This is a genomic window from Bacteroidales bacterium (assembly GCA_021648725.1).
In the GTDB taxonomy this organism is placed as follows: Bacteria; Bacteroidota; Bacteroidia; order Bacteroidales; family JAADGE01; genus JAADGE01.
The window spans coordinates 1-55,093 of sequence record JAKISF010000006.1; the positions used below are offsets into that span (position 1 = coordinate 1).

The window sequence follows — 55,093 nt, forward strand, 5'->3', positions numbered from 1 at the left end:
GTTTATCAAATAAAATCAGCGATATTAATAGCTTGTATAATTTGTTCTAAATTAACAATTTACAATCAAACTAACAACTTTTTTTCATTATTTCGAGCATTTTTTTAACTTCGTAAAGTAGAATTAACAGGCTTTAATATTTATCTGAATAAAAATTCTTATAAGTTTTGATAACAGAAATTTATACATTAAGTTTGTTTCAAAATTTTTGCATTGAAGTTACACATCATTAATATATATTTATTTATAATTATTTTTGCTTTGCTGTTTGCATGCAACTCAGAACAACAATCCGATAATGAAATTATTCCCGAATCGGTATCTGAAACCGGCAATACAATGCAAAAAACAAGTTCAATTTCCTTAAATGAGTCAGTTCATTTTATTAAACAACCCTGTGTATGTTTTTTTAGTATGTCAGATGAAGAATATGAAAACTTTCTTCTTAGTTCAAATATCAATGTAAAATGGGAATTTGATATTATGTTTAAAAGGTTTAAACGAGAATCAAAAAGTGCAATATCATCTTTAAAAAAACAAAATATATCAGCATATTATGTTACAAAGCCTGTAATAGCATTTATCTCAATAAAAAAAGATACAATCTTTTTTAAACGAAAAGATGAAGATTATTTTATGGGACAAATATTTTTTTCAGGAAAAAGTAACTTGGTTGTCGAAGAAGGTTTAATGAAATTAAATCAACTTGAAGAAAAAATAAAAACTTTTTTTAAACTTAATGATGATTTCAGAATAAAAGCTGTTTATGAGAAAGTTGACAGTTCAAAATCTGAAATAAAAGATACAATACAAACTTTATTAACAGATACTGTAAATTAAAATATTTTTTTGGCATACGAATTGATTTATTCATATTAAATCAAACAAAAAAAGGAGGAAACTATGAAAAAATTAATTTTTACACTCGTAATGTTCGCAGCACTAATTGCAGTGCCGAAACAATCAGAAGCTCAAAGACAAAATGTGCTAAATAATGGTTCAGAGCTTGAATTCAGAATGTACGACAACTCAATGTTTGTTGTTATTTTTGACAGAAGAATATATGATTCACCAACTTCGCTATTCAGATTATCAAACATAAAACCCGGTAATCATCGCATAGTTATTAAAAAAAGATACGGAAGATACGGAAGTGATAGAATTGTTTACAACGGAAGTGTTAAAATTCCGCCGAGATCTGTCGTATATGCAAGAATAAACAGGTATAACAGATTTGAAATAACAAGAGTAACTGACATCGCAGGATATGGCAGTGGTTATAATAACAATAATAACAATAACGGATATTATAATAAACCGATGTTAGATTTGCCCAGGTTACAAACATCAATGAGGCATGCAAGTTTTGAAAACGATAAATTAAGAATTGCAAGGCAGGCGATTTCAACTCACAGAGTAAAAGCAAATCAAATATACAGAATATTAATGTCGTTCAGTTTCGAATCAACAAAATTAAAACTGGCTAAGTTTGCGTACAGACATTGTGTTGATAAAAGAAACTATTATTTGGTAAATGATGCATTTTCATTCAGCAGCAGTATCAGAGAACTGGATAATTACATCGGCGGTTTTCAATCAGATTATTACGATGATGATTGGGACGACTATAACAGAGGTAATAATGACAGATGGTAAATAGTTCTTGTTCTAAATTCATTTAATAATAGTCCGACGGCACTTCTGAGTCATCGGATTATTTTTTGAAATACCTAAAATAAAAATTATTCAATTCTTATTCATATTATCATCTAATAGTTTATTTTTGTTGAAAATTTAACAAAAGATTTATATGAATATTGAATTAATAAAAAGCACGGCAAACACTATCAGAGCATTATCAATAGATGCAATTCAGAAAGCAAATTCCGGTCATCCCGGGCTTCCTATGGGAATGGCAGATGTTGCAACCGTTTTATTTAACGAATTTTTAGAGTTTAATCCAAAAAATCCCGATTGGTTTAACAGAGACCGTTTTGTTTTATCAGGAGGACACGGAAGTATGCTCTTATACAGCTTGTTGCATCTTTACGGCTACGATTTGAGTATGGATGATATTAAAGCATTCAGGCAATGGCACAGTAAAACACCCGGACATCCCGAATTGCAAGACACGCAGGGAGTGGAAACAACAACCGGCCCCTTGGGGCAAGGCATTGCAAATGCCGCAGGAATGGCTTTGGCAGAAGTGATTTTAGCTTCAAAATACAATACAAATACAGAAATCATTAATCATTCTACCTATGTTATGGCAGGTGACGGCGATTTACAGGAAGGAGTTTCACATGAAGCATGCTCGTTTGCAGGGCATAATAAATTAGGAAAATTAATTTTGTTATATGATTCAAATAACATAACAATTGACGGAGAAACTAAACTTTCATTTTCGGAAGATATTGAAAAAAGATTTGAATCATACAATTGGCATATTCAAAAAATAGACGGGCACAATTATAAAGAAATCTATTCCGCTCTTGAAAATGCAAAACAAAACACAGACAAACCTTCAATAATTATTTGTAAAACAACCATCGGTTTCGGAAGTCCGAATAAAGCAGGAACATCTTCCGTTCACGGCTCACCTCTCGGAGAAGAAGAAATAAAACTTACAAAAGAAAATTTGGGAATACCTCAAAAAGATTTCTATGTTCCCGATGAAGTTTATGAATTTACTGAAACAAAAGCAAAAAAAGGAGCCGAAAGCGAAAATAATTGGAATAAAGAATTTGATATTTATTTTAATGATAATAAAGATGCCGCAATTGAACTTAAAAAAATAATTAACAACGAATTATTACCTTATGACGTGCCGAAATTCGATGCCGATACAAAGTTTGCAACAAGAGCATCATCAGGTAAAGTTCTTGATGAAATAACTAAACAAATTTCTAATTTAATCGGAGGGTCGGCAGATTTAACCCCGTCAAATAAAACACAAGCAAAAGGACAATTTGCATTCAGTTCGGTAAATAATTCGGGGCAATATATTCATTACGGAATCAGAGAATTCGGTATGGCAGCAATTATGAACGGAATAGCTTTGCATGGCGGTTTAATTCCTTACGGCGGAACATTTTTTGTCTTTTCTGATTATATGCGTTCTGCAATTCGTATGGCAGCTTTGATGGGAATAAGAGTTATTTATGTGTTTACGCACGATTCGATAGGTTTGGGAGAAGACGGGCCTACACATCAACCCGTTGAACACCTGTCTTCGCTAAGAGCAATTCCTAACATGGTGAATTTAAGACCGATGGATGCAAACGAGACAGCCGTTGCCTGGGATATTGCAATAAAAAGAACAGACGGTCCGACTTCACTGGTACTGACAAGGCAATCTTTAAAAACCGTTGAAAGAGGTGCAAGAGGTTATGCCGATGTTAAAAATGCTTATAAAGGTGCTTATCTTTTAAGCGAAGACTATAATGCCGATTTAATATTTATGGCAAGCGGTTCGGAAGTTGAAATTGCACTGAAAGCAAAAGATATCTTAGTTCAAGACGGTATTGAAGTTAGTGTTGTTTCATTTCTTTCTACAGAGATTTTTGATAAACAATCAAATGAATATAAAGAAAAAGTACTGCCGAAAAAACAAACAAAAAGAATTGCAATAGAAGCAGGATCTGATATGTCGTGGTATAAATATGTAGGCTTAGAAGGGAAAGTATTGGGAATTAATAAATTCGGCGCATCTGCTCCTTTTGAAGAGCTTTATGAGAATTACGGAATAACTGTTGAAAATCTTGTGAAAACAGCAAAAGAAATGTTGAAATAGTTAAAATTTATAATGAAACAAAAAAAAATAGCCCCGTCTCTTTTATCTGCTGATTTTTCTAATCTTGAAAGAGATATAAAAATGTTAGAAGAAGGGGGAGCTCATTTACTACATCTTGATGTTATGGACGGGCATTTTGTGCCGAATATAACTTTCGGTCCTTTTGTCGTTAATGCGATTAATAAAGTTGCAACAATTCCGCTTGATGTTCATTTAATGATTGAAAATCCGGGCAAATATGTGAATGCATTTATTGATGCCGGTGCAGACTATTTAACCGTTCATGCAGAAGCCGACAATCATTTACATCGTGTAATTCAACAAATAAAAGCAAAAGGAGTAAAAGCCGGCGTATCATTAAATCCGCATACACCTGTTTCTGTTTTAGAAAATGTTTTGAATGATATTGATCTAATTTTAATCATGTCGGTTAATCCGGGCTTCGGCGGACAAAGTTTTATCCCGAATACTTTGAATAAACTTCGTAAATTAAAAACTATGTTGAGCAAACATGATGCGACACATATTGAAGTAGAAGTTGACGGCGGAATTAAAATTGATAATATAAGAGAAGTTTCAAATGCCGGATGTGATATTTTTGTTTCCGGTTCGGGAATTTTTAAAGCTGATAATCCGAAACAGATGATTTCAGATATGATTGAAATATTAAAATAATTTGACTAATAAAAATATATCAATTTAGTAAGTCATCGGATAAAAATATTTATACTAATTCGCATAATTATAGTTTCATCCGATGACTGAAAAAAACTAACCCGCAGTAAAGTTTTCAGCACCTTCCACTAATCCGACTAATTTTTGCGGGTCGTGTATTAATACCGGAATATGTTGCGGACAAATTCTTAAATCATTTCCTTTATATTTCATCATTATTAAAGGAACTTCATTTTCATCTCTTTTACAAACAATACATGTATGTTCAGTATTTTCCATTTTTTTATATTAAGGTTTAAAAGATGCAAATATATTTAATTCCGGTTAAGCAGAAAATTATTTTTTACATTTAACATAAGTTTTTACATAGAAATAAAATAGCTTAATTTTGCAGTTTAAATTTATTAGCATGAAAAAGATATTAAATGTTTTATTTGTTTTTGCTGCATTGCTTTTTTGCTATGCCGTATATACTGAAGATGATTTGTTACGAACAATTACAAAACCTGTTCCGTTAATTATTCTTTTGTTTATTCTGAAGCCAAACTCAAAATACCGAAAAATTATTCTTATTGGGTTTATATTTTCATTAGCAGGAGATATTTTCTTAATGAAAGTTGTTGATAAATTTATTTTTGGTTTAGCTGCATTCTTAATTGCTCATGTTTTCTATATAATTGCTTTTAGCAACAGATTTAAATCTTTGAAAATAATTAGCTCAGTGCCTTTTTATGTAATTGCAGGTATCTTAGCATATCTGTTTTATCCGTATTTAGGTAATATGTCAATTCCTGTTTTGGTTTATATTTTTGTGATAATGACAATGGTATGGAGAGCATATTTGCAAAGGAAACATAATAAATTTGCAATATACGCTTTTGCAGGAGCAATATTATTTGCGATTTCAGATTCTAATATAGCACTTACTAAATTCGTTCAAGATTATGATTATTCAAAAATAATTACTATTATTCTGTATTGGTCAGCACAATTTTTAATCTATAAATCAACAACAAAGGCTTAATAATTGTAATAACAAATAATTAAAGCAGATAATATTAATGATGAAAATTTACCATATTCTCACTATAAATCCGGGTTCAACATCTACAAAAATAGGTGTTTTTAAAAATGAAGAACTTCTTTTTGAAGTTAATATTCATCACGGTCCGAAGCAATTAGAGCAATTTGCTGATATTTGGGAACAATATTCATTCAGAAAAGAAGAAATTATTAATGAACTTGAAAAAAAACAATTTGATATTTCTGTCTTAGATGCAGTTGTAGGCAGAGGAGGTTTGATAAAACCGATACCGAGCGGAACTTACTATGTTGACCAAGATATGATTAATGATGCTCGTTGCGGATTTCAAGGACAACATGCTTCAAATCTTGGTTGTGTAATAGCATACAGCATAGGTTGGGAATATTCAATTCCTTCATACATTGTTGATCCGCCTGCAGTTGATGATTTAGAAGAAATTGCCAGAATATCGGGACATAAAGACTTTGAACGTTCATCACTTCTTCATGCACTAAATATTTTTGCAACTGCACGTGAATATGCTCAAAATGTTAAGAAAAAAATAACTGATTTAAACCTAATTATTGCACATCTCGGCGGCGGAATAACGGTTGCAGCCCTAAAAAAAGGAAAAGCCGTAAATGTGAATCACGGTTTATATGAAGGTCCGTTTTCCCCTGAACGAAGCGGAAGTTTGCCGTTATTTAAATTTCTTAAACAAAGCCAATCGGGTAAATATTCCGAAGCAGAGCTAAAAAAAATGGTTGTCGGAAAAGGCGGATTAGTTTCATATTTTAATACTAATGATGCGAGAGATGTTGAGAAAATGATTAATGCAGGTTCCGAAAAGTATAAATTAGTTTATGAAGCAATGGCATATCAAATTGCGGAAGAAATAGGGAAACGAGCAACTAATTTAAAAGGAAAAATTGATGCAATTGTTTTAACAGGCGGTTTGGCTAATTCTGAGATGTTGACAAGTTGGATAAAAGAGAGAGTAGGATTTATTTGCGAAACGATTATTTATCCGGGAGAATCTGAATTAGAGGCATTAGCACAAGGAGCATTGAGAGTTTTAAAAGGAGAGGAGAGAGCCAAGCATTATACACAAGATATTAAAAAAATAGGAATATTATATTGGGATAATTTGGAAGTGTATGTAAAATCTATTAATGTTATTGAAGAGAAATTTAAAAAAGCAGGTTATATTTTCCGGAAAGAACGTGATAATAATCTGCAAATAAAATATGAGAATTGTAAACGTGACGAAGAAAAGGTTATGTATGCAATTGAAAATTTCAAGAACGAAAAAGTTGATTTAATTTTTGCAATAGGTTCGCCGATTAGTATGCGAATAGGTCAGTATCTTAAAAATGATGATATCCCTGTTGTTTTTACCGGAATTTACAGTTCGGCAATAATTGCCGATTTTGAACAAGAACACAATAAAAATTATTATGCAACTTGTTATGCTCCTGAAATTGACGAACAATTTAAAAATACGGTTTTAAAAATTAAAAAAGACCTGAAAAAAATAGGTGTAATATACCGAAGAGGAGAACTGCAGGCAGAAATTCAATATGATGACATACTTGAATATACTAAAAAAGCAGGAATAAAATTATTCAGCTATGAAATACAAGAAGTTGAAGATTTCGGAAAAGCAAAGGCATATTTTAAACGAAAAGAAGTTGAATGGGTTTATATAGGTACAAGCACCGTTATTGCAGCATCGGGTTATGAGCAGTTAAGTATAATAACCGATAACTTCCCTACACTGTGTATGTTAGAAGATACAGTTTTAAGAGGCGGATTATCCGGCTATGTTATTCCTTGGGATGTTATAACTGAAAGTTCTGTAAAAATTGCATTGGATATTTTGGATAAAAACTTTATAAAATCAAGAGTCGCAAAGCCGTCAAAAGCAAAACTTTTTGTGAACAGAAAAACTGCACAAAAATTAAATCTGTTTAATACTTTTGATAAGTTTGAGAATAAAGAGTTTGTGTAAAACTCACAAAGCATTCAAAATACTATTACTCTGAATTATTCATATCTGATACGAGTAATATTTAAAACCTTACCGCTGTAATTGTGAGGATAATATTAATCTAAAATGTATCATTTAAGATACTCTCAAAATCATCATCAGTCTCAAAATTATCACTATTTACAGGAATGTATTCAAAATCAATATCATAATCAACCAAATCTTCAAATTCTTCTCCTTCTTCTCTCATATCTTCATCATCTTCACTGTAAAGCCAACGTATTTTAACTTCAAAACCGTGTTCTGTAAGTTCTCCCAATTTATTCATGAAAATTAACAGAAACTTTGCTGAAGATGTGTTAAAATAACTGAAATTTAAATCAAATACTGTAAGTTCCAGCGGATCTTTTTTGTATTCCTCAAACCACTTAAAAACAGGTTCGTAAAATTCAAATGCGTTAGGCGGGCAGGATATTCCGTACAATTGGAATTTGTCGGAATCTTTATCTAATGATATACCCGGAGATAAATCTTTAGGCTTTAGATATATTGCTTCCATTAATTTAATTAATTTAGATTAGAGAGCATTATTTCTGATAATAAATATTATCACTTAATTTAATAAATACAAAGTTAATAAAATAATATTATAATCTAAAGCAAAAAATGCGGATATAACCCGCATTAATTCATATAATATAATCTAAAAATAAACTAATCGTCAAGATCTTCAAATTTAACATCAGTAAATTCATCTTTTATCTCTTCTGCTTTATCTTTAACTTCTGTTTCGTCTTCTTTCTTTTCAGGCATTTTTCCTGTTTCAACAAATTCTATAACATCATCTAAAGCATCGGCGAATTTGTCAAAATCCTCTTTATATAAGAAAATCTTATGTTTTTCCACTTTGTAACTGCCGTCTTCATTATAGCGTCGTTTTCTTTCGGTAACAGTAATATATCGTTCACCGCTTTTCGTTTCCTTAACATCAAAATAGTAGGTTCTTTTTCCGGCTTTTACTGAACTCGTAAAAATATTCTCCCTAAATTTCTTTGCTCCGTCAGTCATTTGTTCGTCCATCTTGAATTTTTAATTTAATTAGTAATTAGTTCCTGCTCAATGCAAAATTAAATAAAAAAATATAATTGTTGCTTTTTTTAAATAATTATTCAAATGTTATTTAATGTTTTATTTGCTATTTTAAGTCAATAGTCAAATAATCAATGTCTTACATTATGTTCTTTAACTTTAAAATTTGTTACATTTTTATTTCTCAAAATCAATACCTATTTTTACAAATAATTGTACAATGCAGAAGTTTAAAATGATGAAGAAGTTTAAAATAATTTTTAAAATCCTGATTTTTTTCACCGCATCTTTAATCACAGTTTTTTTGTTTCCCGAAAGTAATAAGTTTTCTTACGAATTCCAAAAAGGAGAACCGTGGAAACATAAAAGTTTAATTGCCGAATATGATTTTTCGGTATATAAAAGCAAAGATATTATTGAGCAAGAGAAAGACAGTATTTTAGAAAATGTAAAACCCTATTTTAAGTTTAAAGAAGATGTTTCTATAAAAAAAACAGAACTTTTTAATTCCGAATTTGATATTTTAATCGAAAAATTAACATCCGGCTTGTCCGATGATAATTTAATTGCAAATATTCAACAAAATTCAAATGTAATAAAGCAAAAGATTATTAATAAACTGACTTCAATATACCGGAAGGGAATTATTGAGCCGATAACTGCCGAAGAAATTGTTAACAAAAAAGATTTAAAAATATATATCGTAAAAAATAATGTTGCAGAATTACATGACTACGACAAGTTATTCAGTCAGAAAAAAGCATATTTTGAACTAAACTCTTTATATTCTGAGTTAATAAAAAATGCAAATTTTCCGATGCCCGAAATTGATTTTTCAAAATATGTTGAATACAATGTCCTGTATGATAATCAGATGAGTCAGAAGACAAAAGAGCAATTACTAAATGACATTTCTCCTGTAAGAGGCATGATACAAGCCGGAGAAAGAATAATATATCAAGGACAATTAATAAATGACGACAAATTTCAAATTCTTACATCATTAAAAAAACAATATTTATCCGAACAGGATTCTTATTCTGACAGAGCAATAGTTTTTGTAGGACAATTTATTTTAGTTGCCGCTATCTTTTCAATATTATTTTTATATCTTTATTTTTATAACTCAAAAATTTTCTATCATAACCGTAAATTACTGTATTTTCCCTTTTTAACCATTTTAATTATTATAAGTTCAGCAGCAGTTTCTAAATATGAAATACTAGACTTATATCTTGTCCCTGTTACGATACTCCCTCTGATAACAGCAACTTTTTATAAACCTCGTACGGCTTTTTTGCATCATATAGTAACAATATTATTAATAGGTTATATCGCTGCTAACGGTTTTGAATATATCTTTATTCAGTTTATTGCAGGCTTTGTTGCAATTTCCGGTGTAAGTCGCTTAAACAGACGAAGCCAAATTTTATGGACAGCAGCATTAATTTTTATTACATATTTTATTTTATTTAGTGCAATAACTACAATACAAGAAGGAGATATTAATAAAATTGATTTTACAAAAATTGCATGGTTTGCCGGAAGCAGTGTTTTAGTATTAATTGCATATCCGTTAATTTTCTTTTTTGAAAAAGTATTCGGTTTCTTATCCGATGTTACATTAATAGAACTTTCCGACACTAACAGACCTCTGCTGAAATTACTTGCCGAAAAAGCACCCGGAACATTTCAACATACAGTTCAAGTTGCTAATATCTCGGAAGAAGCAGCAAGAGAAATAGGAGCAAACCCCTTGCTTGTCAGAGCAGGAGCAATGTATCATGATATCGGAAAAATGAATAATCCGTCTTTTTTTATTGAGAATCAACATTCTGAGAATCCACACGATAAAATAAGCCCGCTTAAAAGTGCCGAAATAATTAAAAAACACGTTACAGACGGAGTGAAAATGGCAAAAAAATACGCATTACCAAAAGAAGTTGCTGATTTTATTACAACACATCACGGAAATTCAAAAATTGCTTGGTTTTTATATAAATATAAAGAATTAAATAAAGATGAAGAAATAGATGAAACTTTATTTCAACACAAAGGGATTTTACCTTATTCAAAAGAAACTGCAATAGTTATGATTGTCGATTCGGTTGAAGCAGCATCAAGAAGTTTACCCGAATATACAGATAAAACAATTGACGATTTAATTGAAAAAATTGTAACCGGTAAAATCTCGGAAAATTTATTAATAGAAGCTGATATAACTTTTGCAGAAATAAATAAAGTTAAAAAGTTATTGAAAACAAAATTGAAAAACATATATCATACAAGAGTTGTGTATCCGGAATAAGTAATTATTAAAATAGATTTTAATTTTTTTCGTTATATTTAATAAATGAAACAACTGTTAATAATACTGATTGCATTTTTAAGCATAAATATTTCTGCTCAAGACAATAATACACCCGAAGGTTATGTGAAATATTCTAATTCTTTTAAATTTAAAGACGGTATTTTTGAAAGTTTCATACAGGTAAAAGAAAATAATCCGATAAAAAAATCACAAATTGTAACAAATATTGATTATAACAGCTTTGATTTTTTCGACCGTTTATTAGAAGAAAAAATAATTACAGTTTATGATAATTTAGGTGTAAACAGGAAAATTAAAACAGAAAAAATATGGGGTTTCAGCAATAAAGGAGTTTTATATATTAATTTAAATGATGAATACAACAGAATACCTGTTTTCGGCAACATAAGTCATTTTATTGCAAATAAAACATATATAGAGTATGACCCTTACAGGTATAATTCCTATAACAGATATAACAACCCCTATAGTACGAAAACTGTACTGATGCAATATCTTCTTGATTTTGAAACAGGTAAGATTTATGATTTTAATTATAAATCTGTTGAATTATTAATCTCTAAAGATCAAGATTTATATGAAGAATTCAGCAAATTAAGTAAAAGAAAGAAGAAAAAGTTACAATTTTTATATGTCAGGAAATATAACCAAAAACATCCGATTTATTTCCCGAAATAATTTTATTAAACTAAAACGAAAATGAAAATGAAAATGAAATCTTTCAGCCTGATAATTTCAGCAATATTATTAAGTGTATCACTTTATTCGCAACAAATGCTGCCTACCTCTAAACAAGTAAATACTTTTTTAGATTCCAGAACTTATTTTGTTCAAGATAATAACCTTTTCGGAATGTATAACTCCGCAATAGCTGATGCAGCAAAAAAACACTGGAAAATTACTGATTATGCCATAATTAATAAAGATGATTACAATAAAAAAAGATATGTGCCTACGGCTTCAATGATTATTCAAACAGAATCTCATTTTGAAGGACAAGAAGATTTAGGAATATTCACTTCTTTAAGTCTTGTTCTCGGAAGATCAGGCGGCAATATAAACACAATGCCTGATATTATTACATTACCGTTGGCATACAGCGATGTAGATTATGATCAATATCATTATAAACTCGGTTTGGCTTTAATATTTATGCAAAATCACGTTAAATGGTTAAAAGATAATCCTGATATTGAAGACAAAGCTCTGATTAATCACTATAAGAAAAGTAAAAAAAGCACAAAAGAAAAAACTTTATACCTGCTGAAAAATGAAATGGCAGAAGATGTAAAAACAATTTCTGCAATAAAAGAAGTATATTCCGGAGATGTTAAATTTGTAAGCAAAGAAGAAATACAAGAAGCAATTGACAGTAAAAATGAAAATATTTTAGTTTTACACATGGTAGCTCCCAAACGAGCTGTAAAAGGAACAGTTGTTACAAAAATGATTTTAAGTGCAAACAATGCAGAAATTTATTATTTTGATTATCACAGAGTAAAAGGGAAACGAAACCCCAATAAGTTTCTGAAATCTGATTTTGAAGCTTTGAATGAATTGTAAATCTATCTTATAGTTTAAAATAAACCCTGGCAATTACAGACATACCTGTCAGGGTTGTTTTTATTACGGAAATATATGAAACATTATCTTGTAATAATATTTTTATTAAGTCTCAAAATGCTCTCGGCACAACAAGAGCCGAACCTCATTGATGCAGTTTTTGATAAAGATGAAAAAAAAGTATTTTATCTTCTTAAAGCCGGAAAAAATCCGAATGAATTAACTTCCGAAAATGTAAGTCCGTTAATGTATGCGGCAGACACAGGAAATCTTTACTTATGCAAATTATTAATAGATTACAAAGCCGATGTAAATATTATTCCCGAAAACAAAACAACGGCACTTTTATCTGCAACAAAAAGAAATTATCCGGAAATCGTAGAACTCCTTTTAAAAAATAATGCAAATCCGGATATTTCTGACAATGCAGAAATGACACCTTTGATGTATGCCGCTGCTTTCGGATATCCGCTTGTTGCTTCGTATCTATGTGAATATAATGCAAATACAGAACGCTCAAATTCATTCGGAACAAATGCTGCAATGATTGCTGCATATTACGGTGATGTTGAAATTTTACAAGTTCTGTATGATTTTTATGCAGATTTTAATTTTGCAGACAATAAAGGTTTTACTCCTTTAATGATTTCTGCACAAGAAGGAAAAATAGATGCCGTAAAATTTTTAATTGAGAAAGAATCAGATATTAATGCAATTAATTCCGAAAATCTAACAGCATTAGATTTTGCTGTTTGGAAAGAACACAAAGAAATTGTTGAATATTTAATGCAAAAGGCATTAAATAAAGACCGGCAAATATCAAAAAAAATAACAACATGTGATATAGCGGCTTTTACAGAAAATGATGAAATAATAGATTTATTTTGTGAAGAATATAAACACCCGGTCAAAAAATCAAAAATGTCTGTAGGTTTTTTCAGAGAAAAACTTAATTTCGCCGTAAAAGATATTTCAAAAGAAATTTTCGAAAATAAATAAACCAAAAATTGAATTATTACAATAAAATACCGAAAGAAATATTAAATGAACTTCCTGTAAGAAGTTTTGAAGGAGAAATATACCTTATTGATAACAATAAAAGTATGCATAAAGCAATTATTGATTTAAAAAAGCAAGCAATTCTCGGGTTTGATACCGAAACTCGTCCTGCTTTTAAAAAAGGCGTATTTCATAAAGTTTCATTACTGCAACTTGCAACAAACAACAGAGCATATTTATTTCGCCTGCATGAAACAGGTCTTCCTCCTGAATTATCAGAAATACTGTCAAATACAAATATAATTAAAACAGGTGTTGCAATAAAAGATGATATTAAAGCATTGCAAAAACTTAACAAGTTTTCTCCGGGAGCTTTTATAGAACTTCAAAAATATGTTGACGGATTCGGGATAGAAGATAACGGATTAAAAAAGATTACGGGAAATGTACTGGGTTTCAGAATATCAAAAGGAGCAAGACTTACAAATTGGGACAATAATACCCTGACTGATACGCAGTTAAGATATGCTGCAACAGATGCCTGGGTTTCTTACGAAATTTATAAAAAACTTTCGGGGCTAAACGGAACAGATTTAAATATTCAGTTTAATCTTTAAAAGGTCTTCAGTTTCAAAATTTTTATACGTATGAAAATAGATATTAAAAATACAAATAACTTTATTACTGAATCTGCAATAAACGTATTTCAAACAAATGCAGAAAAAGCAAATATGTTATTGCACAGTAAAACGGGGAAAGGAAATGATTTTCTCGGTTGGGTTAATTTACCCGAAGAAATCTCTCCCGATTTACTTTCTGATATCGAAAATACTGCAAACGAACTGATAAAGAAAATTGATACAATGGTAATAATAGGCATCGGAGGTTCTTATCTCGGAGCAAAAGCTGTTATTGAGGCTTTATCAGATAACTTTTCAATGATGAAAAATGAACTTGGTAAAGCTAAGGTTATTTTTGCCGGTCAAAACCTGAGTGAAGACTATTTATATGAATTAAGAGAACTATTATCCGATAAATCTTATGCTTTAACAATTATTTCTAAATCAGGAACAACAACTGAACCTGCTGTTGCATTCAGGATTTTAAAAAAGGATTTAGACAAAAAATACGGGAAAGAAGAAGCGAAAAACAGAATTATTGCAATAACCGACAAAGAAAAAGGTGCTCTTAAACAGTTAGCAAATAAAGAAAGATATAAAACATATATAATTCCGGATGATGTGGGCGGCAGATTCTCAGTATTTACTCCGGTCGGTTTATTTCCGATTGCAGTTGCAGGCTATGATATTAAAGAACTTATAAAAGGTGCAAAAGCTATGTTCGAAAGAACAAAAACTACGGATAACCCGGCAGTTATATATGCAGTAGTTCGTAACATACTGTATATAAGGAATTATACAAACGAAATATTAGTAAATTATAACCCTAAACTTAACTTTATTGCCGAATGGTGGAAACAACTATACGGTGAAAGCGAAGGAAAAAACGGTAAAGGGATTTTTCCTGCAAGTGTCAGCTTTACAACTGATTTACACTCAATGGGACAGTACATTCAAGACGGGAAACGAAATATCTTTGAAACAGTTATTTCAGTAGAAAAAGCAAAGTATTCAATAATTTTAGAAAAAGATGACTCAAATCTTGATAAGTTAAATTACCTTGCAGGAAAACATATTGAAGAAATAAATAAAAGTGCCGAGCAGGGTACTTTATTAGCACATATTGAAGGCAATGTCCCTAACATTAAAATTACTGTTCCTGAAATAAATGAATTTTATCTCGGAGAATTATTGTATTTCTTTGAAAAAGCTTGCGGAATAAGCGGTTATTTATTAAATGTAAATCCATTTGACCAGCCGGGTGTTGAAGCATATAAAAAAAATATGTTCCGAATTCTCGGAAAACCCGGATACTAAATATGTATATATTTGAAAAACAAATAACTATTTTTTCTGTTTTTAATATTTTTTGTATATTTGAAAAACAAAATAGTCTTAAAAATATAATTTTAAGAAGCCTTATTTTAAAAATATGGTAATTACTAAGAAGTTTATTTTAGCAAAATTCCATTTAACTTTAAAGGAAAAAGACGAAATAAAAATGAATAATTCTGTCAAAGATATTATACAAGATATTATAAATATTATTACAGATTCAACCGGAAATACATCTTCTGTTAACTGGAAAAATTGGTATATTGGTTTAACCGTATATCCTAATCAAGAAAAAAGAGAACACGGAAAACCTGCAAAATGGAAATACTGGAAAGCAAACTCATCGGCAGATGCTCTTAAAATTCAAAATTATTTTTTAGATAAATTCCCTATTAATCTCAGCAGAAAAAACGGTAAATATGATTACTTTGTTTATGTATTTAAAAAATAAAAAATGAAGACAATTATTCTGCTATCATTAGCTTTTTCTTTTCAAATATCATTTTCTCAAAACAACTTCAAAAAAGAAATTAAATATTTCCAAAATACTATAAACAAGCAATATGCCGATACTGCTGAAAGTCCTCTGTTAAAAGAAGATTTAGCAAAATTTAAAAGCTTAGATTTTTATCCTGCAAAAAAGAAATACAAAGTTGAAGCAAAATTTACAAGAACAAAAGATGCAATTCCCTTCAAAATGAAAACAACAACTGACCGAGCACCCGAATATGTAAAATACGGTAATGTTGAATTTGAAATTGACGGAAAGAAGATTAAAGTAGGAATCTATCAAAGTTTGCGTTTGAAAGAGAAAGAAGAATACAAAGATTATTTATTTTTACCGTTCCGTGATTTAACAAGCGGAAAAACCTCATACGGCGGCGGCAGATATGTAGATTTAAAAATTCCTGAGGGTAATACAATTATAATTGACTTCAATAAAGCCTACAATCCGTATTGTGCTTATAATCATAAATATTCATGTGTTGTACCTCCTTTAGGAAATTTCATTGCTGCTGAAATAAAAGCAGGAGTAATGAAATTTGCCGAACATTAAATTATTTCACATGCTTCTCCGCATGATAAGAAGACCTTACGAGCGGAGAACTTTCAATAAATGCAAAACCTTTTTTAAGAGCAATTTCTTCCCATTTTTTAAATATATCAGGATGAACATATTCAATAACTTCGGCATGCTTAGGTGTAGGTTGTAAATATTGACCGATTGTAAAAGCCTTGCAATTAACGGCTCTTAAATCATCCATCAACTCAACTACTTCATCAAAAGTTTCACCCAAACCTACCATTATTCCTGATTTGGAAGTAATTCCCGAATCCGAGATATATTTAATAACTTCCAAACTTCTGTTATACTTTGCTCGGCTTCTTATTTGAGGCGTTAATCGCTTAACAGTTTCAAGATTATGTGAAATTACTTCAGGTTTTGCATCAATTACTTTTTGGATAAGTTCCGAAACAGCATCAAAATCAGGGATTAAAGTCTCAATTGTAGTTTCAGGCATTAATTTTTTAATTTCAAAAATAGTTTCAGCCCAAATTGTTGCTCCTTTATCTGCCAAATCATCACGGTCAACCGAAGTTAAAACAACGTGTTTCAAATTTAAAGCTTTTACGGAACGAGCAACCTTTACGGGTTCATTAAAATCGGGTGGGAGAGGCTTACCTGTTTTAACGGCACAAAACTTACAAGCACGTGTACATATATCGCCCAAAATCATTAAGGTTGCAGTCCCTCTGTCCCAACATTCGCCCAAATTAGGGCATTTACCGCTTGTACAAATCGTATTCAAATTATGCTTGCTGATTGTTTTTTGAACTGCGGCATATTTATTACTTTGCGGTAGTTTTATTTTTAACCAATCGGGCTTTCTTCTGGTGTTTTGTTTTTTATTTGTATTCATTTATTTTTTAGATCATAAAAATCAGAGGTTTAACTCCTGATCATTTCTGTATCAGTTATTTAAATAATTCTAATAAAATTATACTTAAAAAAATTAATACTATACCAATTATAAAAATTCTTGATTCTTTTGTCCATTTCTTAGATTTAATATAAGGTTTTCTTTCACAAGATTTAATTATATAATTTATTATTTCTGATGAATTTAAATATTCCTTATTATATATTTCAATAATTCTTCCATCTTCTAGTTTAAGCAGTATACCTTTTGAAACTGTAACTTTTCCATGAAATTCAAAATCATTGTATTTTACATTAGATAAATCAGCAACTATTTTTTTACCAAATAATGGTTCTTTAATAGTTATTGTTTCGTTGAAAATTTCAATTATTTTAATTGTTTTTGATAAAGCAACCAAAACCCATATTCCTAACCAAATATATGTCATCCCAAAGAGCAATTTCTCAAAATCTAAATTAGCTTTTGTTACCAAAAAAATACCATATACAATCATTATGAAAATAAATGTAAAGTATATAGCTTTCGCCATAATTGATATTTTTTTGAATTCTGTCTTTATCGTTAATGTTTTCAATAAAAAAATGACTAAAATTAAAATCTATTTTACAACAATCTTCTCATTAAACCTTTTCCCCTCTACAACAAAATTACAAATATAAACACCTTTCGATAATTTATTTCCGAATTGATTGCAAGTTTTCAAAGAATATGAATTACTTATTTCTAAAAACATAAAAAGTAAGGGTTTAACCGCCTGACTATATTGTAATTTGTTATAAATCTATCCGTTTTATTTCATCTTGTCTGTTATCCCAAAAAGATAAAATCTCAATCCGATTTTCCTTAATTTCATAAAAAATTAAAAAAACTTTCAATACAATTACTCTTGTCTTTTTATCGGCTGTTAATCTGCCTATAGATTCATTGGTTGAAAGTATATTTAATATGTTTTCAATACGTTTTAATAATTTAAGACTGCATTTAGTATTCCCGTTTCTTTGGATATAAAATTTTAATATCTCTTTTAATTCTGAGTTTGCACGCAAAGACCAAATTATTGATTTTTCAGCCATACTTTTAAATTAGAAATCGATTCTGAATTCTCTGTATATTTTCCTTCTTTTATTTCATCTTTACTATGTTCAATAGATTTGATTTGATCTTCATTCAATTCATACAATGCCTGTTCAGAACTATCAAAGATAGTTTGTAAAGCTTTTAGAAACTTTAAATCATCAGAGTTTTTAATCCTTAATATCAAATTGTTTTTTAATAGTAATATGCTGTCCATTTCTTGATATTTTATTCAAATTTACGAAAATAACTTGTATTATTTTATAAGAATTTTGTTTTAATACTTTCTAATGTCCCTTAACGACCTTTGTTCTGCAACAACCTTCTCTCTATTTTTTACCTTCAATAACAAAATTGCAAATATAAACACCTTTTGATAATTAATTTCCGGATTGCTTACAAGTTTTCCAAGAATATGAATTATTTATTCTACTGTAAAGTAAAATAGTTTATTAGTTGCACAAAAAAACATCTGTCAAACTCAAAAATTCTGATTACTTATTTATCTTTGCAAGTTAAATCAAATAATCAAACTGTTGAAATGAGTTATACAGAATTAAGTGAACAAGAACAAATAAGAAGAGATTCTTTAAATAAAATTATTGAATTAGGAATAAACCCTTATCCGGCCGCAAAATATGAAGTTACTGCATACAGCCAAGATATAAAAGATAGTTTTTCGGAAAAAGAAAATAATTATCAAGACATAAGCATTGCCGGAAGAATAATGACTCGCAGAATTATGGGCAAGGCTTCTTTTGCAGAATTACAAGATGCAAAAGGAAAAATTCAAGTTTATTTTAACCGAGATGTAATATGCCCTGATGAAGATAAAACAATGTATAACACTGTTTTTAAGAAATTATTAGACCTCGGTGATATAATCGGTATAAAAGGTGAAGCATTTAAAACAAATGTCGGAGAAACGTCCGTAAGAGTTAAAGAATTTACAATTTTAAGTAAATCTATTCGACCTTTACCGGTAGTAAAAGAAAAAGACGGTGTAACTTACGATGCATTTTCAGATGCCGAGCAAAGATACCGAATGCGTTACCTTGATTTAATGGTTAATCCGCATGTAAAAGAAGCTTTTATAAAAAGAACAAAGCTTACTAATTCGATGCGTGAATATCTTAACGGAAAAGGGTATCTTGAAGTTGAAACACCGATTTTACAACCTATTTACGGCGGTGCAGCTGCACGTCCGTTTAAAACACATCATAATTCACTTGATCAAACTTTGTACTTGCGTATTGCTAATGAATTGTATCTCAAAAAGTTAATCGTCGGAGGTTTCGATGGTGTTTATGAATTTGCAAAAGATTTCCGTAACGAAGGAATGGACAGATTTCATAATCCGGAATTTACACAAATGGAACTTTATGTTGCATACAAAGATTATTTTTGGATGATGAATACTGTTGAAGAAATGGTTGAAAAAATTGCAATGGATATTCACGGAACAACCAAAGTGAAAGTAGGAGAGAATATTATTGATTTTAAACGACCGTGGAAAAGATACACAATGTTTGAAGCTATTGAACATTTTACCGGTATTGATGTGTCTAAAATGGATGAAGCAGAATTATTAGAAACAGCAAAAAAACTAAATATTCCTACGGATGATTCAATGGGAAAGGGAAAGCTCATTGATGAAATATTCGGAGAAAAATGCGAAGCTCAATTAATTCAACCGACGTTTATTACAGATTACCCGGTTGAAATGTCACCCTTGGCAAAAAAACACAGAAGCGTTGACGGTTTGGTTGAACGTTTTGAAGCCGTTTGTAACGGAAAAGAAATTTGCAATGCCTATTCTGAATTAAATGACCCAATAGACCAAAGAGAACGTTTTGAATCACAATTATTACTAGCAAAAAGAGGTGATGATGAAGCCATGATGTTGGATGAAGACTTCCTAAAAGCTATTGACCACGGAATGCCTCCTACATCAGGTTTGGGCATAGGAATTGACCGTTTAGCAATGATAATGACAAATTCAGACTCAATACAAGATGTCCTTTTCTTTCCGCAAATGCGACCTGAAAAGAAAGCATCTAAAATTGTTGAGTTAAATAATGAAGAAAAATCGATATATGATATTGTACAAAAAGAAAATAAAATAGAATTAGTTAAGTTGAAAGAACAAACAGGTCTCTCAAATAAAAAGTGGGATAAAACAATTAAATCCCTTTCAAAACTTGAACTTGTTGAAGTGTATAAAGATAATGATATATTATTTGTTAAAAATAAAGAATAATTTAAGAAGAAAATTAAGTAGAATTAGTTCAAAAGCAAGTTGTAATTAAGATATGTCAGAAAATGTAAACCATAAAAAATTATTTTTTCATGTCGGACTGGCAAAAACCGGTTCTACTTATTTGCAAAACAAGTTTTTTCATAAGTTAAAGGGCATTAAATATATTCATACCTCTAAGTTTTATAAGTATAAAGATATAATTGCAGAAAGTAAAGAGAACAGATTGCTATTTTCGCGTGAATTTGACAGACAATTTTTTGATGAAACAGCTAAGATTGCTAAACTATATCCTAATGCAAAAATAATCATTGTTTTGCGTTCAAACGAACAATGGATTGCATCGCAATACAGACGTTACGTTAAAAACGGCGGCTCTAAAAATATTGATAAATTTATTGATACGGAGAATAATACAGGAGTTTGGAAAATTGAAGACGTATTGTTTCTTCCGAAGTTAATTTTTTTGAAACAACACTTTAAACAAAAACCTTTAGTTTTATTTTATAATGAATTAAAAGAAAATCCACATAATTTCTTTACAAAAATAGCCGACTATACACAAACTCAATATAAAAAACAATCTGTTTCTTTAAATGCCAAACATAAGTCATATTCAGAGAAACAATTATTATTCGTAAAACGTATTACAAAAAAAAGATACAAAAAAGATCCTGATGAATTCACAAAAGGCGAAGTATCTTGGATTAAATTCCGCAGCAGATGGTTAATTCTTCACGCTGCTTTGTATTTTGCCAAAATTATACCTGTAAAAACTAAAGATAAACTTATTGATGAAAAATATTTAAAAAATTATAAAGAGTTTTTCAAAGAAGATTGGAAGTCTTGTTTGCAGTTTTTCGAAGAATTATATCACTAAGATAAAAGAATGAAAAATATAAATAAAATATGGCAATATGTAAAGCCTTATAAATGGTATGCTTTCGGCAATATTAGTTTTAACATCATTCAAATATTTTTTTCATTATCTGCACTTGCTTTAATAATTCCTTTTTTAGGAATTTTATTTGAACAACAAGAATTAATCAGTAAAGAGCCTGAATTATCATTTAATATGAGCTCTTTATTGAGTTATTTTAATTACTATATCAGCAAAATAATTATTGAATCCGGAAAGTCCTCTGCACTCAAATTTGTCAGTTTTATTGTTATAATTTCAATATTGTTAAAAAATCTTTTTATTTTCTTAGCTAAATTTTTTGAAGCGTATCTTAGAAACGGAATTATTCAAGACATCAGAAATGTATTGTATGTTAAAATTTTAGAATTATCATTATCATTTTATTCAGATGAAAAAAAAGGAGATATTATTTCCAGAATTTCAAATGATGTGAAAGAAGTTGAAAATTCTATAATGAAATCAATTGAAACAATTTCGAGAGAACCGTTTACAATTATCTTTTATCTCGGCATCTTAATTTGGATGAGTTCGCAGTTAACTATATTCCTGTTAGTTCTGTTGCCGGTAAGCGGAATTATTATAGGAATAATCGGAAAATCATTAAGAAAAAAATCAAAAAAAGCACAAACAAAACTCGGAGAATTATTTTCAGGAATTGAAGAAACATTATCAGGTTTAAGAATAATAAAGGCTTTTAATGCAGAAGAAAAAATGAAAACTAATTTTTTTTCTTTAAATAAAGTCTATACAAAACTTATGACAGCATTAACCAGAAGACAATTATCTGCTTCGCCCGTAAGTGAATTTCTCGGTGTTATTGTAATGATAATAATAATGTATTACGGAGGAACCCTTGTTCTTAACAATGAAAGCAACTTATCTCCTAGCGAATTTATAGGTTATATTGTTATTTTTTCGCAAATAATTAATCCTGCAAAGAAGTTCTCAACTGCTTTTTACGATATCAGAAAAGGTTATGCATCAATCGACAGAATTTCTGAAATATTAAAAGCCGATATTGATATTAAAGAAATTGAAAATCCGATTATTAAGGAAAACTTTGAATCTGAAATTGAATTTAAAAATGTTTCATTTAAATATGAAGATGAATATGTTTTAAAAAATATCAATTTAACTATCCCGAAAGGCAAAACAATAGCATTAGTCGGTCAATCAGGTTCCGGAAAATCGACATTAGTTGATCTTATTCCTCGTTTTTACGATATTGAAGAAGGTGAAATCTTAATTGATAAAATAAATGTAAAAAACCTGTCAATTAAGAGCTTAAGAGAATTAATGGGAAATGTAAATCAAGAACCTATTTTATTTAATGATACAATCGGAAACAATATCTCATTCGGCGTTAATAATGCTGATAATGAGCAAATAACAGAAGCCGCAAAAATTGCAAATGCACACTATTTTATTTCGGAAACAGAAAAAAAATATAATACAAATATTGGCGACAGAGGTTCAAAATTATCAGGCGGACAAAGGCAAAGATTAAGCATTGCACGTGCGGTTTTTAAAAACCCTCCTATTATGATTTTAGATGAAGCAACATCTTCATTAGATACAGAATCCGAAAAATTAGTTCAAGATGCATTGTATAAATTAATGAAAAACAGAACATCAATTGTTATTGCACATCGTTTGTCAACAGTTAAAAGTGCCGACTTAATTTGTGTTTTAAACGAAGGAGAGATAATTGAAAAAGGAACTCATAACGAACTCATTAAACTTAACGGCAATTATAAAAAACTTTATGACCTTCAAATGTTCTGATATTTTATCTTGAATATTTATATTTGTAAAAAAATAAGTTGTGCTGAAACAAATATCCATACATAATTATGCTTTAATTGAATCGCTTGAAATTGATTTTGAACCGAGTTATTCTGTAATTACGGGAGAAACAGGAGCCGGAAAATCAATTCTGTTGGGTGCTTTGTCGTTAATTTTGGGAAACAGAGCCGATACCGGAATTTTAAAAGATAAAGAAAAGAAATGTATCGTTGAAGCTGAGTTTGATATTCAAAGATACTCAATGAAAGTATTTTTTGATAAAAATGACATTGATTATGATGAAATTACACATGTAAGAAGAGAAATTTCGCCGACAGGTCGATCCAGAGCATTTATTAATGATACTCCGGTAACTTTAAATATACTTAAAGATTTAAGTGTTCAACTAACCGATATTCATTCTCAACATCAAAATCTGAATTTAAATGATAACAGTTTTCAATTAAATGTTTTGGATGCTTTTGCGAAACTGATCCCGAAAGTTAATTTTTATAAAGAGCATTATCTAAAGTATCAAAAAATAAAAAAAGAGTACCAAAAATTAATTGAACGTGCTCAGCAAGAAAAATCAGAATTAGACTATTTGCAATTTCGATTTGATGAATTAGAAGAAGCAAAATTAACGCTCGGAGAACAGTCTGAAATTGAATCTGAATTAAAACAATTAAACCATGCTGAAGAAATAACACAGAATTTAGCAACCTCTTTTTCTGAATTATCTGATGATGATAACGGTGTGTTAAAAAATCTAAGCGAAAGTATAAGTTCATTAAAACAAATACAGAGTTTTTTTAACAAAGCAGAAGGATTAATAGAACGTTTGGAAAGTACTAAAATTGAACTTGATGATATTTCTAATGAATTGGAAACATTATCCGGAGATATTGAAAATAATCCTGAACGAGTTGAATTTTTGAAAGAGCGTATTGATACAATTTACGCTTTACAAAATATACATAAAGTAAGTTCAATTGAAGAGTTGATTTCAATAAAGGATGATTTGCAAAATAAATTAGATGATATTACGTCTTTTGATGCTCAGATTTCTGAGAAAGAAAAATTACTTAAAGAACAAGAAGCAAAAATAACACGGCTTGCAGATGAATTATCAAAGGGCAGGAGAGAGGCATCCGGAAAATTGGAGACTCATATTATTAATATCCTACAAAAATTGGGTATGCCGTCTGCAAAATTTAAAATTTCTCAAAAAACGGTTCCGGAATTTACGGAAACCGGCAGAGATTATATCAGTTTTTTATTTTCTGCCAATAAACATTCTGAGGTTCAGGAAATTGCAAGTATTGCCTCCGGTGGTGAAATTTCCCGATTAATGTTAAGTATTAAATCTGTTATTTCAGATTCAATGGCTTTACCGGCTATTATTTTTGATGAAATTGATACCGGTGTTTCCGGTGATATTGCTGAAAAAATCGGTAATATCATGAAAGAAATGTCTGAAAACATGCAGGTTATCAGCATAACTCATTTGCCTCAAGTTGCCGCAAGAGCCGATTATCACTACAAAGTCTATAAAATTGAGGATGAATACGATACGCGTACGGATATTAAAAAACTAAATCAAGAAGAACGTATCAAAGAACTTGCAACCATGCTTAGTGGTGAGAATGTGACGGATGCTGCTTTGAAAAATGCTGAGGAACTTTTAAATTCATAATTTTATAAATGTTTCTTATAAATTTGTTTTTTTTACAAACTCCGAATTAATACTTTTACTTTTTAACCAATTTTTTACATTTTAACTTAAAAAAATGAATATACTCAATTCAAAAATCACGAAAGTTACTGTTTTTAATGACAGAGCACAAGTTACAAGAATTGCAGAAACAGATACAACGAAAGGAGAACATATTTTTAGATTTGAAAATTTACCTGAATCAATTGAGGAAAAAAGTATTCAGGTTAACGGTTTGGGTAAAGTTCTTTTAAAAGAGATAAAATACAAAGATGTTTATTACGAAGAAGTACAGGACGAAAAAAAGAAAAAACTTTATAATGATGCTGTTCAAGTTCAATTTGCGATTCAAGAAATTTCAGACCAAATAGCTCATGCTGAAAAAGAGAAACAATTCATGGAAAACATTGTCGTGAAAATTACCGGTGAATCTCAAGAAAGGACAATGGAGTTGAATCCGGAAAATTGGATGAAAATGGTAGAATTTTATCGCACAAAATTAGATTCATCCGACAAAGAAATTCGTGATGCGAATAAGCATTTAACAGAACAAAAAGGCAAGTTAAATAAAATTAACAAAGAAATTTCAAAACTTGGCATAAATGAAGGAAAAACCAAGAAAGTTGTTGATGTATTGATTGTTGCAGAAGAAACTTCAAAAATTGCATTAGCATTAACATATATTGTTTACGGTCCTTCATGGCAACCTGCATATAATTTACGAGTTTCATCTGAAAATAAGAAAATACTGGTTGAATATAATGCTGTAATCACTCAACAAACAGAGGAAGATTGGGAGAATATTGATTTAACAATTTCTACTGCACAAGTACAAATAGGAGGGACGGTTCCGGTTTTATCACCTTGGTATGTAGCAAAATATGTTCCGGCTCCGCCGCCGGCAAAGCATCAAAAGAAAGGAAGAGAGAGAATGCTTTCAAAATCAGCAATGGCTATGAAAGAAGCAATGGCTTTTGATGACTTTGAAGGAGAAGAAGTATTAGCCGGTATGATAGAAAAGCCCAAACCAATGATAAAACCGAATATTCATATCGAAGAAAAAGCAACTTCCACTACATATTCAATAGCAGGCAAATCTACTGTTTTAAGCAATGGAGATAATCATAAAACAGCAATAGGAGTAATGGAATTTGATGCTGATTTTGAATATACAATAGTACCGAAATTATCAACTTTTGCCTATCTTGAAGCAGAAATTACAAACAAATCCGATTATGTGTTTCTGCCCGGAGATGCTAATATATTTTTCGATAACAGTTTTGTTACCGAAACAAATTTAAAAAGTGTTCAGCCCGAAGAAAAATTTCATGTTTCACTTGGTATTGATGAAGGAATTAAAACGGAACATAAAATTATACCTGCATTTAACAAAGATGAAGGTATATTCAATAAAAAACAAAAGAAAACTTTTGATTTTGAAACAATTATTAAAAATGCTAAAAAAACAGATGAAAAAATCAAGTTATTACAGCATATTCCTGTTTCAAATGATGATAATATTGAAGTAAAATTAATAAGTCCGAAATATAAAGAAGAAACCGACAGTCTGAAAATAAGCAAACAAGGAATTGTAGAGAGAAATATGACTATAAAATCAAATGAAGAAACTGTAAATAAATTAAAATTTACGGTTGAATATCCGAGGAATATGAATGTTACGGGGCTTTAAAGCTTATTGTTTTATAGTTAAAATGATTATTAATAAACCTGACAACTTCCAAAATATCAATCTCTTTTACAGCATCTAAGAACAAAGTATTTGTTTTCGGTAAATTAATTTGCCCGTATCGTAAATAACTTTGCCAAATATGTTCAATATACCAACCCGGTTCTTTTCCCCAACGTATATCGATTTTTTTGCGTTGAAAGAAAGTAGCTTTATCAATTTCTAAAAAGATATGTTTGTTATACAAAGCATTCAATTCATCAAACCAAAAAGCAAATAAACCTTCACAAATCACTAAATCATTTTGTGTATCAGCTTCTTTAACGGCTGCAATAAATTCATTAATTCTGATTGTTGAAGGAATTTCCCAGTTAACATGCTCATTAATAGTGGTTAAATAATCACGACGATATACAAAATCATCTTGACATAACACTTTAACTTTAAGGTCTGTGTAATGTTTTCTCAGTTTTTCTGCCAATGCAGACTTTCCGGAATTACTGCAGCTGCCGATACCGATTATCATACTATTGAATTTGCTGTATCAATTTAATAAGTAGAATGTATTTCTTTATTGAAATTATAGGTACATAAAATGTATAAATGCTGCAATGAATTAAATGCTTTAATAAATAAGTGCGTTCTAATTTAAGCATTATAGCATTCAATCATTGCAGAATTATTTTTACTAAGCTCCTAATGTTGCAACCATTACAGCTTTTATAGTATGTAAGCGATTTTCAGCTTCATCGAATACTATTGATGCCTCAGATTCAAACACTTCTTCTGTCACTTCCATTCCGGTTAATCCGTATTTTTGATAAATCTCTTCACCCACAGTAGTTTCCCTGTTATGAAATGCAGGTAAACAATGCATAAATTTGGTATTTTTATTACCGGTCATTTCCATTACTTCGGTATTAACTTGGTAAGGTTTTAAAAGTTCAATTCTTTCTTTCCAAACTTCTTCCGGTTCTCCCATCGATACCCATACATCGGTATAAATAAAATCAACATCCTTCACACCTTTTTCAACATTATCTGTCACCATAATTTTCGCACCGGTTTCTTTTGCAATTTCATTACATTGTGCAACTAACTTATCCTCAGGCTGAACAGATTTCGGTGCAACCATACGAACATCCATTCCCATTTTAGCGGCACCCACCATTAAGGAGTTGCCCATATTGTTTCGAGCATCGCCCATATAAGCAAATTTAACTTTATTTAAAGGCTTATCACTATGTTCAATCATAGTCATAAAATCTGCAAGAATTTGTGTCGGATGAAATTCATTGGTTAAACCGTTCCAAACCGGAACTCCTGCATAATCGCCTAAATCTTGAACAGTTGTTTGAGCAAAACCTCTGTACTCAATTCCGTCATACATTCTTCCGAGAACACGTGCTGTATCTTTCATACTTTCTTTTTTGCCTATTTGCGAACCCGAAGGACCCAAGTAAGTAACATTTGCACCTTGGTCGTATGCAGCAACCTCAAAAGCACATCTTGTTCTGGTTGATGCTTTTTCAAAAATTAAAGCAATATTTTTCCCTTTTAATGTTTGTTGCTCTGTACCTGCATATTTTGCAGCTTTCAAGTCTAATGAAAGTTTTAATAAAAAATTAATCTCCTTCGGACTGAAATCTAAAAGTTTAAGGAAGTTCCTGTTTCTTAAATTGTATGCCATTTTATAAATTTTTTAGTTAATTTTCTTTGTTGCAAATGTAGAATTTTATCTTTACATTCAAATATCACTTTATACATTTTTATTTTATGTTAAAAAAAATAAATAGTAATGATTTTTATCACACAGAAGAACATAGATATTTTAAAATTTTGCACAATTATAATTAAATAATAATTATGAACTTAACACACATTGAACACATCGGAATTGCCGTAAACAATATTGAAGAAGCAAAAAAATATTATGAAGATGTTCTGGGATTGAAATGCTATGCAATAGAAGAAATTAAAGACCAAAAAGTAAAAACAGCTTTTTTTATGATAGGTCAAACAAAAATTGAACTCCTTGAACCTACTTCCGATGAAAGCCCCGTTGCAAAATTCATAGCAAAAAAAGGGCAGGGAATACACCATATTGCATTCGCAACAAACGATGTTAATAAATCATTACAAGAGGCTCAAAATAAGGGCATTAAACTTATTGATAAAGAAAAAAGAAAAGGAGCCGAAGGTTTAAATATCGGGTTTTTACATCCTAAATTCACAATGGGAGTTTTAACCGAATTTTGCGAAAAAGGAGAAAAATAAAAATAGTCAATTTAAATTAATCAATTAATAAATATAAAAGATGTCTCGTCAAGAAGAAATACAGAAATTAATAAACATGCGTGAAGAAGCACGTCTCGGCGGCGGTGTAAAGCGTATTGAGAAACAACACAATCAAGGGAAATATACTGCAAGGGAACGTATTGATATGATATTAGATGAAGACAGTTTTGAAGAATTCGATATGTTCGTAAAACACAGATGCAAAGACTTCGGTTTAGAAAAAGAACAGTATCTCGGAGACGGTGTTGTAACCGGTCACGGAACAATTGACGGCAGAATCGTTTATATTTTTGCACAAGATTTTACTGTTTTCGGAGGCTCATTATCTGAAACATATGCTCAAAAAATATGTAAACTAATGGATCAGGCAATGAAAGTAGGTGCCCCTGTTATCGGTGTAAACGATAGCGGCGGTGCTCGTATTCAAGAAGGTGTAATGAGCCTTGCCGGTTATGCCGAAATTTTTCAAAGAAATATAATGGCTTCAGGCGTAATTCCTCAAATATCTGCCATTTTCGGACCTTGTGCAGGAGGAGCTGTTTATTCTCCTGCATTAACTGATGTTGTAATTATGAGTAATAAAACAAGCTATATGTTTGTTACCGGACCCAAAGTAGCAAAAACCGTAACCGGTGAAGATATTTCTACCGAAGACCTCGGAGGAGCAACGGTTCACGCTACAAAATCAGGAGTTGCTCATTTCAGAGCAGATGATGAAGACGAAGGCATAATGCTGATTAGAAAAATATTAGAATATTTACCTCAAAATAATCTTGAAGATCCTGTTCAAACAGAATGTAAAGATCCTATTGACAGAAAAGATGACATCTTAAATGAAATAATTCCAGAAAACCCTAACCAACCTTATAATGTAAAAGATATTATTTATACAATTGCAGATTCTGCCGAATTTTTAGAATTTCACCGACATTATGCAAAAAATATTGTAGTAGGTTTCATTAAATTAGACGGTCGTCCTGTCGGTGTTGTTGCTAATCAACCTAACTTCCTTGCCGGTGTTCTCGATATTGAAGCATCTAAAAAAGCAGCTCGCTTCGTTAGATTTTGCGACAGTTTCAATGTTCCGCTTCTTACTCTTGTTGATGTTCCCGGTTTCCTTCCCGGAAGTGCTCAGGAATACGGCGGAATTATTATTCACGGTGCAAAACTTTTATTTGCATACGGTGAAGCAACAGTTCCTAAAGTTACGATTACTTTAAGAAAATCATACGGCGGAGCACATGACGTTATGAGCAGCAAACAATTAAGAGGAGATATTAATTACGCTTGGCCCTCCGCAGAAATCGCAGTTATGGGTGCTTCGGGAGCAGTTGAAATTCTCGAAGGAAAAAAAATCAGAAGTATGGAAAACGAAGAAGAAAAAGAAAAATATATTCTGGAAAAAGAAAATGAATATAAAGAAAAATTTGCAAATCCCTATGTTGCCGCACAATACGGTTTTATTGATGATGTTATTGAACCGAGAAATACACGTTTCAGAATTATCCGAGCATTTAAAACATTAGAAAATAAGAGGTTAACTAATCCTCCGAAAAAACATTCAAATATTCCGTTGTAGTAATATTTAATTATTATTTCATTAAAGCATTAAAATAAAAAAATGGACACATCAAATTTTACAATTGCAATAGTCGGTTATGTCATTGTTTTTACTACACTCGTTGTATTATATTTTGTATTTGCAAATATTCCGAAATTATTAAAGTTACACATCAGAATAAAACTGAAAAAAAAAGATTGCGAAGATTGTTTTGACGAATATCCCGAATTCATTACAGGACAAGAAAACGCTGTGATAGCAACGGCTATTTATTTGTATCTCAACCAATTGCATGACGAGGAAAGTGCAAAAATGACAATAAAGAAAGTAAAAAAAGACTATTCCCCTTGGAGCTCAAGAGTTCATTCAATACACACTTTTCAAAGATAAAAAATACGAAAATGAAAAAATTCAAATTTAAAATAAGAGGAAATAAATACGAAGCAACAATTAACAATTTCGAAAATAACATTGTTGATATTGAAGTTAACGGAACAATTTATAAAGTGGAAATTGAAAAAGAAATTGCTGCAACAAAAACACCTAAATTAGTACGTGCAAAAGTCCATACTAAAAAAGAAGATGCAAATATTAAAAGTAAAGCTGGAAAGTTAGTAAAAGCACCCTTGCCGGGGACAATATTTAAAATGAAAGTGAAAGTCGGAGATGAAGTTAATGCCGGAGATATTTTATTAATAATGGAAGCAATGAAAATGGAAAACAATATTCAAGCAGAAACCGGCGGAAAAATAAAATCAATAATGGTTGTCGAAGGTGATGCTGTTTTGCAAAATGATATTTTGATGGAAATTGAATAAATAATAATTTATTATAATTAAAGAAAAAATGAAAAAAGCTTTAACATTAATAGCCGTTTTTGTACTGTTATTCGGCATTTCAAAATTATTTATTCAAGGTAAAACGCCCGACAAAATTAAACAAAAAAAATTGCCTGAAATTGAAAATATTTTAGTCAGCGGAAAATGGATTAACAAATCAGGCGGTTACAAGGTTTCTAACGAAAGTGATTTTGAAGTTGAGCGGTATAAAACATTCAGCTTTGACAAAGACGGAACTTTTACCTTAGATTCTGCAAAACAAAAATACTCAGGAAAATGGCAAATATCGGATGAAAAACTGTTTTTGTCTTTTAATCCGAAAGATTTAGTACATCTGTACAAAAATACAGATCCGAACAGTAATTCAAATTCATATATAAGTGAATACGAAACAATTACACTAAACAAAAGAGCAGGAATAATAAAAAACGGTATTTTAATAATGTCCGACGGTTTTAAATATCAAAACTATCCCGAAAGCATTGCCGGTATTTTTAACTTTATAGAATTTTCGGGGTTTGCAAATGTTCAATGGGGACATTTGTTAATGATTTTAGCAGGTTTACTGTTTATATTTCTTGCAATAAAATATGAATACGAACCTTTATTGTTAATTCCGATAGGTGTCGGCATTCTTATAGGAAATATCCCGATGTTTCAAGTTGCAGATTTTAATTTAAAACTCGGAATATACGAGCCGGGAAGTGTTCTTAACATCTTGTATTCCGGAGTAACACAGGGTTGGTATCCTCCTCTTATTTTTCTCGGAATAGGTGCAATGACAGATTTTTCTTCGTTAATTTCAAGTCCCAGATTAATGTTATTGGGAGCTGCTGCACAAATCGGTATTTTTGTAACATTCCTCGGTGCTTTATATCTTGGCTTTGCTCCTCCCGAAGCTGGTGCAATAGGCATAATCGGCGGTGCCGACGGACCTACTGCAATTTTTATTTCATCGAAGCTTGCTAACGGAATGAACTTATTGCCAGACGGAACAACAGTTAAAAACTTAATCGGTCCTATTGCAATTGCGGCATATTCATATATGGCATTAGTTCCTGTTATTCAACCGCCTATAATTAAACTTCTTACAACAAAAAAAGAACGAAAAATTAAAATGAAACCGCCGAGAGCTGTTACAAAAACAGAAAAAATATTTTTTCCGATTGTCGGTTTGCTTTTAACAGCATTTTTATCTCCTACATCATTGCCTTTGTTAGGAATGTTATTTTTCGGAAACTTATTAAAAGAAAGCGGAGTTACAAAACGTTTGGCTGATACGGCAAGAACTTCATTAATTGATATTATTACGATTTTACTCGGAGTTACCGTAGGAGCATCAACACAAGCGGATGTTTTTTTAACCAAAAGTTCAATGTTAATTTTTGTGCTGGGTGCTGCTTCTTTTATGGTAGCAACGGCCGGTGGTGTAATTTTTGCAAAAATAATGAATTGGCTGTCACCGAAAGATAATCCGATAAACCCGATGATTGGTGCAGCAGGAGTTTCGGCAGTTCCCGACAGTGCAAGAGTCGTACAATTAGAAGGTTTAAAAGAAGACCCTAATAATCATTTACTTATGCATGCGATGGCACCGAATGTTTCCGGTGTTATCGGTTCTGCAATTGCTGCAGGTATCTTACTAAGTTTCTTGATGTAAAAAATCTAAATTTTGCCGAAGTGAAAAAACTTCGGCAAAATTTCTTTTACAATCCGAGAAAAGAATCAACAAACTGAACTTTAAAATCTCCGAAAGAATCAACAATTTCAACGGTAAAATCTGCAAACGAGTCAACTATTTCCCATTTTCCGCATTCATCTGCAAAAGAATCAACTTTTTGAACTTTAATATCCGGAAACGAATCTACAACTTCTATTTTAAAATCTCCGAATGAATCTACAATCTGCACTTTACCATATAAATTTTTACCGTTAAATGTACAATCACTGTTTATCATATTTATTATTTTTTAAAATTAGAAAATATTTTTAAATTAATTTGTAACATTTGTAAATATTAACTAAATTTGATAAACAAATTATTTTCAGGCAACTGAAGTTAACCATAAAACAAGAAAAATATGAAAACTGCAATAAGTATAGTAATAAGCATCCTTTTTTTTATAACAGCTCATGCCCAGATTCCCAAAATACCCGGCTCTGCAACCGGAAAATCTAATGATATAAACTATTTTAATGATGATCCTGATTTTAAAATTAATTTTTTCGGTGTAACTCCTTCAAAAACAGAAACACCTGTCGAAACAGCATTAGGAACAATTAATATGACAACTTATATGTATGAAAAATCATCTGATGAAATATATATGGTTGCAATTTCAGCATTTCCCGAAAAATATATTGCTGCTTCAAATACAAATGATTTGCTTGAAAGTACTAAGGGAGGTTTTTGTTCTAATCTTAATTTAGAAGTCATAAATTCAAGGAAAGTATCAATAAATTCACACGAAGGTATTTATTTTGAAGCTGTTGATACGGGCAATTATTATAGCACAGTAATTGATTACTTGGTCAATAACGTATTATTCCAAATAGCAATATTAAGGACTGACAGAATGCCGACCGATGAAGAAATTGACAACTTCATTTTCAGTTTTGCTTTAAAATAAAACATTTTAATTTGAAGTAAAATATACTGTTTTTTTATATACTGAACTATGTTTAGTTTTTAACAAAATATAGTTAATAAGTTTGTTAAAAAAATAAATATTATTCACAAAATATTATCTATTTTAGCCGTTTCTTAAAAAAAGACTTATATTTTTAGGATATTGATTAAAAGAATAAAGATAATATGGAAGAGAATTCAAGAATAATCCCTGTTAATATTGAGACTGAAATGAAAACAGCATACATTGATTATTCAATGTCTGTTATTGTTTCTCGTGCTTTACCGGATGTAAGAGACGGATTAAAACCCGTTCACAGAAGAGTTTTATTCGGAATGAAAGAACTGGGATTATATTCACACAAAGCACATAAAAAATCTGCCAGAATAGTAGGAGAGGTGTTAGGTAAATATCACCCTCACGGAGACAGTTCAGTATATTTTGCTATGGTAAGAATGGCTCAAGAATGGTCATTAAGGTATATGCTGGTTGACGGTCAAGGAAACTTCGGCTCTGTTGACGGCGACAGCCCGGCTGCAATGCGTTATACGGAAGCAAGATTAAGAAAAATTGCAGAAGCATCAATTACTGATATTGACAAAGATACCGTTGATTTTCAGTTGAATTTTGATGATACAATTGAAGAACCTACAGTTTTACCTACAAGAATACCTAACTTGTTGGTAAACGGTGCATCAGGCATTGCTGTCGGTATGGCAACAAATATGGCTCCCCATAACTTAACAGATACGATTAGTGCCATTATTGCTTATATTGACAATAACGATATTGAAATAGATGACCTTATCAATATAATTAAAGCCCCTGATTTTCCTACCGGAGCTACTATATATGGATATCAGGGAGTTATAGATGCATACAAAACAGGAAAGGGTAGGATAGTGATGCGTGCAAAATCACATATTGAAACTACAGCGACCGGTAAACAAAAAATTATTATTACTGAGATTCCTTATCAAGTTAATAAAGCAAATCTCGTTGAGAAAGTCGGAGAATTAGTTAATCATAAAAAAATTGACGGCATCTCATACGCCAATGATGAATCCGACAGAAACGGAATGCGTATTGTTTTTGATTTGAAAAGAGATGCCATTGCTGATGTTGTTTTAAATAAACTTTATAAATACACAGCTTTACAAACTTCTTTCAGCGTTAATAATATTGCATTAGTAAAAGGGAGACCGCAATTACTTGATTTAAGAGGTTTGATATCAAATTTTGTTGAACACAGACATGAAGTTATCGTCAGAAGAACAAAATTTGAACTTAAAAAGGCTGAAGAAAGAGCTCATATTCTTGAAGGATTGATAATTGCTTCTGATAATATTGATGAGGTAATTAAAATAATAAGAGCAGCAAAAAGTCCTGATGAAGCAAGAGAAAAACTCATTGAACGATTCAACCTTTCAGATATTCAGTCACGTGCAATTATCGAAATGCGTTTAAGACAATTAACCGGTCTTGAACAAGATAAATTGCGTGCAGAATATGCAGAAATAATGGATTTAATCAAACACTTGAAAAAAATTCTTGCAAGTATTGAACTTCAAATGCAAATTATTAAAGATGAATTAATTGAAGTAAGGGAAAAATTTGGTGATGAGAGAAGAACTGAGATAGTATATTCATCAGCTGAATTTAATCCGGAAGATTTCTATGCAGACGACGAAGTTTTAATTACGATTTCTAATTTAGGATATATCAAACGGACTGATTTAAAAGAGTTTAAGACTCAGCACAGAGGCGGCAAAGGCTCAAAAGGCAGTACAACAAGAGATGCAGATTTCTTAAGACATATGTATGTTGCAACTATGCATAATTGGATGTTATTCTTTACTGAAAAAGGAAAATGTTTTTGGCTTAAAGTGTATGAAATTCCGGAAGGAAGTAAAACATCAAAAGGCAGGGCAATTCAAAATATGATGAGAATAGAACCTGATGATAGAGTAACTGCATATATGAAAGTTACAACCTTAAAAGATGAAGAATATCTTAATACTCACAATATTATTTTTGCAACTAAACACGGTCAAATTAAGAAAACTTCATTAGAAGCATTCTCGCGACCGCGTACAAACGGTATTAAAGCAATTACAATTAGAGAAGGAGATACCTTAATGTCTGCAAAAATGACAAACGGTAATAATGATATAATGCTTGCTGCAAGAAACGGAAAAGCTGTTCGTTTTAAAGAAACCGATGTAAGGAGCATGGGCAGGGGAGCATCCGGTGTTCGAGGTATCAGAATTGACAAAGATAAAGACGAAGTTGTAGGATTAATTTGTGTTGAAGAACTTGAAGACAATAATACAGAAAATATTCTCGTTGTTTCGGAGCACGGATACGGTAAGCGTTCCCTTCTTGAAGCATACAGAATAACGAAAAGAGGCGGGAAAGGTGTGAAAACAATAAATATTACTGAAAAAACCGGGCAACTGATTGCTTTGAAAAGTGTTACCGATGATGATGATTTAATGATTATTAATAAATCAGGAATTACTATAAGGTTAAATGTCGATACCATAAGAGTTGCCGGAAGAGCAACACAAGGAGTAAGATTAATTAAATTAAAAGAAGGCGACAGTATTGCATCAGTTGCAAAAGTTGAGAGAAGCGAAGTTATAGAAGAAGATATTTCCGATAATATTGAAATTGATGAAAATAATAATGAATAATTAAAATACTAAGTCTTTTAGCCGGCAGGTTATTTGTATTATTACATAATAAATTATAATAAATTAAGAAACATGAAAAAACTATCAATTTTTATTTTGCTGATTTTCTTTTTTGGTGCGGTAAATGCCCAAGAAGCCGTTGTAACTTGGGACGGGCTTAAAAAGCAAAAAGAAAAAAGTGATTCGGACATCACAAATGCAAAAAAAAGCACAAATCCAAAAACTTGGATTAAAAGATCAGATTTATATTTTAATATACATACTTTTGTTATAGGAGGTTTGTACCAAGGAATGCCGGCAAAGAGTAAAGACTTTAATAATGCTGAATTATTAGTCGGTAAACCCGGTAAAATTATGACAAACGGGGATAATGAAATTTGGGTTTATAACAGAAAAAAATTAATTTTTAAAAACGGGCTGTTAGACAGTTGGGAGCAAACAGAGTTTATAGATAAAAATGCATTATCTAAAAGCGGAAAAGCTTTGTTGAAAGCTGTTGAACTCGACACTAAAGGAACTTTAAAAGATAAAACAAGTACAAAAGAGAAGGTAATGCTTGTTAAAAATACAATCATTAATGATGCTATTACATATTATACTGCTTACAGTAAAAATTTTGCAGCAAATAATAACAAATTAACCGATGAAGGCAAAGCTAAACTTGATAAAGCTTTTGAACTAATGTCGTTAGGATATGAATTATCGAAATTACCTAAAAAATCTAATGACACAATTTTCAATATTAACCAAGTAGAATACTTTAAAGGAGTTATTGCATATAACAATCAAAAATACGATATTGCAAAATCAATTTTTGAGTCTTGTATTTCAAAAAAATACGGAGAAGGTAATCCTTATCACTATTCAGCTGAATGTTACGCAAAAGCAGGTGACAGTTCAATGTATATAAAAACCGTTAAGAAAGGATTTGAGGCATACCCTGAAGAAGAACAGCTAATTATTGATTTGATTAATTATTATATGCTAAGAAATGAAACCAAAGAAGCAATAGAATATATTAATATCGCAATTAATAAGAATCCTGAAAATGCTTCATATTATTCTGCGAAAGCTGCCATTTTTGATAACAGAACTGACGATTTGCTCAAAGAATACCATAAATATATGGATAAAGCAATTGAATATAAAAAAGAAGCTTTCCGCGAGCGTAACAATCCTTCGAAAAAAGCTGCTGCACAAAAATTACGTGATGCTGAATTAGATAAAGCTACTGTTGTTTTTAAACAAATTGAAAATGATTTACAAGAAGCCGAGAATCTGTACAAAGAAGCACTTAAAATAAAACCTGATTTCTTTAATGCCGCATATAATATAGGCAGAATATTTGTGAAACGTGCAGACCGTTACCATGAATATGCTGAATATATTTTGAAAGTTTATATAACAAAAAACTTTTCTAAAAATAAAGAATTGGAAGATATTTCAAAAACGTATTTAAAGAAAGCAGCTGAGAAATACGAAGTTGCTCACAAAATCAATCCTAACGACAGAGATGCTCTTACTGTTCTTAAACAAATTTATTTTAAATTGCATGATTATGAAAATAGAGAAAGAGTAGAAAAATTATTAGACAACCTTCAAACAGAAGAGTCTGATATAAATTAATAATAAAAGGAGCAGTTAATTGCTCCTTTTATTATGCCTGCTCTATTTAACATAATATTAATTATGAGACAAATATTATAATTGATTTAAAACCAGATATTTAACGATATTTTTTTATGGTTAAATATCAAACATAATATAAATCCTCGTTTTTTTTTCAAAATCAAAACATACAAACCGTATGCTATTACTGAATTAGCTCTGTATTTTTTAATTTTCATTTTTATTATGTTAAATAGTAAGTAGTTGTTTTTCAATGAATTTATCAAAACAAGCATATAACAGTCGATTAAACGGCATTAAAACGCCGTTTATCTTTGTGTTGGCAGTAATTACACAAACCAATCAATCATTTTTTCTGCTTTGGGATAATCCTCCTCTTTAATTTTAAAATTAATTGCAAAGTCAAGATAATCATCTTCTATTTTTTCAAATTGTCTGTTATCGGACTGGAAAAATGATAATTCACAATATCCCTTACGTAATTTAACATAGCAATAATCATTGTAATACTCTTTTTTAAACAATTCTCCTCTAAAAAAAGTATTACTATTTGTATTTTCAATTTCTCTTTTTATTGGAAATTTGCTTTGAATTTTTTTCTTTAAATCTTGAAAACCCATAATTTTAAATTAACTACTGCCAACACTTTATATAAATAATGGCTAAGGCAGTGTTTTAACCATTAAATTTAGTGCGTGAAAGTCGCCACTATTCATATAATTTTACCGTTATACTTTTTCAAAACCAACCTTAAAAACAAAAAATAAAAATTGAATAACTATAATAAATTCAAACATACTGTATAAATAACCAAAAGTCGGAATTACCGTAAATGTAGTTGTATATTTGTCTTGTAACGTATTAATAAATTTAACGCCTCTAAATTTTAATTTTATTGTTTTCATAATTCAATCTTTTCAAGTTCATTTTTAAACATTCGTAATATTCTCTTTTGTTCAATAATTTTTTCTTCAAGCTCTGTATCACTTTTAAAATAGACTTTCCCGGATGCTATTTGAAAAAGCTCGCTTATCAAACTTTCGTAACTATATATATTCAGCTTATTTGCTAACTTTATAAACTCGCCGTGAACTCTTTCACTTAAATTAAAAGTTAGCTCAGGAACATCCTTTTTATCCCACTTACTCCTATTTCTGACGGTTAAATCTAAAACCTCGTTTATATGTGCAATTTCTTTATTTAGTTTTAAAAATCTTTCTCTTTCCTGAAATGTAGCATAACGGCATCGGCTTAAATCTTTCCAATGCTGCATATTGTCTTTATCAAACTTATACGCTTTTGCACGATAAAAATTCAATACAATATCATTATGTTCAGGTTTGAAAATCATTGGGTTTTTAATATCTTATTTACTACATTTATAAAACTTTCAATTGTAAAAGCATCTGCAAATCCATATATAACAGTTTCAGTTTCAGTTAACTTAATCAATAAGTTTTTCTTTAATTTGTTCTTTATTTTAATATTTCCGAAAAATATTACTTTAAAAAAACTCCTTCTGCTTTCAAATTCTTTAATGAAAACATTTGTTAAATCTATTGTTACCGACTTATTTCGTTTAAATAACTTCATGTCGTGAAAATTTCTGTTTGTAAGTTTATTTTTTTTGCCGGCGGAAGATGTTCATTTGTTATACTGTTTTCAAAATTTTGCTCTAAGCTGTCAAAATTTAACTCTTCGCTTGTGTTTGTAATACAATTATATATATGATTATCAAGCAACTGCTTTAAATGCGGCGTTTTTGTTATATCAAAATACATTGTTGTAATTATGTTATTTGCCGAAATTTCAAACTCATGTTTAAATCTTGCAATCTTATCTACTTTTTTTATTTCAGGAATATCATTAAAACTCTCAACATCTGAATAGGGCTTAATTTTGCTTAAAATTTGACTCTGTCCCCAAATTCTGCCTGTAACTCCTTTTTCTTTGAGTTCTTTTAATTCAGTTTGCCATTGTTTTAATTCTGCGTTTAACCGGTTCCTGTAATCTTTTAATCTTTCTTTTTCTAAAATTTCTTGTGTGTCTGAATAATCATAAATTACGGTGTCTTCTGATAAGTGAGAAATTAGATTTTTTCGGTCTTCAATATTATTTAGTAACTCGTCAATTCTTTCTGTACGTTTTGTTTTTGTTACACCTTTTGCAACATATTTAACGATGTAACCTGCAATATTTTTTACTTTATACAGTGCGTGAATGTCGGTACTGTTTGGGTTGGTCCAGTTGTTTTTTTTGTTTATTTCATACGCTTCTCGCTGTTTAGCTTCACTTCTTTTGTCGTTAGGAAAAGGCTTAAATCCTTTTTTAAAATACTTACGCATTTTTTCGGAATACCTGTCAACATAATTAAAACCGGGTTTATTTTGTATTCGGTTCCAAACCTCTCTTATTTCTTTCCAGTGAATAAATTTATTTGTAAGTATGTGATAATGAATATTACCATTTTCTTGTTTTTCAGCTTTCCAAATATATTGATCAACTTTCCATTTTCGGCGGAGACTGTCTAAAAAACCGCCGAGCAAACTCTTTGTTATTTCTTTATCGGTGTGAACTTGCGTAGATGACAGAGTTAAAGTGATGAATGTAAGTTTATATTTTACGCTTTTTGCTTTATGCCCCCTACCCTCTTTTTGTATAAGTATTTCATTATCTGCAATTTGCTTACTTACTTTTTTTGCTCCTGTTATTTCTTTTGTTTTGGCTAAATAAATCATATTATTAACAGCCCGAAGTAATCTTTTTCTTGCATTATCGGATAAATCATTATATTTTTTCTCTCTGTTTTCAAGATTTTTAAAGCTTTCTAACTGTTTTTCCGAAAAACTTAACCACTCTACACGCTCATATAATGTAATTTTATCGGGAGATAAAGAATAAGAGGGTATTTTTACAAAATCTGCGGACATGTAAATAATAATTATTAGTATGTAGTTGAATATTTTCATTTGTTCGGAGCTGTTTTTTTGCTTTTTAATGTTTTCAATTTTTATAAGAAAATTAAAAACGGTTTTTTACTTCTTCATAAATCTTAGCTTTTATTAATAAATACAGTTCTTTGCTCATATTTCTACTATTATACCTTGCTGAGTTATGGGATTGAAGATAAACCAATAGGTGTCAGCTTCAGAATTGCAATATTTGTTGTTTAGGCGTTAAGGCTTGTAACAGGATGTTTTCGTCAATATACATATAGCTTTGCGGCGGTGTAATGTTTAATTTTCTCATTACATTTAGTTTTATAGGGCGTTTAATTTTGTAAACCTTGTTAAAAAGAAGATAAAATAATGCGTTTTTTTGAGCTGAATAGCTTATAAGCTCTTTTGAGCTTAATCCGGTGCCGTTTAATGTTGCGTTTCTTAAAGCCTTTGTTTCTATGTTTAAAACACAATCGAGCTCGGCTTTAATTTCTATTTGTTGTGTTTGGGTGTTATAAACGTAAACTGTGTTATTAAAGGGTTGTTTCGGTCTGTTTTTACGCACCTCAATATCTTTCTCGCCTTTTTTGTACATTTCACAGTATTTGCCGTGTACGCTTATTAATAATACTTTTTTCATTTTGTATCGGGGTTTAAAGTTTAAAAAAGTTCTGTTTGACTTTCTTTTTCATAAAAGTTAATAATAGCTTTTCGCATTTTTTGTAAAATGCTTATTTGACAATCAACGGCTTTTAGTTGTAAAATCTTAATATCATCAGCGTTTTGAGTAACTAATATTCCGTGTGCAGCGTGCAGAGAAGGAAGAGAGTACTGAAAAGCTCCTTTAATTTTAGGGACTATATAAATAGTCTCGTTTGTTTTAGGATTTATTATAAAAACATTGTTCGTTTCTTTTGTCATATTATTGTCTTATTATGCTAATACATTCAGTTTTTCAAACAGGATTAATCGCTGCTGTTTTAAAACATCTAATCGTAATTTTAAAGAGTTCATATATCCGGTAAAAAGTCCTGTGTCTATTTTTAAGTATTGCGGAATAAAAATAGAGTTTTCTATAGTCTCAGAAAGTTCAATATGCTCACTAATATAGCTTTGCGTTTTAGAGTTGAGCCTCTTTAATTCGTTAAAAATTTCAAGTTTCCATTTTTTAAGCTCTTTGTCTTCCGGATATTCTTTTACCTGAATATTAACATTAAAAAGTAAGGATAACAGGTTGTGAGATTCTAATAATAAAACCAAAAATTCAGATGTTCTTTTGTCTTTATATCTGTGATTATAGTTGCTCATGTTCAATGCTTAGTTGAGTTCCTTCCGGAGAATATTGTTTTTTTGCAACTTCAAACGGCATTTTTCGTATTTCAAATAAAAAGCGGTGCAATTGCTTTATTTTGCCTATAGCTCTTACAACTTCCGCTGTGTCGTCTGTAGTAGGTTCGTTTACCGGGCTTAAAATTGTTATTGAATTAAAGCCTAATATTCTTTTAATTTTTAGTGTTTGCCTGAAGTCCTTTTTGTTTTCAACAAAAAACTTATATTTCTGATTTTCGGATTTTTCGGCGTGAACAGATATTTTATAGTGCTTGTTAAAAAAACTATATGTATGGATTCTTTCAAATAACATACTCAGGGTTTCCATATAATCAAAGCTTGCATGTGCATATCTGTCATTAAAGATTTTTTTTAAGTCCATGTTTCTGCGTTTAGTTTTCGTTCGAGTTCTCTTTTTTGTTGCAATATTTTTTTTAAAGCTTTGTGTTCTTTTTCAATTTTGTAGAGCCGGTTAAGTTCGGTTCCTGTTAAAAATAAATAGTCCTCTACCGTTTTATAAATTGCCGTTGTATTGTTACTTGTTTTGTGAAGCTTTTTAAGCTCGGGCAATGCGTCTGTTATTTCGTTGTTTCGGTTCAGCGTGAAGGCTCCGGCGGGTTTTGTTTGTGTGTTACTCATAAAACCAATTTTTAAGTTTGTTAATAAATTTTTTGTCCTCGGCTTTATCTTCTTTAAGGTCGCTTAGTTTTCGGTAAATAATTATTTGTCCTTTTTTTAAGCTGTCGAGGTTGTACAGGATTGTTTGATTACCAATTTTAAGGCTGTCAATATTGAGGTTTTGAATTTTGTCGTTGCTCAGAAGAGTGTCAATTTTAAAGCTGTTTCTGTCGAGTTTAAAGTTTAAAGTATCAATTTCGGCTCTGAATTCTTTTTTATAATCTCGAAATTCGTTTCGGCTCAGAGAACCGCCGTTTTTAAAATTGTTTTTCCAAAGGGAAAATGCAGCGGCAATTCCTATTAATAATATTATTGACTTCCAAATATTAAAATTCATTTTTTTCATTTAAGGTTATGTATGATTTGTGAAATGTTATCTTATTTTTAACCACAACGAGCGGATATTTTATTTTATAAATTTCATGTGTTTTTGATTCCTTAATTTTTTGAATTGACGTAAAAAAGTTTTTACGGTTCATATTGTCTAATATTTCAAATCGTTTAGTCATGGTTAAAGAAATTATCATTGCATTGCCGAAATTTTCAATTATTTAAGACTCTATAAAGGGGTTCGGTCTTTCAAAAAAAGGTTTCAACTTAAAATCGCAAATATTAGCCGCCTGTATGTCGGTACTGTTTGGGGTTTCCCTTCCGCTTTTGAGAACATACCAAAAAGGATGTTTATTAATTACGGCATTCCACATATTGCGTAAAATGTTATAGTGTATAAATTTATTTATAAGGACGTGAAAAATAATATTGCCTTTGTCGTTTTTGTGACTTTTCCACATTACGGCATGTATGTTTTGCTCTTTTTTTAAGGTTTCAAAAAAATCAAATAAAAGTTTTTCTTTTATGTCTTCATCGGTGTGAACTTGTTTTGCCGGAAGTATTAAGGTTAGCAAGGTCGGGTTGATAATCTCACATTCGGAATAGTTTGTTATATTTGAATTCATTTTTTAAAATTTATAGTTATGATTAATTCAGATTTATTACAAAAATTTAAAAATGATGTACACTTAAAAGGGCTTTATGTTGGTTTTTCGGAAGTCTTGAAACAGCATGAAAACAGAATTGATATGCTTGATGAAATTTCAGACCTGCAAAACGATGTTGACAATTATTTAAAAGAAAGTTTTAATACTGAAACATTTAACTTTGAAATGTCGGCACAAAGTTTTTTAGATTTCATTTTCTCCGACTAACTCATGTTCGGGAAAAAGGCTTTTTAACAAAATTTCAACTCCTTCACGTTCTGAAATTATATTTACGATTTCTTTTTTTTCGGGCATGGAAAAAGATTTTTTTCTTTTCTTACTTCTCAGCGTTGCCTCCTTGTTTAGCTCTAATCTTTCGAGCAATTCTTTTTTAAACTCTCGTAAAAACTTCCAGCCTTTTTCTTTTTGGAGATTCCAATACTCGTTAAATGTAAGTTCTGTTTTACTTTTGGGCTTGTTTTCGTTCATTTGTCTTGTTTTTGTAATTTGTTTTATGTATTTTGTGTTACAAAGATTAAACAATTCATTTAATAAAACAAATATATTCACTTCTTTTTGTAAATATTTTCAGTTATGAAATCTTATTAAGATGAATACTAACAAGATAGAAGATATACGAAAGGTTAAAAAAATTACAATAGATGAAGTTTGTAAAAAGGTGGGGATTACAAAGAATACATATATAAATCTTAGACGTAGCGGAGATTTTAGAGTAAGCCATTTGGAAAGTATTGCAGAACTATTTAAAATTGATATTTGTATTTTTTTTAAAGAAAGTCACAATTATATTGACCAAATAAATGAAAAACCCCCAGTTTACGAAAATCACAATTCAGAATATGAAAAGGAAATATCTTATTTAAAGCAATTGCTGAAAGAAAAAGATAAGGTTATTGAGCTTTTGAAAAAAACAAAATGACTAAAGAATTTATAACAAATATAAACAACAATATAATATTTGCGGGTATAGGAATTTTTATGCTGTTTTGGAGCGGATTAAATTTTATCGTAAGTTTGTTGCTTAGTAAAAATAGTTTTACAAAAAACAAATTCATTGAACTTATGGCAAATTCAGTAAAAAAAATTAGTGTAATAATCGGTTTTATATTGCCGATTGTTTTTATTGTTATTTCGTTTATGTATTGGAACGGCTTAAAATTTTGGATTGCTCAGGGAGTTTCGTGGCTTACGCTTATTAACTTTTTTGTTTTCTCAAAAATGTTTAAACAGTTGCAGGGTATGCCCTCGCTTGAAGATTTAAAGAAGAAATAAAAAGCCCGACATTTTGCCGGGCTGTTTGTTATTATAATATCGACACTCTGCATAAAATTATACAGTTTCTTTTACATCTAACTTAATCTTAATTTTTTTAACAAAAGGCAAATCCGGAATATTGTTTTTTCCTTTCGGAAAATCGAACTCAAAAAGACCGGCAATATCCTTTGCATTCTTTAAAATATCCTTATATGTAGGAGAATAACCGAATAAACCGTTATATTCGGTACTCACAATAAAATATCCCTTACTTTCTTTATATACATTAAATTCAAAAACCATAAGACTATTTTTTTTCAACTTCAGAAACCTTTTCTTTTATAGCATTATACGTGCCTATCTTTAACGGTTTATTTCCGTGAACCGGAATAATAATACTTTTTTCGTTTTTTACAAATTTTTGATGACTGCCGCCTTTTGTTTTAACATGTTCCCAACCGTTTTTTTTAAGCATAGCAATAACCTCTTTTCCGCTCATTTGCTTTTTCCAACGGTAACCGCTTTTCCCCTCTAAACCTTTAAGCTCGGTTTCGGTTTGCTTTGCAATATTACGACATTCGCAAAAAGAAAACAAATTATTATTTCGTTTTTTAAGCTCTTCGTAAATATATTGTTCTTTAGAATTTAATATAACCGGCTTTAAATGCGGGCTTTTATCAACGGTGCAAAATGCTTTTTTAAGCTCGGCAAGTTCTTCGGGCGTGTAAGGATCATTTGTTTTTCCGGTGCCGTTTGGTGCCGATGGTGTGCCGGGCTGTTTTTTTAAAACGGCTTTTGTTCCGAAAAATAAAGCTCCGTAAAGTATGATGCGGCTGAGGTTCATTTTAAATAAAATCTAAGATTAACGAGGTTCCAGCAATAAAACAAGCCCAACGAAACACAAACAGCAATATTTTAGCATTCGGGGTTTTAATAAATTTTCCTATAATCTTATCAAAAATATCTGTTTTTCCTATGTATAAAGAATTACGTCCGGTTATTTTATTATATAAAAAATCAAATATTCCGAAGTAAATTAAAGCAAATGCAATAATTATAAACAAAAAATCGAAAGTGCCGAAACCTTTAATAAGAATTGATGTTATGGGTATTCCGATTGTTAATATTCCGAATATGTGATATGCAACGCCGAAAAAGCTTTTATCGTGCTCGTTTTGGCTTACATTATATTTATAGTTATAACCGTCTGCAAGTGCTTTAAAAATTACGGTTAAATAAATAATTATTAAAAGAAAGTAGTTTGTTTCCATTTTTTTAAGTTTTTAGTTACCATTCGAGCGAGCCTTCAAGTGCAATAATTGAATACGGCGGCTCACTTAGCGTAAGTACTCGTGTTTGAACCTGTACAAAGTCAACACCTTCAACATTTACTTCGTATAAGGTTCCGGGTAAAGATACGTCTCCTAATACAAAATGATATTCGGCATCTGTCGGTTTTATATATTGTACAGTACTGATACCACCAAGGTTAAATAAAACTCTCATTTCATGTCCGGTTGAATTGTTTTTAGTGAGAACAACGCCTATAAATAATTTTTTATATCCTTTCGTATCAATAGGGTCTCCTTTGTCCGTATAAACTCCGTCTGCACTTCCTAATTGAGCACTTGAGGCAATAAGGAATCTTCCTGAATAGCGATTAAAAAGAGGATTATACTCTTTGACATTTACAACATTTAATACAGTATCTACGGTTGCGAGTAACGCAGCGTTTTGGTCTGCTTTAAAAAAGTTTTGCGTAAGTTGGTCAAAAAGGTCTTGTTTGCTTGCTGCCTCAGGAACGGTAACATCATTCCAGTCAACAATAAAAGCACTTTTTAAGTTTTCAGGTATTAACATAAGGTTATCGCCTGATTGCTCTTTTACATAAACATCTTTTCCGAAATTATGCTCGTTACCGTTGTCATCTTCAAATATTACATTTCCGTTTGTAAGTTTAGTAAATGTTGACATATTTTTTATTTTAAGACTTTAATAATATTTTTTCCATTAACAAACTGCTTTTGTCTCTGCTGTCTGCATATTCTTTAATTATGTTTATAAAAATATCATTCTTGTTTTGAAGATATAACATAAATTCTTTTCGGCTTTCTTTTGCTTCATTTCGTGATTGCAGTGTTTCTTTTTCGGCAGCATCTAATCTGTCGTTAAGTGTTTGTATTTGAGTTTTGGTATCTTTACGAATGTAAATAAAAGTAAAAACGAGTAGGGCTAAAACCAAAATAAACATGCTGCCGAGTAACCCGTAATTTGTGCTTATGCTGTTAACCGCTTCGGTTGGGTCTATAATTGATTGTAATAATATGAAAGATGCCGATATATACATTAAAAAAAAATTAAATTTTAACAAATCCTTTGAAATTTTGAGCTTTGAATATTTTAAAAAGCTTGCTCCAATGTAAGCCGAAATTCATTTGCATGTGAGGTAAATCTCTAAACCGTGTCCAGCGACCGCCCCAAGTAAAACCGTGACTTTCAAATATTTTTCCTATTTCATGCCAATTCGGATTTTTCCAAAGAGCTTTACCGTTTTTAATTTCAACAACATCGCCGGCAAGTGCGTAATTGTGATATGACTGCCCGGCTTTTGCTTTTGTAACTACTTTCCCGGGTTCAGTTCTTCCTTGTGCATATATTTTTGTTTGTTCGGCAAAAGATCGGGTTCCGGATGCAAGCCGAACTTTCATGCCTTTTCGCTCACATTCGTTAATTGCAGCTTTAAATTTATCACGTATTTTAGGATGCAATTTTGCAATTCTTAAATTTGTATATTTATCCCAAGTATCAGAAATATCCATTTTCTTAGATTTTACCAAAGTGTATAATAATAAACCGCCGGCAATGAAAAATAAGTTTGTCATATTAAGTCAATCCCTCTTTTTTGTAAAATAAATTTTGCAACTTTTAAACCGTTTGTTTTATATTTTTTGCCGGATTTTGATTTATATGTAAAAGAATTATCAAGAAAATAAGTAAGCCATTTTGTCAAAGGTTCTTTGTATGCCACAGAAACGCCGTAACCGGTTCTTACACCGAATTTTTTAATGAGGTATAAAAAATCGTTTTTATTTTTAAGTTGCGTAAGAACGCCTAAAGAACGCTTAATTGCATCATTGCTTCTCCAAGCTTTTACAAGTTCATTTTGTAAAAGGTCTGACTTAATAGCATACCAACTGTCATTATAAGACAATTTACTTTTAACAACTTCATTTTCTGCATCCTTAATGACATCTTCCGTTGTATCATTTTCATCGGTTACAGATTGTCTGCCTTTAAAAAAAGAAAATAAACCTAATGCGGCACCTCCTATTACTATTGCTTTTACAGGTATCATAATTAAAAATTAAAAAAAGGCACGCATTGAATAAATGCAATGCCTTAAACTCGAACAAAAAATGATTAATGAAAAACTAAACACTACAAGTTGATAATTTCTTTTTAACAGCTTCTATGCGTTTTTTAAAGTCGCTTTTTGCTTTTGCATCTGCTTTTTTGCGTTTTTCAATTTCGGCAACTTTTTTATTGTATGCAGACAATAAAGCTTTGTTTTCTTTGCCGATTACAGAGCATTTTTTTTGCCACTCGTTTACACGAGCTTCAAATGCTTTTAATTGTGCATCGGTTTTTATTCCGCTTTTCGGCTGTTTTGGTTTTGCCGGCATTTTTTTCAACTTCGGCTTTTTCGGTAATTTGTATTTTGAATTTGCCATAACTTATATGTATTTTAAAATTAACTGTTTTGTACTTTTATCTTGAACCTTTTCGGTTATTTTATTTAGCTCTTCGGGTTTAAAAGTTTTTGAAAGCAAAAATAAGTTTTGTAATATTTCAATATCAAGCATCTCAAAAACTTCTAATAATTCTTTTTTATCCATTTTGCTCGGGTTTTTGTTCAGGTTTTGCAATTATTTTCTTTATGTTCTCAATGTCTTTTAAACTTGCATTTTCGTAAAGAATTTCGGCAAGTTCGTTAATAGATGCAACTTTTAAATTGTCTGCCGGGGTTTGCTTTTCTTTCTCTTTATCATCTGCTCCTGCAAGTGTTGTTTCGGCAACTTCTTTGCCGCTTATCATTCTGAAAGCAAGCCCTATTTCTTTTGCAAGTCCGCTTATGCGTTCCGGCGACCAACTTGCAGCCGTTTGTTGAATAAGCTCTAACTTCTCAGTAAAATCTTTTTTTAAATCCTCAATTTCTCTTTTATTAAGCTCTCTTTGGAACTCAATTTCTTTCTCAAGCAATTTTGCTTTTACTTCGGCTTCCGGAATATATCCGAGTTGCTTTAAATTATCATAACCGGGAATGCCGCCTAAACCGTTAATGTTTTCTTCGTTCTTTTCAGGCTCTCCGTTCATAAATTCAAAAGCTCCTATTATTCCGCTTTGGTTTGCATTTTCAGAACTTTTAAGATATATATAAAAAACAGTTCCTTGCGGAAATAATTTTACATAATCAGTAAACCACTTTATTGCTTTGTCAAGTTTAGTTTCAATATTATCATCTTTATCACAATTGTCGCACTTATAATATCCTACGCTTACCGTACTTAAACCGTCTTTTCGTTTAAGAGAAATATACGGTTTTTTATTCAGTTTTATAATTTCAATTATTTGTTCGAGTGTATTCATTTTTGTTCGAGTTTATGAATTTTTATATATTCTAATGATGCTTTAAAAATATTTGCCGGGTCGCTTTCAATAAATGTTGTTAAATTGTATCTCATTAAAAAGCGTACTTCGTGAACGCTTGCAAACTCACTTTTAACAGTTACGAAAGGCGTTGTTTGAGAAACTTCAATAAGATTTGAATAATCAATATTTTGATATGCCGAAATAAGTTGTAAAAATGTTGTAGAAGCATTCCACAGGCTAACATTAAACACTCCGTAAAAGACTATTTTTTTTACTATTAAAATTGAGTTCTCTAAATCAATATAAGGCTTACCGGATGCTTTTTCCTGCATATCGGCTAAATCAAATTTTCCGCTTTCAATATTATACGGAATGCCTTTTGATTTTAATTTTTCAATTTCGTTATTTAAAAGCGTTTTGTACATTTTTAGTCTTCATATTCAAACACAACAAAAATATCTACCGAACCTCCGGCAACAGTAAATTCATATAAAAGATTATCGGTAGGCATATCAGCCCGTATAAACCGATTATTTATATCAGAAAGGTTTAAGCGAGAAATAAAAAACCAATACATTTTAGAAAAATAAAATCTGCTGCTGTCTCTCACGGAGAAATACTCAACACCGCCGGCTCCGCTAATTTTATAAAAAGAAATCTTTTTTATTCTTTTTTTATAAGAAAATAAAAATCTTCCTGAATTAAGTCCGGCACTGAGGCTTAAAGTATTAATTTCATAATTTTTATTTTTGACTTCGTTTTTTTTATTTTCTAATCTTAAAATAATAATAAGATCTCCGGAGTTGCCAACAGAGTTATCTTCATAATAAATTTCAACTAATTTACCGAATGCTTCAAAATTTACATTTAAAAAAGTGCCGTTAACATTATCTACTGTATCAGAAAATAAATGCAACATAGGCAGTTTATCAAAAACAAAATTTCCGTTTTGTTTTATTCCTATAATTCCGTCAGAAGCATAACCGTTATCAGTTTGAATCGCTATGCCTGTACAATATTTATAGTTTCCGTCAGTTCTAATTCTCTGAACTGAGCCACTATTTAAATTACTTACTGAGACTGTTTGATAAAAAATGCCGTCATCTTCAGGAATGGGTATCGGCGGTTTTCTGTCGATTATAACTTTTTTTTGTTGCATCGGAAATTTATTTTGAGTTTAAATTTTAAAAAAGCCGCCGGCATTTGCAGACGGCTTTTAAAAAAACATGAAATATGAAAAAACAACTGCTTATTTGCCTTTTGTTCCGCTCCCGGCAAGGATAACACGAACACCTGTTTTTAGGGTTCCTGTGTTTGCAATAGCAGCTCCCTCAGCCATTCTTAAGTTAAAATTAATACGGTCGCCCGGTTTTATTAATATAGGTTTTTCGAGATTAATACCTAATGACATATTAACCGGCTGTGCTCCTTTAAAAATACGAGACTCTCTCATTAAAAAAACAGGAACACTAACAGTAACTTTCCCATTAATTAAAAGTTCGATTTCGGCATTTCGGAATCCAGCTTTTTGATAACCACTTGCAAAAATACCATTGAAAATATTTTGTGTTGCAGTATCATAGGCATTTGTCTCGAGACCGAAGAAAGTTGCAGCCATTATCATTTCTGACGGAACAATACCATTTTCTAAAAGATTAGAATAACCGACACCGATAGTATCGTTCGAATGAATAATAAGATTATTACCGGATATGTTTGTATATCCTTTGGTATAATATATAAAAGCATCTGTATATTCAAGCTCTTTATTCTCAATTCTTTTTTGAGTATTTGAGTCTAATCTGGGCTTAACACCGTAAATATACCTTTGTGTAGGAGTGATTACACTTGATACGTTTTGATATAATTCCTGTCTTCTTAAACTCGCTCTTGCCCTGTCAAGTTTTTTTACTATAGACCGAGGGTCAAAAGATTTTCCTCTGACAATTCTGCCGATACCTTCAAGTTCTACGACAGGATCGTTAAGCTCGCCGTTCTCATCGGTTTCAATTTCAATACCGAGCATATTACTCATTGCATCAAGTTCTTTTTCGTAATTCATTACGTATGTGTTTGCAGCAACCAATTGATAACCGAATGCTCCGATAAATGCTGCAATTAAAAATAAAATTTTCTTAAACTTTTTCATTTTGATTTGATTTTAAAATATTAATAGACTTTGATTATTACTTTTTTGTGTAAAGTTCGTTTTTACTCTTCGTTAAGTCCGGGAACTTCAACCGGTACTTCTTCATCGTCATCTTCGTCTGCTAAACTTTCAGACATTTCTTTTTCAATTTGCCTTAACTCTTCTTCGGTAAGTTTATCGGTATTTCCGGTAGCGTTTCCGAGACCTTCAAGAGATAAACCGAGCTTTGCTTTAAGCTCATCCGGACCGAGTTCGTTAACCGTGTGAACTCCGCCTGCAGTTGTAATTCCGTTTGCAGCTGCTTTTACGAGCGGGTCTTTTGCATAAATATTTAAGCCGGTTCCTGCTGCGATAATACCGACACCGCCGAATTTCTGAAATTTTGCAGGAATTTTTTCTTTAACGGCAGTATATACAAATGATGTTGCAACACCGCTTCCGGCAGCAACGACACTTTCCATTATGCTGTTTTGTAAAGATTTTTTTATTTCGGCTTTAGATTTGAATAATTTTGATTTTTTCTTTGCCATGATATTTGATATTTAATTAATTACAGAATAAACATTAACAATAAACCTGCTGCAGCCAACGGAAGCAGCATATTTGATTTACTTTCGGTTTCGGGGGTTTTAGGTTTTTCAGCTGCAAAATCCTCTGCATCTGCCGCATTTTCATAATCCGGCTCTTTTACATCTTGGTTTGCATCTTTAAACTTATCAACTACAGTTTTTAAAACTTTGCTGTCTTTAACTTTTGCAAACATATTTTTAAACGAACCTTTAACAGAACTCCAAGCTTTTTTAAGAAAAGAAAGAAAAGGTAACGAAGAGCCGACTAATGTCGCTTCGGGTATTGCACCAAGACCGCTTATGCCGTATTTTTTTCGTGCAATTTTAGCTCCTCTGCTGTTAACTGCGTTCCAAATTGCTTTTTTCTTTCCGCCTGATTTTTCAAAAAATCTTTCAAATTTCTTACGGAAAGCTATAAGTTTATAATAAGCATCCATATCAAAACCGTATAAACGTGCTTTGCTTTCAGGCAAATATGACAACCACAAACGAGAACCCCACTTAAACAAATTTAATTTAAGAAGTAATAAAATGGCTCCTCGTGCCGGTGCCAAAGCATATTTTTTTGTAAACTTCGTTACCTTTTTTGAAACTTTTTTAACTTTTGAAAAAAACTTTTTTCTGCGAGCTTTGCGTTTGTCTTTATTTTTTCTCCATTTTGAAAAGAGTTTACCGAGACCGTCAATATCGCCGAGACCTTGAAGTTTTTCATATTCATTTAAAAGCTCTTCGGCTTCATTTAAATCTTCTTCGTTATGAAAAGAAATGTTAAAATTAGTATCTATACCGGCAATATCGGGCATTATTTCAAGCATATAATCACGATACGGATTTCCGCTTAAAAGTTTAAGAACTCTGATTTTATTTAAGTCTTCTTTTTCCTCTTCGGTTAATTGACCTGCCAAATCGGTTAATCGTACGTGTTCGGAATTGATAAGCTCCGAAATATCATTTTTCGGCATTCCTGCCAATTGTTCTACTAACATAGCCGTATTATTAATTGTTTGCGGATTTCGATAAATTATTTTTCGCTTTCCGTTAAGTTTTACAAGCATTGTTTTTGTGATGCCGTCGGGATGTTTTCCGTAATCGGGCATAACACCGTCGATTATTAAATTATCAACTCCGACGTAAATATGACCGTAATTTTCGGCACCGTTAAAAGCAACAATATAAAAAAACGGTTCGTAAGCGAGAGCTTTAAGAATTGTTGCCGCAAAAATTGAATAGTCATCACAATCGCCTATTTTGTCGGCAAGTGTTCTTTGAGGTGTGCGAATTTCTTCGGTGAGCGGTTTGTCTTTTACGTATTTGATATTTGTTTTTATGAAATGCCAAATATTGTATGCTGTTTGTTCGAGTGTATTTCCTTGTATTGCTTCGGCAAATTCTTTTAAAGCATCGGTATTTTGTTTTACGGTTTTAAGAATTGTTTCAATTGTTAAATCAATTCCGCCTGTGCCGATTACAAAAGTTTTTCCGGATGCTTCCGGAATTGTTTTTAAAACTTTTTCTATGTCGTAAGTTGCCGCTCTCATATTACTTGAACTGTTTCGTCAAAAGGCACGGTAAAATCATTTACTTTTACGTAACCTTTTAATTTTAATTTATCGGGGAAATTTCCTGCTTTAAGTTCTCTTATTACATCTAAGCCGATAAATAATAAATCGGTTAAATAAATTTTTACCGGAACTGAAACACTTGTTTGTGCTTCGGCTTGTATTTTTAAATTCCAATTTTGCTTATTTATGCTTGTTATTTTTGTGCCTGTGGTAAAAAACACATCGCAAAAAAGAAATGAAATATTAATATCTTTATTAACAGGATTAATGATTTTATAAATGATGTTAAAGTTAAAAGCTCCGTTTTTAAAGCCTTGCCACTTTACAGCAGACGGATTAAATTGCAAATTATCGGCAGCTTTTGCCGTTGAAGCTGCACTAAACAACTTACTTGCTCCGAAAATACCTGCTGCCGCTAATAATAATTTTAACATCTGCCTTTTTTTACATTAAAACTTTGTGCAAACTTAAAGCAAGATGTTATACACGGCAATATCTGAAATTACAGCA

Annotated in this window: 69 protein-coding genes; 30 read left to right on the top strand and 39 right to left on the bottom strand. The window is 30.8% G+C overall.

Going from position 1 to position 55,093, the window contains the following annotated elements; genetic code table 11:
- Positions 1 to 213: 213 nt before the first annotated feature.
- The 4 genes from L3J35_03360 (at position 214) to rpe (ending at position 4,468) form a co-directional block, all read left to right on the top strand.
- Complete coding sequence (locus L3J35_03360; GenBank protein MCF6365219.1) at positions 214 to 840, top strand: hypothetical protein; 627 nt, start codon at positions 214 to 216, stop codon at positions 838 to 840.
- Between the two features lie 63 nt (positions 841 to 903).
- Positions 904 to 1,656 (top strand): DUF4476 domain-containing protein, encoded by a 753-nt coding sequence (locus L3J35_03365; GenBank protein ID MCF6365220.1) that lies wholly within the window; start codon positions 904 to 906, stop codon positions 1,654 to 1,656.
- Between the two features lie 154 nt (positions 1,657 to 1,810).
- Entirely contained in the window at positions 1,811 to 3,793 is a 1,983-nt protein-coding gene (tkt, locus tag L3J35_03370) for a transketolase (protein MCF6365221.1), read from the top strand.
- Between the two features lie 12 nt (positions 3,794 to 3,805).
- On the top strand, positions 3,806 to 4,468 hold the full coding sequence (rpe, locus tag L3J35_03375) for a ribulose-phosphate 3-epimerase (GenBank protein MCF6365222.1): 663 nt from the start codon (positions 3,806 to 3,808) through the stop codon (positions 4,466 to 4,468).
- A 96-nt stretch (positions 4,469 to 4,564) separates the two neighbouring features.
- Here rpe and L3J35_03380 read toward each other — a convergent pair whose 3' ends face one another.
- Positions 4,565 to 4,747 carry a hypothetical protein gene (locus L3J35_03380; GenBank protein MCF6365223.1) on the bottom strand — a complete coding sequence of 61 codons (183 nt, stop codon included), beginning with the start codon at positions 4,745 to 4,747 and terminating at the stop codon, positions 4,565 to 4,567.
- Between the two features lie 130 nt (positions 4,748 to 4,877).
- Between L3J35_03380 and L3J35_03385 the strand changes: the two genes are divergently transcribed.
- Positions 4,878 to 5,492 carry a lysoplasmalogenase gene (locus tag L3J35_03385; protein ID MCF6365224.1) on the top strand — a complete coding sequence of 205 codons (615 nt, stop codon included), beginning with the start codon at positions 4,878 to 4,880 and terminating at the stop codon, positions 5,490 to 5,492.
- A gap of 37 nt (positions 5,493 to 5,529) precedes the next feature.
- A complete protein-coding gene (gene buk / locus L3J35_03390; protein MCF6365225.1) occupies positions 5,530 to 7,503 on the top strand; it encodes a butyrate kinase in 1,974 nt (657 codons plus the stop codon).
- Between the two features lie 100 nt (positions 7,504 to 7,603).
- Here the strand turns inward: buk and L3J35_03395 are convergent, their stop codons facing one another.
- Together L3J35_03395 and L3J35_03400 are read right to left on the bottom strand one after the other, a co-directional pair.
- Positions 7,604 to 8,041, bottom strand: coding sequence for a DUF1987 domain-containing protein (locus L3J35_03395; protein ID MCF6365226.1), 438 nt, complete (start codon positions 8,039 to 8,041; stop codon positions 7,604 to 7,606).
- 155 nt (positions 8,042 to 8,196) lie between these two features.
- On the bottom strand, positions 8,197 to 8,562 hold the full coding sequence (locus L3J35_03400; GenBank protein ID MCF6365227.1) for a PUR family DNA/RNA-binding protein: 366 nt from the start codon (positions 8,560 to 8,562) through the stop codon (positions 8,197 to 8,199).
- A gap of 229 nt (positions 8,563 to 8,791) precedes the next feature.
- Here L3J35_03400 and L3J35_03405 point away from each other — a divergent pair, with 229 nt between their 5' ends.
- From L3J35_03405 to L3J35_03440, 8 genes are all read left to right on the top strand, one after another.
- On the top strand, positions 8,792 to 10,879 hold the full coding sequence (locus tag L3J35_03405; protein ID MCF6365228.1) for an HDIG domain-containing protein: 2,088 nt from the start codon (positions 8,792 to 8,794) through the stop codon (positions 10,877 to 10,879).
- A 45-nt stretch (positions 10,880 to 10,924) separates the two neighbouring features.
- Complete coding sequence (locus L3J35_03410) at positions 10,925 to 11,581, top strand: hypothetical protein (GenBank protein ID MCF6365229.1); 657 nt, start codon at positions 10,925 to 10,927, stop codon at positions 11,579 to 11,581.
- Between the two features lie 21 nt (positions 11,582 to 11,602).
- Entirely contained in the window at positions 11,603 to 12,466 is an 864-nt protein-coding gene (locus L3J35_03415; GenBank protein MCF6365230.1) for a hypothetical protein, read from the top strand.
- Positions 12,467 to 12,541: 75 nt separating this feature from the next.
- Positions 12,542 to 13,465, top strand: coding sequence for an ankyrin repeat domain-containing protein (locus L3J35_03420; GenBank protein MCF6365231.1), 924 nt, complete (start codon positions 12,542 to 12,544; stop codon positions 13,463 to 13,465).
- Between the two features lie 8 nt (positions 13,466 to 13,473).
- Positions 13,474 to 14,082 carry a 3'-5' exonuclease domain-containing protein 2 gene (locus L3J35_03425; GenBank protein MCF6365232.1) on the top strand — a complete coding sequence of 203 codons (609 nt, stop codon included), beginning with the start codon at positions 13,474 to 13,476 and terminating at the stop codon, positions 14,080 to 14,082.
- A gap of 30 nt (positions 14,083 to 14,112) precedes the next feature.
- Positions 14,113 to 15,402: a glucose-6-phosphate isomerase gene (locus tag L3J35_03430; protein MCF6365233.1), complete on the top strand. Its 1,290-nt coding sequence runs from the start codon at positions 14,113 to 14,115 to the stop codon at positions 15,400 to 15,402.
- A gap of 115 nt (positions 15,403 to 15,517) precedes the next feature.
- A complete protein-coding gene (locus tag L3J35_03435) occupies positions 15,518 to 15,871 on the top strand; it encodes a hypothetical protein (protein MCF6365234.1) in 354 nt (117 codons plus the stop codon).
- Between the two features lie 3 nt (positions 15,872 to 15,874).
- Entirely contained in the window at positions 15,875 to 16,477 is a 603-nt protein-coding gene (locus tag L3J35_03440) for a DUF1684 domain-containing protein (GenBank protein ID MCF6365235.1), read from the top strand.
- A 1-nt stretch (position 16,478) separates the two neighbouring features.
- Here L3J35_03440 and lipA read toward each other — a convergent pair whose 3' ends face one another.
- The 4 genes from lipA to L3J35_03460 form a co-directional block, all read right to left on the bottom strand.
- A complete protein-coding gene (lipA, locus tag L3J35_03445; GenBank protein ID MCF6365236.1) occupies positions 16,479 to 17,342 on the bottom strand; it encodes a lipoyl synthase in 864 nt (287 codons plus the stop codon).
- Positions 17,343 to 17,397: 55 nt separating this feature from the next.
- Positions 17,398 to 17,892 carry a hypothetical protein gene (locus L3J35_03450; protein MCF6365237.1) on the bottom strand — a complete coding sequence of 165 codons (495 nt, stop codon included), beginning with the start codon at positions 17,890 to 17,892 and terminating at the stop codon, positions 17,398 to 17,400.
- A gap of 244 nt (positions 17,893 to 18,136) precedes the next feature.
- Positions 18,137 to 18,436 (bottom strand): type II toxin-antitoxin system RelE/ParE family toxin, encoded by a 300-nt coding sequence (locus L3J35_03455; GenBank protein ID MCF6365238.1) that lies wholly within the window; start codon positions 18,434 to 18,436, stop codon positions 18,137 to 18,139.
- Positions 18,418 to 18,654: a hypothetical protein gene (locus tag L3J35_03460; protein ID MCF6365239.1), complete on the bottom strand. Its 237-nt coding sequence runs from the start codon at positions 18,652 to 18,654 to the stop codon at positions 18,418 to 18,420. Before L3J35_03460 ends, L3J35_03455 begins: the two co-directional genes overlap by 19 nt.
- A 324-nt stretch (positions 18,655 to 18,978) precedes the next feature.
- Here L3J35_03460 and lysS point away from each other — a divergent pair, with 324 nt between their 5' ends.
- From lysS to L3J35_03485, 5 genes are all read left to right on the top strand, one after another.
- Positions 18,979 to 20,697 carry a lysine--tRNA ligase gene (gene lysS / locus L3J35_03465; protein ID MCF6365240.1) on the top strand — a complete coding sequence of 573 codons (1,719 nt, stop codon included), beginning with the start codon at positions 18,979 to 18,981 and terminating at the stop codon, positions 20,695 to 20,697.
- A 52-nt stretch (positions 20,698 to 20,749) separates the two neighbouring features.
- Entirely contained in the window at positions 20,750 to 21,574 is an 825-nt protein-coding gene (locus L3J35_03470; GenBank protein ID MCF6365241.1) for a hypothetical protein, read from the top strand.
- Positions 21,575 to 21,583: 9 nt separating this feature from the next.
- Positions 21,584 to 23,401 carry an ABC transporter ATP-binding protein/permease gene (locus L3J35_03475; GenBank protein MCF6365242.1) on the top strand — a complete coding sequence of 606 codons (1,818 nt, stop codon included), beginning with the start codon at positions 21,584 to 21,586 and terminating at the stop codon, positions 23,399 to 23,401.
- 40 nt (positions 23,402 to 23,441) lie between these two features.
- Positions 23,442 to 25,097, top strand: a complete 1,656-nt coding sequence (gene recN / locus L3J35_03480; GenBank protein MCF6365243.1) for a DNA repair protein RecN — start codon at positions 23,442 to 23,444, stop codon at positions 25,095 to 25,097.
- Between the two features lie 94 nt (positions 25,098 to 25,191).
- Positions 25,192 to 26,805: a mucoidy inhibitor MuiA family protein gene (locus L3J35_03485; protein MCF6365244.1), complete on the top strand. Its 1,614-nt coding sequence runs from the start codon at positions 25,192 to 25,194 to the stop codon at positions 26,803 to 26,805.
- Here L3J35_03485 and L3J35_03490 read toward each other — a convergent pair.
- On the bottom strand, positions 26,792 to 27,328 hold the full coding sequence (locus L3J35_03490; protein MCF6365245.1) for a hypothetical protein: 537 nt from the start codon (positions 27,326 to 27,328) through the stop codon (positions 26,792 to 26,794). The two genes, L3J35_03485 and L3J35_03490, sit on opposite strands and share 14 nt — an antisense overlap.
- 162 nt (positions 27,329 to 27,490) lie before the next feature.
- Positions 27,491 to 28,492: an ornithine carbamoyltransferase gene (locus tag L3J35_03495; GenBank protein ID MCF6365246.1), complete on the bottom strand. Its 1,002-nt coding sequence runs from the start codon at positions 28,490 to 28,492 to the stop codon at positions 27,491 to 27,493.
- Between the two features lie 176 nt (positions 28,493 to 28,668).
- Here L3J35_03495 and mce point away from each other — a divergent pair, with 176 nt between their 5' ends.
- From mce to L3J35_03520, 5 genes are all read left to right on the top strand, one after another.
- Positions 28,669 to 29,079, top strand: a complete 411-nt coding sequence (mce, locus tag L3J35_03500) for a methylmalonyl-CoA epimerase (GenBank protein MCF6365247.1) — start codon at positions 28,669 to 28,671, stop codon at positions 29,077 to 29,079.
- Positions 29,080 to 29,119: 40 nt separating this feature from the next.
- Complete coding sequence (locus L3J35_03505; GenBank protein MCF6365248.1) at positions 29,120 to 30,679, top strand: acyl-CoA carboxylase subunit beta; 1,560 nt, start codon at positions 29,120 to 29,122, stop codon at positions 30,677 to 30,679.
- 42 nt (positions 30,680 to 30,721) lie between these two features.
- The gene (locus L3J35_03510) at positions 30,722 to 31,051 is read left to right on the top strand and encodes an OadG family protein (protein ID MCF6365249.1); all 330 of its coding nucleotides are present in this window, start codon (positions 30,722 to 30,724) and stop codon (positions 31,049 to 31,051) included.
- Between the two features lie 11 nt (positions 31,052 to 31,062).
- Positions 31,063 to 31,479 (top strand): biotin/lipoyl-binding protein, encoded by a 417-nt coding sequence (locus tag L3J35_03515; GenBank protein ID MCF6365250.1) that lies wholly within the window; start codon positions 31,063 to 31,065, stop codon positions 31,477 to 31,479.
- Positions 31,480 to 31,942: 463 nt separating this feature from the next.
- Entirely contained in the window at positions 31,943 to 33,160 is a 1,218-nt protein-coding gene (locus tag L3J35_03520) for a sodium ion-translocating decarboxylase subunit beta (protein MCF6365251.1), read from the top strand.
- Positions 33,161 to 33,206: 46 nt separating this feature from the next.
- Here the strand turns inward: L3J35_03520 and L3J35_03525 are convergent, their stop codons facing one another.
- The gene (locus tag L3J35_03525) at positions 33,207 to 33,458 is read right to left on the bottom strand and encodes a hypothetical protein (GenBank protein ID MCF6365252.1); all 252 of its coding nucleotides are present in this window, start codon (positions 33,456 to 33,458) and stop codon (positions 33,207 to 33,209) included.
- A gap of 123 nt (positions 33,459 to 33,581) precedes the next feature.
- Between L3J35_03525 and L3J35_03530 the strand changes: the two genes are divergently transcribed.
- The 3 genes from L3J35_03530 to L3J35_03540 all read left to right on the top strand — a co-directional run bounded on the left by L3J35_03530 (position 33,582) and on the right by L3J35_03540 (position 38,452).
- A complete protein-coding gene (locus L3J35_03530; GenBank protein MCF6365253.1) occupies positions 33,582 to 34,130 on the top strand; it encodes a hypothetical protein in 549 nt (182 codons plus the stop codon).
- Between the two features lie 185 nt (positions 34,131 to 34,315).
- A complete protein-coding gene (gene gyrA / locus L3J35_03535; GenBank protein ID MCF6365254.1) occupies positions 34,316 to 36,826 on the top strand; it encodes a DNA gyrase subunit A in 2,511 nt (836 codons plus the stop codon).
- A 72-nt stretch (positions 36,827 to 36,898) separates the two neighbouring features.
- The gene (locus L3J35_03540) at positions 36,899 to 38,452 is read left to right on the top strand and encodes a hypothetical protein (protein ID MCF6365255.1); all 1,554 of its coding nucleotides are present in this window, start codon (positions 36,899 to 36,901) and stop codon (positions 38,450 to 38,452) included.
- A 332-nt stretch (positions 38,453 to 38,784) separates the two neighbouring features.
- Here the strand turns inward: L3J35_03540 and L3J35_03545 are convergent, their stop codons facing one another.
- The 12 genes from L3J35_03545 to L3J35_03600 all read right to left on the bottom strand — a co-directional run bounded on the left by L3J35_03545 (position 38,785) and on the right by L3J35_03600 (position 44,357).
- Positions 38,785 to 39,075 carry a hypothetical protein gene (locus tag L3J35_03545; GenBank protein ID MCF6365256.1) on the bottom strand — a complete coding sequence of 97 codons (291 nt, stop codon included), beginning with the start codon at positions 39,073 to 39,075 and terminating at the stop codon, positions 38,785 to 38,787.
- 108 nt (positions 39,076 to 39,183) lie between these two features.
- Positions 39,184 to 39,360, bottom strand: a complete 177-nt coding sequence (locus L3J35_03550) for a hypothetical protein (protein ID MCF6365257.1) — start codon at positions 39,358 to 39,360, stop codon at positions 39,184 to 39,186.
- A complete protein-coding gene (locus L3J35_03555) occupies positions 39,357 to 39,806 on the bottom strand; it encodes a hypothetical protein (protein MCF6365258.1) in 450 nt (149 codons plus the stop codon). The genes L3J35_03550 and L3J35_03555 overlap by 4 nt, the downstream gene beginning before the upstream one ends.
- A complete protein-coding gene (locus L3J35_03560; protein MCF6365259.1) occupies positions 39,803 to 40,048 on the bottom strand; it encodes a hypothetical protein in 246 nt (81 codons plus the stop codon). The genes L3J35_03555 and L3J35_03560 overlap by 4 nt, the downstream gene beginning before the upstream one ends.
- Positions 40,045 to 41,424: a hypothetical protein gene (locus tag L3J35_03565; GenBank protein ID MCF6365260.1), complete on the bottom strand. Its 1,380-nt coding sequence runs from the start codon at positions 41,422 to 41,424 to the stop codon at positions 40,045 to 40,047. Before L3J35_03565 ends, L3J35_03560 begins: the two co-directional genes overlap by 4 nt.
- A gap of 178 nt (positions 41,425 to 41,602) precedes the next feature.
- Entirely contained in the window at positions 41,603 to 42,034 is a 432-nt protein-coding gene (locus L3J35_03570) for a hypothetical protein (protein MCF6365261.1), read from the bottom strand.
- Between the two features lie 20 nt (positions 42,035 to 42,054).
- A complete protein-coding gene (locus tag L3J35_03575; protein ID MCF6365262.1) occupies positions 42,055 to 42,315 on the bottom strand; it encodes a hypothetical protein in 261 nt (86 codons plus the stop codon).
- A 12-nt stretch (positions 42,316 to 42,327) separates the two neighbouring features.
- Entirely contained in the window at positions 42,328 to 42,702 is a 375-nt protein-coding gene (locus L3J35_03580; GenBank protein ID MCF6365263.1) for a hypothetical protein, read from the bottom strand.
- Positions 42,689 to 43,105, bottom strand: coding sequence for a hypothetical protein (locus L3J35_03585; GenBank protein MCF6365264.1), 417 nt, complete (start codon positions 43,103 to 43,105; stop codon positions 42,689 to 42,691). The genes L3J35_03580 and L3J35_03585 overlap by 14 nt, the downstream gene beginning before the upstream one ends.
- Positions 43,096 to 43,362 carry a hypothetical protein gene (locus L3J35_03590; protein MCF6365265.1) on the bottom strand — a complete coding sequence of 89 codons (267 nt, stop codon included), beginning with the start codon at positions 43,360 to 43,362 and terminating at the stop codon, positions 43,096 to 43,098. The genes L3J35_03585 and L3J35_03590 overlap by 10 nt, the downstream gene beginning before the upstream one ends.
- The gene (locus L3J35_03595) at positions 43,355 to 43,738 is read right to left on the bottom strand and encodes a hypothetical protein (protein ID MCF6365266.1); all 384 of its coding nucleotides are present in this window, start codon (positions 43,736 to 43,738) and stop codon (positions 43,355 to 43,357) included. Before L3J35_03595 ends, L3J35_03590 begins: the two co-directional genes overlap by 8 nt.
- 214 nt (positions 43,739 to 43,952) lie before the next feature.
- On the bottom strand, positions 43,953 to 44,357 hold the full coding sequence (locus tag L3J35_03600) for a hypothetical protein (protein ID MCF6365267.1): 405 nt from the start codon (positions 44,355 to 44,357) through the stop codon (positions 43,953 to 43,955).
- Between the two features lie 18 nt (positions 44,358 to 44,375).
- Between L3J35_03600 and L3J35_03605 the strand changes: the two genes are divergently transcribed.
- On the top strand, positions 44,376 to 44,606 hold the full coding sequence (locus tag L3J35_03605; protein ID MCF6365268.1) for a hypothetical protein: 231 nt from the start codon (positions 44,376 to 44,378) through the stop codon (positions 44,604 to 44,606).
- On the opposite strand, the gene L3J35_03610 is transcribed toward L3J35_03605, so the two are convergent.
- On the bottom strand, positions 44,583 to 44,867 hold the full coding sequence (locus L3J35_03610) for a hypothetical protein (protein MCF6365269.1): 285 nt from the start codon (positions 44,865 to 44,867) through the stop codon (positions 44,583 to 44,585). The two genes, L3J35_03605 and L3J35_03610, sit on opposite strands and share 24 nt — an antisense overlap.
- Before the next feature lie 121 nt (positions 44,868 to 44,988).
- Here L3J35_03610 and L3J35_03615 point away from each other — a divergent pair, with 121 nt between their 5' ends.
- Positions 44,989 to 45,318, top strand: a complete 330-nt coding sequence (locus L3J35_03615) for a helix-turn-helix domain-containing protein (GenBank protein MCF6365270.1) — start codon at positions 44,989 to 44,991, stop codon at positions 45,316 to 45,318.
- Positions 45,315 to 45,671, top strand: coding sequence for a hypothetical protein (locus L3J35_03620; GenBank protein ID MCF6365271.1), 357 nt, complete (start codon positions 45,315 to 45,317; stop codon positions 45,669 to 45,671). The genes L3J35_03615 and L3J35_03620 overlap by 4 nt, the downstream gene beginning before the upstream one ends.
- Before the next feature lie 57 nt (positions 45,672 to 45,728).
- On the opposite strand, the gene L3J35_03625 is transcribed toward L3J35_03620, so the two are convergent.
- The 16 genes from L3J35_03625 to L3J35_03700 all read right to left on the bottom strand — a co-directional run bounded on the left by L3J35_03625 (position 45,729) and on the right by L3J35_03700 (position 55,017).
- Complete coding sequence (locus L3J35_03625; protein MCF6365272.1) at positions 45,729 to 45,956, bottom strand: hypothetical protein; 228 nt, start codon at positions 45,954 to 45,956, stop codon at positions 45,729 to 45,731.
- 4 nt (positions 45,957 to 45,960) lie between these two features.
- Positions 45,961 to 46,497, bottom strand: coding sequence for a type II toxin-antitoxin system HicA family toxin (locus L3J35_03630; GenBank protein ID MCF6365273.1), 537 nt, complete (start codon positions 46,495 to 46,497; stop codon positions 45,961 to 45,963).
- Position 46,498: 1 nt separating this feature from the next.
- Complete coding sequence (locus tag L3J35_03635) at positions 46,499 to 46,924, bottom strand: hypothetical protein (GenBank protein MCF6365274.1); 426 nt, start codon at positions 46,922 to 46,924, stop codon at positions 46,499 to 46,501.
- 16 nt (positions 46,925 to 46,940) lie between these two features.
- A complete protein-coding gene (locus tag L3J35_03640; GenBank protein ID MCF6365275.1) occupies positions 46,941 to 47,627 on the bottom strand; it encodes a hypothetical protein in 687 nt (228 codons plus the stop codon).
- A 10-nt stretch (positions 47,628 to 47,637) separates the two neighbouring features.
- Positions 47,638 to 48,000 carry a hypothetical protein gene (locus L3J35_03645; protein ID MCF6365276.1) on the bottom strand — a complete coding sequence of 121 codons (363 nt, stop codon included), beginning with the start codon at positions 47,998 to 48,000 and terminating at the stop codon, positions 47,638 to 47,640.
- 10 nt (positions 48,001 to 48,010) lie between these two features.
- Positions 48,011 to 48,535, bottom strand: a complete 525-nt coding sequence (locus L3J35_03650) for a M15 family metallopeptidase (protein ID MCF6365277.1) — start codon at positions 48,533 to 48,535, stop codon at positions 48,011 to 48,013.
- Positions 48,532 to 49,008 (bottom strand): hypothetical protein, encoded by a 477-nt coding sequence (locus L3J35_03655; GenBank protein ID MCF6365278.1) that lies wholly within the window; start codon positions 49,006 to 49,008, stop codon positions 48,532 to 48,534. Before L3J35_03655 ends, L3J35_03650 begins: the two co-directional genes overlap by 4 nt.
- A 76-nt stretch (positions 49,009 to 49,084) precedes the next feature.
- Positions 49,085 to 49,384 (bottom strand): hypothetical protein, encoded by a 300-nt coding sequence (locus L3J35_03660; protein ID MCF6365279.1) that lies wholly within the window; start codon positions 49,382 to 49,384, stop codon positions 49,085 to 49,087.
- 3 nt (positions 49,385 to 49,387) lie between these two features.
- Positions 49,388 to 49,549, bottom strand: coding sequence for a hypothetical protein (locus tag L3J35_03665; GenBank protein ID MCF6365280.1), 162 nt, complete (start codon positions 49,547 to 49,549; stop codon positions 49,388 to 49,390).
- Entirely contained in the window at positions 49,542 to 50,300 is a 759-nt protein-coding gene (locus tag L3J35_03670; GenBank protein MCF6365281.1) for a hypothetical protein, read from the bottom strand. Before L3J35_03670 ends, L3J35_03665 begins: the two co-directional genes overlap by 8 nt.
- A complete protein-coding gene (locus tag L3J35_03675; GenBank protein MCF6365282.1) occupies positions 50,297 to 50,728 on the bottom strand; it encodes a hypothetical protein in 432 nt (143 codons plus the stop codon). Before L3J35_03675 ends, L3J35_03670 begins: the two co-directional genes overlap by 4 nt.
- Before the next feature lie 2 nt (positions 50,729 to 50,730).
- Positions 50,731 to 51,462, bottom strand: coding sequence for a hypothetical protein (locus tag L3J35_03680; protein ID MCF6365283.1), 732 nt, complete (start codon positions 51,460 to 51,462; stop codon positions 50,731 to 50,733).
- A 90-nt stretch (positions 51,463 to 51,552) separates the two neighbouring features.
- The gene (locus L3J35_03685) at positions 51,553 to 52,452 is read right to left on the bottom strand and encodes a hypothetical protein (protein ID MCF6365284.1); all 900 of its coding nucleotides are present in this window, start codon (positions 52,450 to 52,452) and stop codon (positions 51,553 to 51,555) included.
- Positions 52,453 to 52,514: 62 nt separating this feature from the next.
- Positions 52,515 to 52,982 (bottom strand): hypothetical protein, encoded by a 468-nt coding sequence (locus L3J35_03690; protein ID MCF6365285.1) that lies wholly within the window; start codon positions 52,980 to 52,982, stop codon positions 52,515 to 52,517.
- Positions 52,983 to 53,002: 20 nt separating this feature from the next.
- The gene (locus tag L3J35_03695) at positions 53,003 to 54,559 is read right to left on the bottom strand and encodes a transglutaminase-like domain-containing protein (GenBank protein MCF6365286.1); all 1,557 of its coding nucleotides are present in this window, start codon (positions 54,557 to 54,559) and stop codon (positions 53,003 to 53,005) included.
- The gene (locus L3J35_03700; protein MCF6365287.1) at positions 54,556 to 55,017 is read right to left on the bottom strand and encodes a hypothetical protein; all 462 of its coding nucleotides are present in this window, start codon (positions 55,015 to 55,017) and stop codon (positions 54,556 to 54,558) included. The genes L3J35_03695 and L3J35_03700 overlap by 4 nt, the downstream gene beginning before the upstream one ends.
- Positions 55,018 to 55,093: the final 76 nt, after the last annotated feature.

What these genes read in the sequence shown, in the direction of transcription:
- L3J35_03415 (MCF6365230.1), top strand. Translation starts at nt 11,603, where the DNA reads ATGAAAATGAAAATGAAATCTTTCAGCCTGATAATTTCAGCAATATTA.
- L3J35_03590 (MCF6365265.1), bottom strand. Translation starts at nt 43,362, where the DNA reads ATGAGTAACACACAAACAAAACCCGCCGGAGCCTTCACGCTGAACCGA.
- gyrA (MCF6365254.1), top strand. Translation starts at nt 34,316, where the DNA reads ATGGAAGAGAATTCAAGAATAATCCCTGTTAATATTGAGACTGAAATG.
- L3J35_03505 (MCF6365248.1), top strand. Translation starts at nt 29,120, where the DNA reads ATGTCTCGTCAAGAAGAAATACAGAAATTAATAAACATGCGTGAAGAA.
- L3J35_03560 (MCF6365259.1), bottom strand. Translation starts at nt 40,048, where the DNA reads ATGAAGTTATTTAAACGAAATAAGTCGGTAACAATAGATTTAACAAAT.
- L3J35_03685 (MCF6365284.1), bottom strand. Translation starts at nt 52,452, where the DNA reads ATGAAAAAGTTTAAGAAAATTTTATTTTTAATTGCAGCATTTATCGGA.
- L3J35_03485 (MCF6365244.1), top strand. Translation starts at nt 25,192, where the DNA reads ATGAATATACTCAATTCAAAAATCACGAAAGTTACTGTTTTTAATGAC.
- L3J35_03645 (MCF6365276.1), bottom strand. Translation starts at nt 48,000, where the DNA reads ATGTATATATCGGCATCTTTCATATTATTACAATCAATTATAGACCCA.
- L3J35_03690 (MCF6365285.1), bottom strand. Translation starts at nt 52,982, where the DNA reads ATGGCAAAGAAAAAATCAAAATTATTCAAATCTAAAGCCGAAATAAAA.
- L3J35_03395 (MCF6365226.1), bottom strand. Translation starts at nt 8,041, where the DNA reads ATGGAAGCAATATATCTAAAGCCTAAAGATTTATCTCCGGGTATATCA.
- L3J35_03610 (MCF6365269.1), bottom strand. Translation starts at nt 44,867, where the DNA reads ATGAACGAAAACAAGCCCAAAAGTAAAACAGAACTTACATTTAACGAG.
- L3J35_03365 (MCF6365220.1), top strand. Translation starts at nt 904, where the DNA reads ATGAAAAAATTAATTTTTACACTCGTAATGTTCGCAGCACTAATTGCA.
- L3J35_03575 (MCF6365262.1), bottom strand. Translation starts at nt 42,315, where the DNA reads ATGACAAAAGAAACGAACAATGTTTTTATAATAAATCCTAAAACAAAC.
- L3J35_03620 (MCF6365271.1), top strand. Translation starts at nt 45,315, where the DNA reads ATGACTAAAGAATTTATAACAAATATAAACAACAATATAATATTTGCG.
- L3J35_03605 (MCF6365268.1), top strand. Translation starts at nt 44,376, where the DNA reads ATGATTAATTCAGATTTATTACAAAAATTTAAAAATGATGTACACTTA.
- L3J35_03510 (MCF6365249.1), top strand. Translation starts at nt 30,722, where the DNA reads ATGGACACATCAAATTTTACAATTGCAATAGTCGGTTATGTCATTGTT.
- L3J35_03545 (MCF6365256.1), bottom strand. Translation starts at nt 39,075, where the DNA reads ATGGGTTTTCAAGATTTAAAGAAAAAAATTCAAAGCAAATTTCCAATA.
- L3J35_03380 (MCF6365223.1), bottom strand. Translation starts at nt 4,747, where the DNA reads ATGGAAAATACTGAACATACATGTATTGTTTGTAAAAGAGATGAAAAT.
- L3J35_03595 (MCF6365266.1), bottom strand. Translation starts at nt 43,738, where the DNA reads ATGAATTTTAATATTTGGAAGTCAATAATATTATTAATAGGAATTGCC.
- L3J35_03460 (MCF6365239.1), bottom strand. Translation starts at nt 18,654, where the DNA reads ATGGACAGCATATTACTATTAAAAAACAATTTGATATTAAGGATTAAA.
- L3J35_03695 (MCF6365286.1), bottom strand. Translation starts at nt 54,559, where the DNA reads ATGAGAGCGGCAACTTACGACATAGAAAAAGTTTTAAAAACAATTCCG.
- L3J35_03495 (MCF6365246.1), bottom strand. Translation starts at nt 28,492, where the DNA reads ATGGCATACAATTTAAGAAACAGGAACTTCCTTAAACTTTTAGATTTC.
- buk (MCF6365225.1), top strand. Translation starts at nt 5,530, where the DNA reads ATGATGAAAATTTACCATATTCTCACTATAAATCCGGGTTCAACATCT.
- L3J35_03670 (MCF6365281.1), bottom strand. Translation starts at nt 50,300, where the DNA reads ATGAATACACTCGAACAAATAATTGAAATTATAAAACTGAATAAAAAA.
- L3J35_03580 (MCF6365263.1), bottom strand. Translation starts at nt 42,702, where the DNA reads ATGAGCAACTATAATCACAGATATAAAGACAAAAGAACATCTGAATTT.
- L3J35_03400 (MCF6365227.1), bottom strand. Translation starts at nt 8,562, where the DNA reads ATGGACGAACAAATGACTGACGGAGCAAAGAAATTTAGGGAGAATATT.
- L3J35_03385 (MCF6365224.1), top strand. Translation starts at nt 4,878, where the DNA reads ATGAAAAAGATATTAAATGTTTTATTTGTTTTTGCTGCATTGCTTTTT.
- L3J35_03450 (MCF6365237.1), bottom strand. Translation starts at nt 17,892, where the DNA reads ATGGCGAAAGCTATATACTTTACATTTATTTTCATAATGATTGTATAT.
- L3J35_03675 (MCF6365282.1), bottom strand. Translation starts at nt 50,728, where the DNA reads ATGTACAAAACGCTTTTAAATAACGAAATTGAAAAATTAAAATCAAAA.
- L3J35_03540 (MCF6365255.1), top strand. Translation starts at nt 36,899, where the DNA reads ATGAAAAAACTATCAATTTTTATTTTGCTGATTTTCTTTTTTGGTGCG.
- L3J35_03475 (MCF6365242.1), top strand. Translation starts at nt 21,584, where the DNA reads ATGAAAAATATAAATAAAATATGGCAATATGTAAAGCCTTATAAATGG.
- L3J35_03625 (MCF6365272.1), bottom strand. Translation starts at nt 45,956, where the DNA reads ATGGTTTTTGAATTTAATGTATATAAAGAAAGTAAGGGATATTTTATT.
- L3J35_03490 (MCF6365245.1), bottom strand. Translation starts at nt 27,328, where the DNA reads ATGATAATCGGTATCGGCAGCTGCAGTAATTCCGGAAAGTCTGCATTG.
- L3J35_03555 (MCF6365258.1), bottom strand. Translation starts at nt 39,806, where the DNA reads ATGATTTTCAAACCTGAACATAATGATATTGTATTGAATTTTTATCGT.
- lysS (MCF6365240.1), top strand. Translation starts at nt 18,979, where the DNA reads ATGAGTTATACAGAATTAAGTGAACAAGAACAAATAAGAAGAGATTCT.
- L3J35_03665 (MCF6365280.1), bottom strand. Translation starts at nt 49,549, where the DNA reads ATGGATAAAAAAGAATTATTAGAAGTTTTTGAGATGCTTGATATTGAA.
- L3J35_03435 (MCF6365234.1), top strand. Translation starts at nt 15,518, where the DNA reads ATGGTAATTACTAAGAAGTTTATTTTAGCAAAATTCCATTTAACTTTA.
- L3J35_03660 (MCF6365279.1), bottom strand. Translation starts at nt 49,384, where the DNA reads ATGGCAAATTCAAAATACAAATTACCGAAAAAGCCGAAGTTGAAAAAA.
- L3J35_03440 (MCF6365235.1), top strand. Translation starts at nt 15,875, where the DNA reads ATGAAGACAATTATTCTGCTATCATTAGCTTTTTCTTTTCAAATATCA.
- L3J35_03470 (MCF6365241.1), top strand. Translation starts at nt 20,750, where the DNA reads ATGTCAGAAAATGTAAACCATAAAAAATTATTTTTTCATGTCGGACTG.
- L3J35_03515 (MCF6365250.1), top strand. Translation starts at nt 31,063, where the DNA reads ATGAAAAAATTCAAATTTAAAATAAGAGGAAATAAATACGAAGCAACA.
- tkt (MCF6365221.1), top strand. Translation starts at nt 1,811, where the DNA reads ATGAATATTGAATTAATAAAAAGCACGGCAAACACTATCAGAGCATTA.
- L3J35_03635 (MCF6365274.1), bottom strand. Translation starts at nt 46,924, where the DNA reads ATGGAAACAAACTACTTTCTTTTAATAATTATTTATTTAACCGTAATT.
- L3J35_03525 (MCF6365252.1), bottom strand. Translation starts at nt 33,458, where the DNA reads ATGATAAACAGTGATTGTACATTTAACGGTAAAAATTTATATGGTAAA.
- L3J35_03410 (MCF6365229.1), top strand. Translation starts at nt 10,925, where the DNA reads ATGAAACAACTGTTAATAATACTGATTGCATTTTTAAGCATAAATATT.
- L3J35_03650 (MCF6365277.1), bottom strand. Translation starts at nt 48,535, where the DNA reads ATGACAAACTTATTTTTCATTGCCGGCGGTTTATTATTATACACTTTG.
- L3J35_03585 (MCF6365264.1), bottom strand. Translation starts at nt 43,105, where the DNA reads ATGGACTTAAAAAAAATCTTTAATGACAGATATGCACATGCAAGCTTT.
- L3J35_03655 (MCF6365278.1), bottom strand. Translation starts at nt 49,008, where the DNA reads ATGATACCTGTAAAAGCAATAGTAATAGGAGGTGCCGCATTAGGTTTA.
- L3J35_03565 (MCF6365260.1), bottom strand. Translation starts at nt 41,424, where the DNA reads ATGAAAATATTCAACTACATACTAATAATTATTATTTACATGTCCGCA.
- L3J35_03570 (MCF6365261.1), bottom strand. Translation starts at nt 42,034, where the DNA reads ATGAAAAAAGTATTATTAATAAGCGTACACGGCAAATACTGTGAAATG.
- L3J35_03550 (MCF6365257.1), bottom strand. Translation starts at nt 39,360, where the DNA reads ATGAAAACAATAAAATTAAAATTTAGAGGCGTTAAATTTATTAATACG.
- lipA (MCF6365236.1), bottom strand. Translation starts at nt 17,342, where the DNA reads ATGAATACAAATAAAAAACAAAACACCAGAAGAAAGCCCGATTGGTTA.
- L3J35_03600 (MCF6365267.1), bottom strand. Translation starts at nt 44,357, where the DNA reads ATGAATTCAAATATAACAAACTATTCCGAATGTGAGATTATCAACCCG.
- rpe (MCF6365222.1), top strand. Translation starts at nt 3,806, where the DNA reads ATGAAACAAAAAAAAATAGCCCCGTCTCTTTTATCTGCTGATTTTTCT.
- L3J35_03700 (MCF6365287.1), bottom strand. Translation starts at nt 55,017, where the DNA reads ATGTTAAAATTATTATTAGCGGCAGCAGGTATTTTCGGAGCAAGTAAG.
- L3J35_03455 (MCF6365238.1), bottom strand. Translation starts at nt 18,436, where the DNA reads ATGGCTGAAAAATCAATAATTTGGTCTTTGCGTGCAAACTCAGAATTA.
- L3J35_03630 (MCF6365273.1), bottom strand. Translation starts at nt 46,497, where the DNA reads ATGAACCTCAGCCGCATCATACTTTACGGAGCTTTATTTTTCGGAACA.
- L3J35_03530 (MCF6365253.1), top strand. Translation starts at nt 33,582, where the DNA reads ATGAAAACTGCAATAAGTATAGTAATAAGCATCCTTTTTTTTATAACA.
- L3J35_03405 (MCF6365228.1), top strand. Translation starts at nt 8,792, where the DNA reads ATGCAGAAGTTTAAAATGATGAAGAAGTTTAAAATAATTTTTAAAATC.
- L3J35_03615 (MCF6365270.1), top strand. Translation starts at nt 44,989, where the DNA reads ATGAATACTAACAAGATAGAAGATATACGAAAGGTTAAAAAAATTACA.
- L3J35_03640 (MCF6365275.1), bottom strand. Translation starts at nt 47,627, where the DNA reads ATGTCAACATTTACTAAACTTACAAACGGAAATGTAATATTTGAAGAT.
- L3J35_03420 (MCF6365231.1), top strand. Translation starts at nt 12,542, where the DNA reads ATGAAACATTATCTTGTAATAATATTTTTATTAAGTCTCAAAATGCTC.
- mce (MCF6365247.1), top strand. Translation starts at nt 28,669, where the DNA reads ATGAACTTAACACACATTGAACACATCGGAATTGCCGTAAACAATATT.
- L3J35_03680 (MCF6365283.1), bottom strand. Translation starts at nt 51,462, where the DNA reads ATGCAACAAAAAAAAGTTATAATCGACAGAAAACCGCCGATACCCATT.
- L3J35_03430 (MCF6365233.1), top strand. Translation starts at nt 14,113, where the DNA reads ATGAAAATAGATATTAAAAATACAAATAACTTTATTACTGAATCTGCA.
- L3J35_03520 (MCF6365251.1), top strand. Translation starts at nt 31,943, where the DNA reads ATGTCCGACGGTTTTAAATATCAAAACTATCCCGAAAGCATTGCCGGT.